The organism is Rhodoflexus sp. (assembly GCF_053489755.1).
Window position 1 is genome coordinate 1 of sequence record NZ_JBRCHD010000036.1, and the last position, 57671, is coordinate 57671.

Annotated in this window: 49 protein-coding genes and 1 tRNA gene (1 of these 50 running past the window's edge); 24 read left to right on the forward strand and 26 right to left on the reverse strand. The window is 46.7% G+C overall.

What is annotated here, in order from left to right:
• Positions 1-329 precede the first annotated feature (329 nt).
• Entirely contained in the window at positions 330-3299 is a 2970-nt protein-coding gene (locus ACWIP2_RS07805) for a GAF domain-containing protein (RefSeq protein WP_448519358.1), read from the reverse strand.
• Between the two features lie 23 nt (positions 3300-3322).
• Positions 3323-4141, reverse strand: a complete 819-nt coding sequence (locus tag ACWIP2_RS07810; protein ID WP_448519359.1) for a PstS family phosphate ABC transporter substrate-binding protein — start codon at positions 4139-4141, stop codon at positions 3323-3325.
• A 119-nt stretch (positions 4142-4260) separates the two neighbouring features.
• Here ACWIP2_RS07810 and ACWIP2_RS07815 point away from each other — a divergent pair, with 119 nt between their 5' ends.
• The 9 genes from ACWIP2_RS07815 to galE all read left to right on the forward strand — a co-directional run bounded on the left by ACWIP2_RS07815 (position 4261) and on the right by galE (position 18097).
• Positions 4261-6375, forward strand: coding sequence for a cation:proton antiporter domain-containing protein (locus tag ACWIP2_RS07815; RefSeq protein ID WP_448519360.1), 2115 nt, complete (start codon positions 4261-4263; stop codon positions 6373-6375).
• A 52-nt stretch (positions 6376-6427) separates the two neighbouring features.
• The gene (locus ACWIP2_RS07820) at positions 6428-7462 is read left to right on the forward strand and encodes an aminopeptidase (protein WP_448519361.1); all 1035 of its coding nucleotides are present in this window, start codon (positions 6428-6430) and stop codon (positions 7460-7462) included.
• Complete coding sequence (gene mnmD, locus ACWIP2_RS07825) at positions 7459-8148, forward strand: tRNA (5-methylaminomethyl-2-thiouridine)(34)-methyltransferase MnmD (protein ID WP_448519362.1); 690 nt, start codon at positions 7459-7461, stop codon at positions 8146-8148. The genes ACWIP2_RS07820 and mnmD overlap by 4 nt, the downstream gene beginning before the upstream one ends.
• Positions 8149-8282: 134 nt before the next feature.
• Positions 8283-9047, forward strand: a complete 765-nt coding sequence (locus tag ACWIP2_RS07830) for an SDR family NAD(P)-dependent oxidoreductase (protein WP_448519363.1) — start codon at positions 8283-8285, stop codon at positions 9045-9047.
• A gap of 242 nt (positions 9048-9289) precedes the next feature.
• The gene (locus ACWIP2_RS07835) at positions 9290-12448 is read left to right on the forward strand and encodes a SusC/RagA family TonB-linked outer membrane protein (RefSeq protein WP_448519364.1); all 3159 of its coding nucleotides are present in this window, start codon (positions 9290-9292) and stop codon (positions 12446-12448) included.
• 22 nt (positions 12449-12470) lie between these two features.
• Complete coding sequence (locus tag ACWIP2_RS07840) at positions 12471-13934, forward strand: RagB/SusD family nutrient uptake outer membrane protein (RefSeq protein ID WP_448519365.1); 1464 nt, start codon at positions 12471-12473, stop codon at positions 13932-13934.
• A gap of 100 nt (positions 13935-14034) precedes the next feature.
• Complete coding sequence (locus ACWIP2_RS07845; RefSeq protein WP_448519366.1) at positions 14035-15000, forward strand: hypothetical protein; 966 nt, start codon at positions 14035-14037, stop codon at positions 14998-15000.
• The gene (locus ACWIP2_RS07850) at positions 14993-16954 is read left to right on the forward strand and encodes a DUF3352 domain-containing protein (RefSeq protein WP_448519367.1); all 1962 of its coding nucleotides are present in this window, start codon (positions 14993-14995) and stop codon (positions 16952-16954) included. The genes ACWIP2_RS07845 and ACWIP2_RS07850 overlap by 8 nt, the downstream gene beginning before the upstream one ends.
• A 33-nt stretch (positions 16955-16987) precedes the next feature.
• Complete coding sequence (gene galE, locus ACWIP2_RS07855) at positions 16988-18097, forward strand: UDP-glucose 4-epimerase GalE (protein ID WP_448519368.1); 1110 nt, start codon at positions 16988-16990, stop codon at positions 18095-18097.
• A 7-nt stretch (positions 18098-18104) separates the two neighbouring features.
• Here galE and ACWIP2_RS07860 read toward each other — a convergent pair whose 3' ends face one another.
• A complete protein-coding gene (locus tag ACWIP2_RS07860; RefSeq protein WP_448519369.1) occupies positions 18105-19739 on the reverse strand; it encodes a M1 family metallopeptidase in 1635 nt (544 codons plus the stop codon).
• A 114-nt stretch (positions 19740-19853) separates the two neighbouring features.
• Here ACWIP2_RS07860 and ACWIP2_RS07865 point away from each other — a divergent pair, with 114 nt between their 5' ends.
• Positions 19854-20756 (forward strand): Rpn family recombination-promoting nuclease/putative transposase, encoded by a 903-nt coding sequence (locus ACWIP2_RS07865; RefSeq protein ID WP_448519370.1) that lies wholly within the window; start codon positions 19854-19856, stop codon positions 20754-20756.
• Positions 20753-21676 carry a glycosyltransferase family 2 protein gene (locus ACWIP2_RS07870; RefSeq protein WP_448519371.1) on the forward strand — a complete coding sequence of 308 codons (924 nt, stop codon included), beginning with the start codon at positions 20753-20755 and terminating at the stop codon, positions 21674-21676. The genes ACWIP2_RS07865 and ACWIP2_RS07870 overlap by 4 nt, the downstream gene beginning before the upstream one ends.
• A gap of 12 nt (positions 21677-21688) precedes the next feature.
• On the opposite strand, the gene ACWIP2_RS07875 is transcribed toward ACWIP2_RS07870, so the two are convergent.
• Positions 21689-24055, reverse strand: a complete 2367-nt coding sequence (locus ACWIP2_RS07875) for a TonB-dependent receptor (protein ID WP_448519372.1) — start codon at positions 24053-24055, stop codon at positions 21689-21691.
• A gap of 172 nt (positions 24056-24227) precedes the next feature.
• Here ACWIP2_RS07875 and ACWIP2_RS07880 point away from each other — a divergent pair, with 172 nt between their 5' ends.
• Positions 24228-25097 carry a substrate-binding periplasmic protein gene (locus ACWIP2_RS07880; RefSeq protein ID WP_448519373.1) on the forward strand — a complete coding sequence of 290 codons (870 nt, stop codon included), beginning with the start codon at positions 24228-24230 and terminating at the stop codon, positions 25095-25097.
• Between the two features lie 13 nt (positions 25098-25110).
• On the opposite strand, the gene ACWIP2_RS07885 is transcribed toward ACWIP2_RS07880, so the two are convergent.
• The gene (locus ACWIP2_RS07885; protein WP_448519374.1) at positions 25111-26025 is read right to left on the reverse strand and encodes a hypothetical protein; all 915 of its coding nucleotides are present in this window, start codon (positions 26023-26025) and stop codon (positions 25111-25113) included.
• A 511-nt stretch (positions 26026-26536) separates the two neighbouring features.
• Between ACWIP2_RS07885 and rplM the strand changes: the two genes are divergently transcribed.
• The 4 genes from rplM (at position 26537) to ACWIP2_RS07905 (ending at position 28532) form a co-directional block, all read left to right on the forward strand.
• Positions 26537-26980, forward strand: coding sequence for a 50S ribosomal protein L13 (gene rplM / locus ACWIP2_RS07890; RefSeq protein WP_448519375.1), 444 nt, complete (start codon positions 26537-26539; stop codon positions 26978-26980).
• Complete coding sequence (gene rpsI, locus ACWIP2_RS07895) at positions 26980-27366, forward strand: 30S ribosomal protein S9 (protein WP_448519376.1); 387 nt, start codon at positions 26980-26982, stop codon at positions 27364-27366. The genes rplM and rpsI overlap by 1 nt, the downstream gene beginning before the upstream one ends.
• A 51-nt stretch (positions 27367-27417) precedes the next feature.
• On the forward strand, positions 27418-28206 hold the full coding sequence (gene rpsB, locus ACWIP2_RS07900) for a 30S ribosomal protein S2 (protein WP_448519377.1): 789 nt from the start codon (positions 27418-27420) through the stop codon (positions 28204-28206).
• Between the two features lie 104 nt (positions 28207-28310).
• Positions 28311-28532 carry a CDGSH iron-sulfur domain-containing protein gene (locus tag ACWIP2_RS07905; protein WP_448519378.1) on the forward strand — a complete coding sequence of 74 codons (222 nt, stop codon included), beginning with the start codon at positions 28311-28313 and terminating at the stop codon, positions 28530-28532.
• Here ACWIP2_RS07905 and ACWIP2_RS07910 read toward each other — a convergent pair.
• Genes ACWIP2_RS07910 through ACWIP2_RS07920 form a run of 3 tightly spaced genes read right to left on the reverse strand, consistent with a single transcriptional unit; the run spans position 28522 to position 31393 of the window.
• A complete protein-coding gene (locus ACWIP2_RS07910; protein ID WP_448519379.1) occupies positions 28522-29103 on the reverse strand; it encodes a phosphatase PAP2 family protein in 582 nt (193 codons plus the stop codon). The two genes, ACWIP2_RS07905 and ACWIP2_RS07910, sit on opposite strands and share 11 nt — an antisense overlap.
• Before the next feature lie 9 nt (positions 29104-29112).
• Positions 29113-30465 (reverse strand): magnesium transporter, encoded by a 1353-nt coding sequence (gene mgtE, locus ACWIP2_RS07915; RefSeq protein ID WP_448519380.1) that lies wholly within the window; start codon positions 30463-30465, stop codon positions 29113-29115.
• Positions 30466-30472: 7 nt separating this feature from the next.
• Complete coding sequence (locus ACWIP2_RS07920) at positions 30473-31393, reverse strand: peptidylprolyl isomerase (protein WP_448519381.1); 921 nt, start codon at positions 31391-31393, stop codon at positions 30473-30475.
• A gap of 70 nt (positions 31394-31463) precedes the next feature.
• On the opposite strand from ACWIP2_RS07920, the gene ruvC reads away from it, so the two are divergent.
• A complete protein-coding gene (gene ruvC, locus ACWIP2_RS07925) occupies positions 31464-32021 on the forward strand; it encodes a crossover junction endodeoxyribonuclease RuvC (protein ID WP_448519382.1) in 558 nt (185 codons plus the stop codon).
• Here the strand turns inward: ruvC and ACWIP2_RS07930 are convergent.
• The 6 genes from ACWIP2_RS07930 to hemC all read right to left on the reverse strand — a co-directional run bounded on the left by ACWIP2_RS07930 (position 32018) and on the right by hemC (position 37880).
• The gene (locus ACWIP2_RS07930) at positions 32018-33007 is read right to left on the reverse strand and encodes a PorP/SprF family type IX secretion system membrane protein (RefSeq protein ID WP_448519383.1); all 990 of its coding nucleotides are present in this window, start codon (positions 33005-33007) and stop codon (positions 32018-32020) included. The genes ruvC and ACWIP2_RS07930 overlap by 4 nt on opposite strands.
• Positions 33004-34950 (reverse strand): penicillin-binding protein 2, encoded by a 1947-nt coding sequence (mrdA, locus tag ACWIP2_RS07935; RefSeq protein ID WP_448519384.1) that lies wholly within the window; start codon positions 34948-34950, stop codon positions 33004-33006. The genes ACWIP2_RS07930 and mrdA overlap by 4 nt, the downstream gene beginning before the upstream one ends.
• A 262-nt stretch (positions 34951-35212) precedes the next feature.
• Positions 35213-35773, reverse strand: coding sequence for a 50S ribosomal protein L25/general stress protein Ctc (locus tag ACWIP2_RS07940; protein WP_448519385.1), 561 nt, complete (start codon positions 35771-35773; stop codon positions 35213-35215).
• 32 nt (positions 35774-35805) lie between these two features.
• A complete protein-coding gene (locus ACWIP2_RS07945) occupies positions 35806-36741 on the reverse strand; it encodes a ribose-phosphate pyrophosphokinase (protein ID WP_448519386.1) in 936 nt (311 codons plus the stop codon).
• 67 nt (positions 36742-36808) lie between these two features.
• Positions 36809-36880 (reverse strand) — tRNA-Gln (locus ACWIP2_RS07950).
• 64 nt (positions 36881-36944) lie between these two features.
• Entirely contained in the window at positions 36945-37880 is a 936-nt protein-coding gene (gene hemC / locus ACWIP2_RS07955; RefSeq protein ID WP_448519387.1) for a hydroxymethylbilane synthase, read from the reverse strand.
• A gap of 85 nt (positions 37881-37965) precedes the next feature.
• Between hemC and ACWIP2_RS07960 the strand changes: the two genes are divergently transcribed.
• The 3 genes from ACWIP2_RS07960 (at position 37966) to ACWIP2_RS07970 (ending at position 41463) form a co-directional block, all read left to right on the forward strand.
• Positions 37966-39474 carry an MBOAT family O-acyltransferase gene (locus ACWIP2_RS07960; protein ID WP_448519388.1) on the forward strand — a complete coding sequence of 503 codons (1509 nt, stop codon included), beginning with the start codon at positions 37966-37968 and terminating at the stop codon, positions 39472-39474.
• An 87-nt stretch (positions 39475-39561) separates the two neighbouring features.
• The gene (locus ACWIP2_RS07965) at positions 39562-40239 is read left to right on the forward strand and encodes a lipoprotein signal peptidase (protein WP_448519389.1); all 678 of its coding nucleotides are present in this window, start codon (positions 39562-39564) and stop codon (positions 40237-40239) included.
• Positions 40240-40254: 15 nt separating this feature from the next.
• Positions 40255-41463, forward strand: a complete 1209-nt coding sequence (locus ACWIP2_RS07970) for a pyridoxal phosphate-dependent aminotransferase (RefSeq protein ID WP_448519390.1) — start codon at positions 40255-40257, stop codon at positions 41461-41463.
• On the opposite strand, the gene ACWIP2_RS07975 is transcribed toward ACWIP2_RS07970, so the two are convergent.
• The 4 genes from ACWIP2_RS07975 to ACWIP2_RS07990 all read right to left on the reverse strand — a co-directional run bounded on the left by ACWIP2_RS07975 (position 41460) and on the right by ACWIP2_RS07990 (position 44719).
• On the reverse strand, positions 41460-41927 hold the full coding sequence (locus tag ACWIP2_RS07975) for a MarR family winged helix-turn-helix transcriptional regulator (protein ID WP_448519391.1): 468 nt from the start codon (positions 41925-41927) through the stop codon (positions 41460-41462). The two genes, ACWIP2_RS07970 and ACWIP2_RS07975, sit on opposite strands and share 4 nt — an antisense overlap.
• 113 nt (positions 41928-42040) lie before the next feature.
• Positions 42041-43099: a hypothetical protein gene (locus tag ACWIP2_RS07980; RefSeq protein WP_448519392.1), complete on the reverse strand. Its 1059-nt coding sequence runs from the start codon at positions 43097-43099 to the stop codon at positions 42041-42043.
• A gap of 28 nt (positions 43100-43127) precedes the next feature.
• The gene (locus tag ACWIP2_RS07985; RefSeq protein ID WP_448519393.1) at positions 43128-44258 is read right to left on the reverse strand and encodes a TerC family protein; all 1131 of its coding nucleotides are present in this window, start codon (positions 44256-44258) and stop codon (positions 43128-43130) included.
• 5 nt (positions 44259-44263) lie between these two features.
• Complete coding sequence (locus ACWIP2_RS07990; RefSeq protein WP_448519394.1) at positions 44264-44719, reverse strand: GNAT family N-acetyltransferase; 456 nt, start codon at positions 44717-44719, stop codon at positions 44264-44266.
• A 56-nt stretch (positions 44720-44775) separates the two neighbouring features.
• Between ACWIP2_RS07990 and ACWIP2_RS07995 the strand changes: the two genes are divergently transcribed.
• Entirely contained in the window at positions 44776-45249 is a 474-nt protein-coding gene (locus ACWIP2_RS07995; RefSeq protein WP_448519395.1) for a DUF4293 domain-containing protein, read from the forward strand.
• On the opposite strand, the gene ACWIP2_RS08000 is transcribed toward ACWIP2_RS07995, so the two are convergent.
• Genes ACWIP2_RS08000 through ACWIP2_RS08015 form a run of 4 tightly spaced genes read right to left on the reverse strand, consistent with a single transcriptional unit; the run spans position 45246 to position 48353 of the window.
• Positions 45246-46289, reverse strand: coding sequence for a VWA domain-containing protein (locus ACWIP2_RS08000; RefSeq protein ID WP_448519396.1), 1044 nt, complete (start codon positions 46287-46289; stop codon positions 45246-45248). The genes ACWIP2_RS07995 and ACWIP2_RS08000 overlap by 4 nt on opposite strands.
• Positions 46282-47199 carry a hypothetical protein gene (locus ACWIP2_RS08005; RefSeq protein WP_448519397.1) on the reverse strand — a complete coding sequence of 306 codons (918 nt, stop codon included), beginning with the start codon at positions 47197-47199 and terminating at the stop codon, positions 46282-46284. The genes ACWIP2_RS08000 and ACWIP2_RS08005 overlap by 8 nt, the downstream gene beginning before the upstream one ends.
• A gap of 11 nt (positions 47200-47210) precedes the next feature.
• A complete protein-coding gene (locus ACWIP2_RS08010) occupies positions 47211-47558 on the reverse strand; it encodes a hypothetical protein (RefSeq protein WP_448519398.1) in 348 nt (115 codons plus the stop codon).
• A 45-nt stretch (positions 47559-47603) separates the two neighbouring features.
• The gene (locus ACWIP2_RS08015; protein ID WP_448519399.1) at positions 47604-48353 is read right to left on the reverse strand and encodes a geranylgeranylglyceryl/heptaprenylglyceryl phosphate synthase; all 750 of its coding nucleotides are present in this window, start codon (positions 48351-48353) and stop codon (positions 47604-47606) included.
• A 97-nt stretch (positions 48354-48450) separates the two neighbouring features.
• On the opposite strand from ACWIP2_RS08015, the gene pyk reads away from it, so the two are divergent.
• Positions 48451-49887, forward strand: a complete 1437-nt coding sequence (gene pyk / locus ACWIP2_RS08020; protein WP_448519400.1) for a pyruvate kinase — start codon at positions 48451-48453, stop codon at positions 49885-49887.
• 56 nt (positions 49888-49943) lie between these two features.
• Positions 49944-50915 (forward strand): PhoH family protein, encoded by a 972-nt coding sequence (locus tag ACWIP2_RS08025; RefSeq protein ID WP_448519401.1) that lies wholly within the window; start codon positions 49944-49946, stop codon positions 50913-50915.
• Here ACWIP2_RS08025 and ACWIP2_RS08030 read toward each other — a convergent pair.
• The 4 genes from ACWIP2_RS08030 to ACWIP2_RS08045 form a co-directional block, all read right to left on the reverse strand.
• Positions 50912-51295 (reverse strand): DUF423 domain-containing protein, encoded by a 384-nt coding sequence (locus ACWIP2_RS08030; RefSeq protein ID WP_448519402.1) that lies wholly within the window; start codon positions 51293-51295, stop codon positions 50912-50914. The genes ACWIP2_RS08025 and ACWIP2_RS08030 overlap by 4 nt on opposite strands.
• A complete protein-coding gene (locus tag ACWIP2_RS08035; protein ID WP_448519403.1) occupies positions 51292-53592 on the reverse strand; it encodes a peptidylprolyl isomerase in 2301 nt (766 codons plus the stop codon). The genes ACWIP2_RS08030 and ACWIP2_RS08035 overlap by 4 nt, the downstream gene beginning before the upstream one ends.
• The gene (locus ACWIP2_RS08040) at positions 53592-54518 is read right to left on the reverse strand and encodes a M20/M25/M40 family metallo-hydrolase (RefSeq protein WP_448519404.1); all 927 of its coding nucleotides are present in this window, start codon (positions 54516-54518) and stop codon (positions 53592-53594) included. The genes ACWIP2_RS08035 and ACWIP2_RS08040 overlap by 1 nt, the downstream gene beginning before the upstream one ends.
• 74 nt (positions 54519-54592) lie before the next feature.
• Positions 54593-57343 carry a DUF3352 domain-containing protein gene (locus tag ACWIP2_RS08045; RefSeq protein ID WP_448519405.1) on the reverse strand — a complete coding sequence of 917 codons (2751 nt, stop codon included), beginning with the start codon at positions 57341-57343 and terminating at the stop codon, positions 54593-54595.
• Positions 57344-57455: 112 nt separating this feature from the next.
• Here ACWIP2_RS08045 and ACWIP2_RS08050 point away from each other — a divergent pair, with 112 nt between their 5' ends.
• Positions 57456-57671 carry the 5' portion of an autorepressor SdpR family transcription factor gene (locus ACWIP2_RS08050; protein ID WP_448519406.1) on the forward strand. Its footprint extends 48 nt past the window's final position, so 216 of the gene's 264 nt are visible here — the first part of the coding sequence; the start codon lies at positions 57456-57458; its stop codon lies beyond the right edge, outside the window.

The following is a 57671-nucleotide window of genomic DNA, read 5'->3' on the forward strand; positions in this document are numbered from 1 at the left end:
AGTGCTTTTTCAAGGCAACAAAGCGTTCATAAGAAGGCAGACGTTGCACGCCGCTGCGGAAAATAAGTACGCAGTTTACGATGGATGATGAGAGCGTTGTTCCATCAGCGGCTGAAAATCTGTATTAATTTGTGTGCTGTAAGGATTAGCATAAGCAAAAATGACTTTTTTAAAAAGTACAAATCCAAAGTTAGCCGTTTTTCGCTAATCCTTGCTTTTTTTCTCTCTTGATTCGTAAATAACTGATTATCAAGTTATTAGCAAACAACTCGGTTAACTGCATTTCCAAAAACTACGAAAATTATCGCTCAATTACACCAAACGGCAAACTATATCTTCACTCCCATTACCAAAATATCGTCCAATTGCGGATGAGCGCCCATCCACTCTTCCAAATGGTTGGTGAGCAGCGTTTTCTGCGTTTCGGCAGGCTGCTTGTGCATACTGAACAGCAGTTGTTTGAATGCACGCGCCGTTAGTTTGGTGTTGTTATCGCCGCCAAACTGGTCTTTGTAGCCGTCGGTGAAGAGGTAAAATGTGGTAGGCGTTTCCGTAGTAATTACGTGGCGGGTAAAAGTGCGGTCTTGTTCGCGCTGCAAGCCGCCGATGGGTACATTGTCGCCTTTGATTTCCAGTAGCTGGTCGTGCTGGCAGTAAACAATGGATGTTTTTGCGCCTGAGAATGTTATTTTTTTTGTTTTTTTATCAATAGCACATAGGGCAACATCCATGCCGTCGCGGTTTTGTGTTACCTCCTGTTTGAGCGCTTGGCGAATACGTCTGTGCATCAAATTTAAAATTAGGTCGGGTTGGGTAATGCCTTTCCCATTGACAATTTCGTTGAGCAGGTCAATGCCAATCATGCTCATGAACGCGCCCGGCACGCCGTGTCCGGTACAGTCCACTGCGGCAAGCAGTATTTTGCCGTCTTTTTCCTGCATCCAGTAGAAGTCGCCGCTGACAATATCGCGGGGGCGGAAGAGAACAAACGAATCGGGCAGGCAGCGGCTGATTTCGGCCAAATCGGGCAACATAGCGCTTTGAATGCGGCTGGCGTAGTTGATGCTTGCCGTTATTTTTTCGTTGCTTTTTTGAATGCTTTCGCGTTGGCGGGCAATTTCGCCGAAGGCATTGGCATTCTCCAGTGCGATAGCCACGTAGATAGCAAGGTTGCGCAGCAGGTTCAGGTCGTAGTCGTTGTAGGCGTTTGCCTGAAAACTTTGCACCGTCAGAACGCCAATCGTGGCGTTTTTGGTGCGCAGCGGAATATAGACAAGCGATTGGGGGCGTTTGCCTGTGTCGGGCAGATCCGGCATGGGATATTGAGCCACCTCTTTTTGCCAGTGATTGATGATAATTTCGCGCTCACTTTTTACAGCATCAACAGCAAGACTTTGCAGGTTATCCAGCGAATAGCTGAAAGTAGGTAGGCGTCGGTTATTTTCCATAACGCCGATAAATTCTAACGTATTAGTTTCGCTGCGCAAAATTCCTATGCCAAATATATCGGCATCCATTAGCTCATTGACGCGATTATAGACTTGTTCGGCGATTTTATCGGCATCCAGATAGCTGCTGACAGCTTTGCCGATTTCACTGAGGCGTTTCACGTCGGCAAAAGCATTTTCCAGTTCGCACTTTTGGCGTTCTATTTCCTCTTTTTGCGCCAAAACCTCCGCTGTGCGCTCCCGCACGGTTTCCTCCATGCTTTCATAGAGTAAGGCGTTGTCTAAGGCAATAGTAGTATAAATGGCCATATTGCGGATGATACTCAACTGCACTTCGTTGAAGGCATCGGGCTGCGGGCTTTGGATAATCAATGAACCAAGGGTTTTTTCTTTGGCAACCATGAACAAGCCGACAATGGTTTGCGGCAATTCTTCGGGGAAAAATGGCATGAGTCTGTTAGTGTTTTCATCTTGCCATCGCCCGCTGATGACTTTCTGCTGTGTCCGAAATACACATACTGCCACATGATTATGGTCTGTTTCCGTATGAAGACGCAGACCTTCTATCCATTGTCCGTTGTGATACCCTTTGGCAATCAGGCGATTATGCCGGTCGGCAATGCAGACCATGAGCGTGGGCACAGTCATTTCGGTAGATAACTCTTCGTGCAGGGTGCGAATGAGTTCTTCTACATCTAAAACCGCGCTGATGCGTTGCCCCATTTTGCGGATAGTAATCAGGCGCATGTTAGAGGCTTGCAGTTGCTCTTTTTGCTGCTCTACCTCATCAGTACGGCGATAGAACATCTCCAACAGGTAAGCAAAGTTTTTAGATAGCAAACCAACCTCATCTTGCACATCTGTCTGAAAAATCTGCTTGCTTCGGTCAAACCGGCTATCAACCACTTCGCGAATGGAATCGGAAAGCGCGCGCAGCGGGCGGCTAATGCTGCGCATCAGGGAAAAGCCCAGCGAAAACATCAGCCCCAACAGCAGTACGAAAAGAACCAACTGCGTAATGCGCAAATTTTTGCTCATTGCCTGCGCCCGATCTTCTATGGCGCGATCTATGGCGGCAATGCGATCTTCTATGCGCGTTGAAATGAGCATAAGGTCGTTTTGTAAACCATACTGACCGGGAATGCCAATAATACGCTGGTTTTCAACTAATTTTTCCAGACTTGAGCGGTACTGCTCCAGCGAACTGATGACAAATTCACGTCCGACAGGCTCCCGAATGGTTCGTGTCGCTTTAGCAGCCAGCGAATCGGCGAGCACTTTGATCCGCCCGACATAGGCCGGATTTTTTTGCATCAGGAAGTCCTTTTCTAACTTGCGAATGTTGGATATCAGCAGCTCATCAAGATTGTAACCCGAATTAGCAACGCGGTTGATTGCTCCCTGTACCTCGCCTTCCAATCCAAAATTTTTGAAGCCCCGCTTCTTCTGCATCATAACAAGGCTGTCAAATGTAGCATTGAAAATATCTATTTCTGTAGCAATGCTATCCAGTGCAGCATCTAATGCAGCATCGCGCAGCATAGGATTACTCCGAAGCGAGATTAATTTTTCCTTGACATTTTCCAGTACAGCACTGTGCTGGGCAACGAGTTTGCTCTCCCCCGTTTCATAAAATTCAGGGTTGATCGTTTCAATAATATAAAAGTCTTTTTCTAATTTGGCTGCACGCTCTACCTCCAGATTCATTTGCCGCAAGACATCGGTTAGTTGACGCACCTTGCGCTGCCGACCGTCAAACCAAAACATTACCAGCAGCATCAGCAAGGTGATGCTGGCAAAAATGCCCAGCGACAACCAAAGGCGAAAACGAATCGTTGTTTGTGTGAACATGCAGCTACGCAGTTGAAAGGCTTTTACCTATTGCCATGACCAGCAGGGATAAAGCCTTTGTGTACGACAGCTTTTTGCCCCAGCGGCGACAAAGCAAAATCTAAAAACGGCTTAACTTTATTTTCCTGATTTTTAAGGTAGATGAAATACATCGGACGGACGAGGGGGTAGGTTCTGTTGAGCGCTGTTTTAAAAGAAGGCGCTACAAAGTTGTTGCCTTTACCCGCTGCTATTGCCAGCGGCTTTACGATTTCCTCCAGATAGCCAATGCCGACGAAACCAATGGCGCCTATGTCCTGGCTTACTGCCTGAATAACGGCAGAAGTGCCGACACAGACTTTGGCACCTGCGGGAAAGCTTTTCTTGTGCATGATTACGTCTTTCACGAACTCGTTGGTACCCGATGTGGCTTCCCGAACAACTAATTGAATAGGTAAATCTACACCACCTACTTGCTTCCAGTTGGTAACTACGCCGTTGAAAATGTCTTCCAATTGTGCCTGTGTGAGCTTAGAAATCCGATTTTCGGGATGTACGATAAACGAAAGCGCATCGTAAGCAACGACGACAGCATGTGCCGGATTTCCTTGCCCGTCTAATACACTTTTTTCCGTTGACTGCAAACCTCGCGATGCCATTGCTATATCTGCTTTGCCTTCGCGCAGCGCACTAATACCTGCAATACTGCCTCCTCCCTCCGGCTGTACGTTTTTTCCGTACAAATCGGTGATCTCTCGTATTAGCGGATACATTGTATCGCTGCCTTTAATCTTGATGATTTGAGCGAGCGCACTACCTGCCACACCCAACCAATAAATCAATCCAATAAAAAAGTAGCGCATTATCATAGGGCTTCAACTTATTAGTACCACAAAGTACCTGTAAAAAAACCGCTCCTTATAAACTTTGTGTGGAACAATCTGTGAAATTTGTGTTAATTCAATAAAAATCTCTCTTGCTAATGCCGTTAGGACTTAACATATTTGAAATTACCCTCCCGCTAAACGACCCTATTCTGCGCTTTCTCGTCATCCTTTGCATTATTTTATTTGCGCCTATTTTGCTGAATAAAATACGCATTCCGCATTTGCTGGGGCTGATCATTGCCGGCGCTGTCATTGGCCCCAACGGATTGCACCTGATGAACCGCGACAGCAGCATTATTATTCCCGGAACAACAGGTTTGCTCTATATTATGTTTCTGGCAGGGCTGGAAATAGATTTGGCAGATTTCAGGAAAAATGCTTCTAAAAGCATCGTTTTTGGGGCATATACCTTTGTTATTCCCATGTTTCTGGGTACGCTGGGCGGGCTGTATCTGATGAATTTTCCATTGCCGACTTCAGTGTTGCTGGCCAGTATGTTTGCTTCGCACACGCTGCTTGCCTATCCGCTGGTGAGCAAGCTCGGCGTTGCCAAAAACCGCGCCGCGGCCATTGCTGTTGGCGGCACAGTCATTACTGATACGCTGGCGCTCCTTGTGCTGGCAGTGATCGTGGGCATGACTAACGGAGTGGTTGGCTGGCAGTTTTGGGTCAAACTTTCCGTGTCTATTCTCCTCTTTGGAGCTGTGGTGTTGTTTACATTCCCTATCATTGGCAGGTGGTTTTTCAAACGCTTTGCGGAAAGCATTCCGCAGTACATTTTCGTGCTTGTCATGATGTATCTGGGCGCAGTACTGGCAGAAATAGCGGGCATAGAGGGTATTATCGGCGCGTTTCTGGCAGGTTTGGCGCTCAACAGGTTAGTGCCGCACACCTCCCCGCTAATGAACCGCATAGAATTTGTCGGCAATGCAATTTTCATCCCCTTTTTCCTGATTGGCGTAGGGATGCTGATTGATTTCCGCGCATTTATCAAGGATTGGGAAACGATTAAAGTTGCCTTGTTTATGACCATCATTGCCAATGTTGCTAAATATGCAGCGGCGTGGCTGACACAGCAAACTTTCCGATTCAGCATAGACGAGCGGCGGCTGATTTTCGGTTTGAGCAATGCGCAGGCAGCCGCAACGCTAGCAGCAGTGCTGGTTGGCTATAATATTATCCTCGGAAAAACCGAAACGGGCGAGCCGATTCGTTTGTTGAGCGATGCGGTACTCAACGGAACTATCCTGATGATTCTCGTAACCTGCACCGTTGCCTCCTTTGTCGCGCAAAAAGGCGCAAGAAATATCGCTTTGCAAGAACAAAGCGAAGCACCGACGGAAACTTCCGAAGAGCCGCAGGAGCGCATCCTCATCCCGCTGCGCAACCCCGAAACCACCGACGAACTGGTGCAACTCAGCCTAGCGATCAAGTCCAAAAACAACCAGCGTGGACTCTATGCCCTAACGGTTATCAACAGCTTGGAAACGGACGAAACCGCAGAGCGCAACGCCCGCAAAGTGCTGGAAAAAGCAACCACAGTAGCTGCTGCTACCGATACTTACATGAACGAACTGCTGCGCTACGACCAGAACGTATCCAGCGGTATTGCAGGCATCATCCGCGAGCACAAGATTACGGATATGGTGATGGGGCTGCATCAGAAAAAAGCCCTTTCCGATAGTTTTCTGGGAACGCTTACCGAAGGTATTCTGGCAAAAAACAATGTTACAACCTTGATTTGTAAAGCAGTACAGCCCTTGGCAACCATCAGGCGCTATTTGGTCATTATCCCCGAAAAGGCAGAGAAAGAAATTGGATTTAACGCTTTGGCTCAACCGCATCCGCAGTCTGGGGAAAAATACGGGAGCGAAATTGGTTTTCTACGGCTCGGCGGAGGTGTTGCAACACGCCCGCGACATGCAGCGACAGCAGATGATAGATTGCGACTTTGTAACATTCACCGATTGGGAAGATTTCCTGATTCTTTCGCGCGATTTGAAACCCGACGACGGCATGATTATCGTTATGAGCCGCAAAGACCACCCCTCTTACAGTGCAAGCATGACAAAAATTCCCCATTATCTGAACAAGTACTTCCAGCAAAACAACTTTATTCTTGTGTTTCCGGTGCAAGCAGGCGTACAGGAAATAAGCGACATCAATACGACTTACCCGATCGTTTCTACCAAACCAATAGAAAAAATTGATGAATTTGGCAAAAGTATCAAGGATCTATTCAGAAAAAAACGACGCAAATAGATGAAGTTGCAAAAGTGCAAGTGGATGCTTGTGATGTTTGGTATTGTTGCGGTGTTGATAGTCTGGCAGTGGGAACTGTTGCAATACGGGCTAATGCAGGCGCGGGGACAGGCAAAAATCCTGTGGGAAGCGCGTCCAATTGAGGAGGTGCTGGCAGATGCTGCTTTTCCTGATTCGCTGAAACAAAAGTTGCAACTGATTCAGGAAATCCGCCGCTTTGCCGAAGACAGCATCGGGCTAAACCCTTCCAAAAACTACACAACTTTCTACGACCAGCAGGGCAAGCCCATCCTTTGGGTGCTGACTGCCTGTCCGCCTTATGAATTAAATGCCTACGAGTGGCGTTTTCCGCTGTTGGGCAGTTTTTCGTACAAAGGCTTTTTTGAATTGCCCAAAGCCCAAGCCGAAGAGCAGCGCATGAAGGCGCAGGGCTACGATACTGACATCAGTGAAGTGCTGGGCTGGAGTACGCTCGGTTGGTTTAAAGACCCTGTGCTGTCCAACTTTTTGCAGCGCAGCCCTGGGCATCTGGCAGACCTGATTATCCACGAACTGACGCACGGTACACTCTACGTGCCCAACAATGTGGACTACAACGAAAATCTGGCAAACTTTGTCGGCTATCAGGGTGCGCTGCTGTTTCTGCGCTACAAATACGGCGAAGATTCGCCCGAAATGCGGCAGTACGTCCACAGCATGAGCGACCGCAAACGCTTCATTCGCTTTGTTTTGCAGGCCTCGAAAAGTTTGGATTCGCTGTACGGCAGTTTTTCGCCTGACATGGCAGACAGCCAAAAATCCGCCGCCAAGGAGCAGCACATCCGAACAATTATGCAGGCTTTGGACACGGTCGGTTTTGCATCAGACCGCTACCGTGATTACTTTACGAACTTTACGCCCAACAACACCTTTTTCATGGAGTTTATTCGCTACAACGAGCAACAAAATGCCTTTGAAGAGGAATTTTACCAAAAATTTGGCGGCGACTTTAAAAAATACTGGAAGCACCTGAAAGCAACCTATCCTTCGCTATGAAACACCCTGAGGTTCAACTGATTGTATCGTCTGATGGCTCGCATACCCTCTACCGCCCCGACATCGGCGAGTTTTACCATTCGCGCTACGGTGCGCTGGGCGAATCGCGGCAGGTGTACGTGCGCTACGGGCTGGAGGAGGCCATCCAGCGGCATTCGCTTCGGCAGGTGCGGGTGCTGGAACTGGGCTTTGGCACAGGGCTGAATGCGCTGGCAGTAATTGAATTTCTATCGCAACATCCTGAAATTGAGGTCGTTTATCACACCTTAGAGCCTTTGCCGCTGGCAGAGGATGTGCTGGCGCAACTGAACTACACCGAACAACTGCCCGATGCAGTAGCTGCGTATTTTGGTAAAATTCACGCCGCCGACTGGGAAACGCCGCAACAGATTTTGCCTAACCTGCAACTCATCAAATCTGCCACAGGCTGGCAGGAAGCAAACTATGGGGCAGGCAGTTTTGACGTAATTTTCTACGATGCCTTTGCCCCTGAAAAGCAGCCCGAACTCTGGGAGCAGCCCAATTTTGAGCTCGCTTTCCGATGGCTCACTAAGGGCGGCATCCTGACGACCTATTGCTCAAAATCAGTGGTTATCCGCACGATGAAAGCCGTTGGTTTTCAGATAGAAAAGCTATCGGGACGGCCTTTCAAGCGCGAGGTTGTACGAGCAATAAAAATGAGTTAGTACACGGATAAGAGCAGGTTGCGCGGAAATACACAGATTATTTTTAGAAAGAATCAGCGCAAACCCGTGCCATCTGACAAAAATCGGTGTTCTGAATGAAAATGATTTAACTATTGATAAACTACAATTAAAAAATGCTCAAAGACAAATTCTCACTTAATGGCAAAGTAGCCATTGTTACAGGAGCCAGCAAAGGCATTGGCGAATCAATGGCGGAAATTATGGCAGAAGCCGGCGCAAAAGTCGTTATCAGCAGCCGCAAGCAAGAAGCAGTAGATGAAGTAGCCAACGCCCTGAAAGCCAAAGGCTACGAGGCGATAGGTGTTGCCTGCAATGTTGGCAACCCCGAACACAGGCAGCAACTCATAGAAAAAACGATGGCGACTTTTGGCGGCATTGATATTCTGATTAATAACGCTGCGACGAACCCCGTTTTCGGTCCTGTAGTGAATACCGACAGCGCCGCCTTTGATAAGATTATGGACATCAACGTTAAAGCGCCGTTTGAACTGGGCAAAATGGTGCTGCCGATTATGCAACAGCGCGGCGGCGGTTCAATTATCAATATCAGCAGCATCGGCGGGCTGACCCCTGAGCCGGGGCTGGGCATCTACAGCGTGAGCAAGTCTGCCCTCATTATGCTTACCAAAGTAATGGCAAAAGAATGGGGCAGCGCAGGAGTACGCGCCAACGTCATTTGTCCGGGTCTGATTCAAACCAAATTTAGCGAAGCGCTTTGGAAAAATGAAGAAATGCTGAGCAAGTCCATCAAGCATTTACCTATCCAGCGCATCGGGCAGCCTGAAGATTTGGCAGGTATAGCACTCTATCTGGCATCTGACGCAGGTGCATACACGACGGGTGCTGTACTGTCGGTAGATGGCGGCTATGTTTGCTGACAAGTAAATTTTAGCATAAAAAACATATTTAACACAGTGCCTACGTTCATAGCAACGAGGCACTTTTTGCTTTTAAGCCACCTGCAATGTACTGACAGTCAATTATATTGAAAATTTAAGCGTCATCGTAATTTTTTTCGTTGCTTGCAATAACAATAAATTGTTTAACAATAGCACGCACAACATTTTTCTTTTTTGTAATTTAACGGCGTATTTATTCACCAAATAAAACAATCCAAACAATGAAGCAACTATTCAAATTGAGTTCCTTTGTGCTGATGGTGATGTTGTCTGTAACAGCCTATGCACAAAGAACAGTATCCGGAAAAGTCGTTTCCGGAGAAGACAACAACCCGCTCCCGGGCGTATCGGTGGTTGTGAAGGGTACCAGCACCGGTACAACAACAGATGTGGAAGGTAATTACCGCATCAATGTACCTGACAATGCAACGCTGGTATTCAGCTATGTAGGTTTTCTCAAGCAAGAAACCGCAGTAGGCAACCGCAGCGTAATTGACATCACCTTACAACCCGATAACAAGGTATTGAGCGAGGTGGTAGTAACCGGTTACGGTGTGCAAACCAAGCGCGAACTGACCGGCTCTATTGCCAAAGTAAGCGGCGACCAAATTCTGAACATGCCCGTTCAATCATTTGAGCAGGCGCTGCAAGGTCGTGCTGCTGGTGTAAACATCACTACTCCTAACGGTGTATTGGGTAACGCCCCTATTATCCGTGTGCGCGGTACGAACTCTATTACTTCGGGTGCCGATCCGCTGATCGTTATTGACGGCATGCCGATTATCTCGGGTAATACCAGCGGCTCTTCTAACGCGGGTAACAATGCACTTGCATCTATTAACAACGCTGACATCGAGTCGTTTGAGATATTGAAAGATGCAGCGGCTACTGCTATCTACGGTTCACGCGCTGCAAACGGTGTAATCTTGATCACTACCAAATCAGGTAAAAAAGGTAAAGCACAAGTAAACTACGACTCATGGGTAGGCTGGACAGAAACTTTCCGCCGTTTTGACGTATTAAATGCAGAGCAGTATATCGAAATCAAAAACGAAGGCTATCGGAACAACCCTATCCACGCAGGTGTAACTGAAATTGCACGTCCGTTTCTTGGCCCGGATGGTCGTCCGGTAGACACTGACTGGTACGATGTGGTATTCCGCACAGGCTTCCAGCACAACCATACCGTTTCTATTAATGGCGCGTCTGACAAAACCTCTTACTTCTTCTCTGTAGGCTTCTCTGATCAGGAAGGTATGCTGCGTGCCAACGACTTCCAGCGTACTTCTGCCCGTATGAACATCAACCATCAGGCAACCAAGTGGATGAGCGTAGGCGGTAACGTACAGTACACAAACACAGTAAACAACAGCCCTCAGACAGGTATCTTTGGTGCATTTGCAACCAACGGTCTGGGGCGTTTACCTATTGTACTTGCTCCTAATATCCCTGTGCGTAACCCTGACGGCACTCCTGCTATTGATCGCCCGAACAACCGTGCGACGACTGGCAACAACTTTCCTAACGCCGTAGGTTTCAACTGGCCGAATCCTCTGTTTGACTTGGAAAATAACGTTGGACGCTCTTCTACAGATCGTATTTTGGGTAATGTCTTCATTGAAGTAAGACCAATCGAAGGATTGTCTCTCCGCAGTGTTTACGGTATTGACCGCCAAAACATCGAAGACAACACATTCCGTACACGTATTCACGGCGATGGATTCCCATTGGGTGTTGCTTTCAATACTTATCAGCGCAGCTTGCAGTGGAACTGGCAAAATATTGCTACTTACACCAAAACCTTTGCTGATAACCACAACCTGACGGCTTTGGTAGCTTATGAGGTACAGAAGTTCAACCTTGATGGCTGGGGCGGTTCGCGCCAAGGCATTGCTGATGACTTCTTCACCAGCTATCAGGGTAACTTTACGACCAATAACCCTCCTGTAGGTAACATCCAAACAGAAAACGGTCTGATTTCTTATTTTAGTCGTGTTAATTACAGCTTTAAAGACAAATATCTGTTTAGCGCTACTGTACGTCGCGACGGCTACTCTGCGCTTTCTGCTAACAATAAGTTTGGCACATTCGGCGCGATCTCAGGCGGCTGGCGTTTATCCGAAGAAAACTTCTTTAAAAATCTGAACTGGGAATTTATAAATGACTTCAAACTGCGCGGTAGCTACGGTACAACAGGTAATACCAACATTCCTAACTTCGGTTCTTTGAACTTCTTTGGTTCGGGTCTGTATGGCGATCTTGCTACATGGGTGTACACACAAGCAGGCAATCCGAACCTGAAGTGGGAATCTAGCCAGAAGACGGATATTGGTTTTGATGCTTCGTTCTTCAACAGCCGCGTCAATCTGGAGTTTGCTTATTATCTGAACAATATTTCAGACTTGATCATTGGTAACCCTCAACCCCCTTCAAAGGGTATCCCCGGCAACAACATCTTGACCAACATCGGTAAGATGCGCAACAGCGGTATTGAAGTTACTTTGAATACAGTTAATATTGATAAAGGCGGCTTCAAGTGGACAAGTTCATTCAACCTGACAACCAACGAAAACCGCGTGCTGGCGCTGAACCAAGACAATGCAGATATTCTCTTCAATACAGGCGGCTTGGAACTGACCAGCATTGCACGTGTAGGACACCCCGTAGGTAGCATTTTTGCAGTGCCTTGGGTAGGCGTTAATGCCGAAAACGGTCAGGCGATGTTTCGCTTGGCCGACGGTCGCGTAGTACAATATAACCATGCTGCTCCCGCTGCTTCCCGCTGGACGTTTGTTGATAATGGTCAACCTGCCCGTGCACCTACAGCTACCGATCGTGTGATTGCAGGCAATACAAACCCTCGTTTCTTCGGTGGTTTTGACAATACTTTCCGCTATAAAAACTTTGATTTGGGTGTATTCTTCCAATATGCATTTGGCTTCAACCTGTACAACGGTACTCGCGCAGGTTTGCTCGATCAGCGCATGTGGAACAACAGCACCGAAGTACTGAAGCGTTGGCAGCGTCCAGGCGATCAGACTACAGTTCCACGCTTGGTATATACTGATAACTTCTCCAACGGTTCTGCTTTTGCCATTACGCGCAACGTAGAGCGTGGCGACTTCGTTCGTCTGCGCAACATAAGTCTGGGTTATACATTGCCTACTGAGTTGTTGAAAAAACTGTCTTTAGTTAATGCAAGACTGTACGCACAAGTACAAAACGCCTTTGTGATCACAAATTATACCGGTAGCGATCCTGAAGTAAGCACCAACGGTGCGACTTTGAGTCCAACTGCTACTAACATTGGCGCAGGTGTAGACCGTAATACATTCCCTCAGGCACGTACTTACTCATTGGGTGTCAACATTACTTTCTAACAATTTAAACTGAAGAAACGCGATGAAAATTCAAAAATATTTGAAGGCCTCGTTGCTGGCTGCTTCTATGATGGTAGCCGCAACCTCATGTAATCAGGAGAAAATCCTTGAGCCTGTTCCGCTGACCGCTCTTTCAGACCGTGTAGCTTTTGCTACCCCCGATCGCATCGAAGCGCAATTGAATGGTCTTTATGCCAGCATTAAGTCAGGTCAGTTTCTTGGCGGTCGTATGCTGGTGTATATGGATGTACGCGGCGAAGACTTTCAGAACCGTACAGGTAACGGTGTTACAGCGCTGTTTGCATGGAGCTACAACCAAAACTCAAGCAATGCAGAGCCACTAAACGCTTGGTCTTCCGGCTACTTGGCCATTAACCGCATCAACGTTTTCCTAAAAGGTCTGGAAGATAACCCAAATGTAATATCCGCCACTTTGGCTAATCAGTATCGCGGCGAGGCGCGTTTCCTGCGTGCCTTGGCTTACTACTATCTGGTCAATCTCTATGCGCGTCCGTTCCCGTTAAACAATGGTGCAAGCCCCGGTTTGCCACTGCGTTTACAGGCAGAAGTTGGTCCGGAAAACTCCGATTTGGCACGCAGCACAGTAGCTCAGGTATATGCTCAGATCCTCGAAGACCTGAACTTTGCTGAGCAGAATGTATTAGCCAGCCACCCTTCACCTCTGCTGAACGTAACCCGTGCGCACCGCAATGCTGTCATTGCCATCAAAGCACGCGTATTGATGAGCATGGCGCGTTATGCAGACGTTGTTACTGAATGCCGTAAGATTGTGAGCGGAACTTCTGCTCCTTTTACTGCACCTTCGGGCGTACAGCACCGTCTGGCAACTACCTATGCAAGTATCTTCGTGCCTCCGTACACCTCACCAGAGTCTATTTTCTCTTTTCCGATGACACTGAACGATTTGCCGGGCGTACAAAACGCATTAGGTTCGTATTTCGGTGTACCTGCACCTCCACAGAATGCGATTGCCGATTACAACCTAGATCCTGCAGGTATTCTAAGTAATCCAGCATGGACAGCAACTGATGCCCGCCGTGCTATGACTGTTGAAGCAGGCGGCAGAAGATTCCTGACCAAGTTCCCCTTGAACCCATACACTGACTACGTACCGATTTCTCGTTACTCTGACGTATTGCTGACTTATGCCGAAGCTTTGGTACGCTCTACCAACACAGTAGATCCATTGGCGCTGGCATTACTCAATGCGGTACGCGGTCGTTCGGCTCCGGATGCTACTTATACTTCTTTTGCCAATACTGCCGACATGTTGCAAGCTATTGCACTGGAAAGACGCATGGAGTTCCTCGGCGAAGGTTTGCGTTCGTTAGACTTGCATCGTTTACTGCTACCGTTGCCTGCCAAAACGGGTGTGCCCGGCTCTGTTGCACCAACCGATGCTAATTACATCTGGCCTATTCCCGATGCAGAACTGGCAGCTAATAAACTGATGACTCAAAACTAAGCCACGAGCCTCACAGAAAGAGCCATCCTGAAAACTCGGGGTGGCTTTTTTGTTGCGCTAAGATTGTCATATCTGACCACAGGGCTTAATTTTACATCGCATGAATGCCCCCCATCAATCATTTTGGTTACTGGCTAAAACGCTGCTCAGTTTGCGCATGGCAGCCTTGCGGCGCAGCCTACTCCACTTTGGCTGGTGGCGCTTGCTTTTACTAGCGGCATTAGTCTTCTGGGCAATCTTTCGTTTAGTAGCTTTACAAAGCCCGCTTGCATGGCTATCTACAGCTCTTGTTATGATCGGTGGGCTGCACTTTGGCCGCAACGACCGATTCTTTCTGCAAACGCTCAGCCCCGACTGGGCGTGGCTCATGCGCGCAGAATATATGCTCCTCGCCTTCCCTTTTCTCGTCGCAATGGCGCAATATCTATACTGGCAAGGAATTGTAGCGCTGCTGATTTTACTCTGGCTTTTGCCCGATATGTACAAACCCGCATTTGACTACAAACAAACCGGTAACAGACTTGCTCTCTTGCCTGCCCGGATGTACGAGTGGCGAGCAGGCCTCCGTAGAAATGGTTGGATGATCATATCCATATGGCTGCTCGCTGCAATATTCTACTGGGCATTAGTTGCGCAGGTAGCTTTTCTATTGCTATACCTGCTCATTATAGGCTCATTTTACATCAGTTGCGAGCCGCGCATCTGGTTAGACTTACAAAATGCAGCCGACACACGTCGCTTTCTTTGGCAAAAAATCAAACAATCATTGGCGCTGACGGTATTGGGAAGTTTACCCTTTTACTTGCTGATTGGTGTTTTCCACATACAACAAGCATGGCTGATCGTCCTGTGTCTCGTCCTGACGAGCGCTTACATTAGCTATGCAATTTTTTTAAAATACGCACTTTATTCAGAAGGTCGTTCGTTGGAGCCATTCATGCTCCAGCATCTTATCTTTGTAGGTAGTTGTGCGGTACCGGTTTTATTGCCGATTGCCGTTTATTTCGGGTGGAGCAATTACCGCAAAGCCCGCCGCCATTTATCTGACCTTTTTGGCTATGCGTAAAGTTATCTTCTTGCTGATATTTGTTACAAGCCTGCTGTATTTAGGCTGGTATTACATTGGGCAAAAAATCGGCAACCTGCCTGCGATGAGCTTAGTACCTGCCGACGCAGTTTACGTCATAGAAACCGACGACCCGATAGACAGTTGGCGCGAAATCAGCCGCAGCGAAATCTGGCGGCATCTGCGCAAACAGCCTTATTTCGGTGAACTGACCGCAGGAGCAAATACGCTCGATTCGCTCATTGAGCAAAATAATGAACTCTTCAAATTGCTCGGCTCGCGGACAGTACTTGTCTCGGCACATGTCTATAAGCCGCTGGACTACGATTTCCTGTTCGTCATAGATCTGGAAAGTGCAGCGCGACTTACTTTCTTGCAAGAGTATCTGGTGGCGCTGCCTTTCCCGGGCTTCAATCTCTCCCGCCGTCCATTTGAGCAAACCGCCATTTACGAATTCCGCAATCGCAAATCAGGGGCGCAGATTTCGGCAGCCTTCGTAGAAAATCTGTTGGTGTGTTCTTTTCAGGGTAAGTTGGTAGAAAGCGCACTGATGCAACGCAGTGATCCGCAACTGATGCAAGATCCAAAATTTGTGCAAGTCAGCAAAAAAACGTCTAATCGCGGACTGTTCAAGCTGTTTTTCAATTATGCCTATTTAGACGATTACTTCCGCTGCTACATGCCCTCCAACGATTTTATTGACGGCATTAGCAAGGAACTGGCATTTACAGGCGGCAATTTCTACATAGAAAAAAACCAATGGTTACAACTCAGCGGACTGACCAACCTGCCCGACTCGGTACACTCTTATTATCGCGCACTTTTGCAGGCAGGGCAGGGGCGCATGTCTGTACACGAAGTACTGCCGCAGCGCACCTCTAACTATCTGACACTTACCTGCAAAGATTTTTCGGTTTTCTATAATTCCTTTGAAGAGAAGTACAAGGAAGATGCAGCCGCGTGGAGCGACTATCAGCGCAACGTACAGCAAATAGAGCGCTTTCTCAAATTAGATTTTCGCGAAAGTTTCCTTAACTGGATCGGCGAAGAAGTAGCTATTGCGCAGCTGCTGCCCGAAAGTAATCGCGGCGAAAAAGATTACGCCGTATTCATCAAAGCAAAAAATAAATCCATTGGGCAGGAGAAATTAGATTTTGTCGGCGAACAAATCCGCAAACGCACCCCAATGAAGTTTATAGAAACCGAACACAAGGGCTATCCGATTAAGTACCTGACAATCAAATTTTTCTTTCGGCTTTTTCTGGAAAAACTCTTCAAGAAAATGGAGCGCCCATACTTTACCTACATCGGCGATTATGTGGTTTTCAGCAACCACCCGCAAACGCTCAAAAATATTATTGACGACTATGAAGCAGGGCGCACACTGGGCGCACAAAAGGAGTTTCAGGAGATGATAGATCGCGTTTCGCGGGCAAGCAGCATTTTCATGTACGCCCAAATGCCTGTCATGTTCCCTACGATGCGCCCACTGGTAGCTCCTGCTACATGGGCAAGCATGAACACCAACAAGGCTTACATCAACTGTTTTGAGCACATCGGGCTGCAACTCATTGGCGACGATGAGACCTTTGACACCCAACTGCTGATCCGTTTCAATGCACAGGCAAGGGAGATCGCGCCACTGATTGCGACTACCACCCCACGCGACAGCCAAGAGACAGACGAGGATCAACCGCTCAAAAAGATGGACTTCATTATTGGCGACATCAACGCAAGAGTACAGACCGACTTCTACCCCGACGGCACCAAGCGGCGCGAAGTAGAAACCCGCGACGGATTCAAGCACGGCGACTACCGCGAATACCATCCCAACGGCAGGATAAAAATACGCGGGCGCTACCGCAACGACAAAGCCGACGGCATATGGCGCTACTACGATGCCGACGGGCGCGAAATTGAAAAAAAGCGCTTTGAAAATGGTGTCGAGCGCTAAGTCAAGCAAGCCAATACAAGAATCAACATACGCGTGGTTATATTTGTAACGCTCTCTCCCATCGGAGCATTATTTATTCGGACTATTCACATCAACAATATGACAGGATCTAAGCCCTGTATTCTGGTAACCGGCGGATGTGGTTACATCGGCTCACATACTGTAATTGCACTACTACAACAAGGTCGTTATGATGTTATTTCCTGCGATAATTTTGTCAATGCCAAACCTAAGGCGCTCGCGCGCATCGCTCGGATAACAGGCGTAGCTGTTCGCAACTATGCTATTGACTTATGCGACAAGGCGGCTGTGAAAGCCATGTTTGCCGAAAATCCGAATATTCAAGGGGTCATCCATTTTGCAGCGCTGAAGTCTGTACCTGAGTCGGTAGCAAATCCGCTGCGCTACTACCACAACAACCTCAATTCACTGCTCAACCTACTGGAATCCTGCCAATCAAGCGGCGTGCATCACTTCATTTTCTCATCGTCTTGTTCGGTTTATGGCAATGCCGACCAACTGCCGGTAAACGAGGCAACTCCGCTGAAAAAAGCAGAATCGCCTTATGCCAATACTAAGCAAATGGGCGAGGATATTATCAGCCACACGACAAAAGTAAGTCCGGTAAAAGCGATTTCACTGCGCTACTTCAACCCTGCCGGAGCGCATGAGTCGGGACTGATCGGTGAAGATGCACTGCAAACCACACTTAACTTAGTGCCGATTATCACACAAACTGCCGCAGGTTTGCGCTCCGAATTAGTTATTGCAGGCGGCGATTACCCTACCCGCGACGGCACCTGCATCCGCGATTACATCCATGTTTCCGATGTTGCCGAAGCGCATATCATTGCCTTAGAATACCTGTTCCGGCAAACAGCTACTCACTACTACGACGTGTTTAACATTGGCACCGGCGAGGGCGTTTCTGTATTGGAAGCAGTCAAGGCTTTTGAGGCTGTTACAGGGATTCCACTGAACTACCGCATAGGCCCGCCACGCGCAGGCGATGTAGTAGCTGTTTACTCAGATACCCGAAAAACAGCTACTGTTTTAGGCTGGGAACCTCGCTTTGGTATTCGCGAAATGATGGATTCTGCGTGGAAATGGCAGCAACAATTGCTCAGCCAAAATCAGGGCTAAGACGCATTTACTTATTTACTTCCTTCGGCTTGAAATACATCAGGTCTGTATTGAATTGCAGGTCGGGCTGCTTGTTCTTTTTGTCGGTCAGGGTTTGCCACTGTGCAGTAGGGGATATTTTCACCCAGCCTGTTTTTTTGTTGATTTGTACCCAAACAGGCATGTTAAAGTCTTTTTCTGCCGCAACCCAGCGATAGCTCAGGCTTGTTCTTTTGCCTTTTTGCTCCCATTGGTACGCTAACTCCGGCACTTGCGTATGGAATAAATATTGTTTAAAAATTGGCGTCAGATTTTTGCGCGTTCGTTTATTAAAAAAATCAATTACTTGCTCGGTAGAAAGGTTCTGTATGCGGAATCGCTGTGCAAAATCGTAAATCGTATTGTACCAAAGCGTATCGTTGGCAATCGTGTGGCGAATAGAGTGCAGCATCCAAGTTCCTTTGAAGTAAATATCCGAATCGCGCCACTGGTTGTAGTTCACGCCAAACTGCCCCACCATCGGATCTAAGTTGCGGATGCGTAGCCGCTGTTTTTTGAGGTACTCAATCGTTTTGTCGGTGCTTCCCGTCAGGCATTCCAGATACAACACTTCGGCATAGGTCGTAAACGACTCGTGAATCCATAATTCGGCATTATCCTTCATGGTCAGGCTGTTGCCGAAATATTCGTGCGCGCTTTCATGGATGATGATAAAGTCAAAATCAAATTCGTTGTTTTGGTAATTATTGCCGTAGGCTACCGCACTCTGATGCTCCATGCCCCAATAAGGCGTTTCCACCAATGCAAAACCATCGCGCCAGAAAGGGTATTTGCCAAAGCGTTTTTCAAAACAGGCGAGCATTGGTTTTACCTGCTCAAAATGCTTTCGCGCTTTTTCCTTGTTGTAGTCCAAAATATAGTAGTCCACCGCCAGTTTGTCGCCATCAGCAGCGGTATATTCATCTTCTAGGTGCGCATAATGCGCAATATTGAGCGTTACATTGTAGTTGTTGATCGGATAGCTGACGCGCCAATCGTAGCCTTTGTAGCCGCCGGGCGCGCTCACCACGCCCGAGAGATTGCCATTGGCGACGCACATCAACGGTTCGGGCACTTCGCAATAGATGCGCATACTATCCGGCTCGTCGGCGGGATGATCTTTGCAGGGCCACCAAACGCTTGCCCCCAGCCCCTGACAGCTCACCCCAATCCAAGGGCGGTTCTGTTTGTCTTTTGCCCACGAAAAGCCACCATCCCAAGGCGGATTAGGCGCTACACGCGGCTGCCCCTGATAGTAGATTTTTACCGTTCCGATGCTGCCTTTCGGAATAATTTTGTTCATGTTGATAAATACGGCGTCGCCTTCACGGCGAAAACGCATCTGATATTCTTCAAATAAAATACGGTCAATCACCATGTTAGCGGCTAAGTCCACTTGCATAACGCTAAAATCCTGCGCGGCGCGGAACGTAATAGCATTGTAGCCGGCAATGAACTTTTCGTCGGGCTTTACTTTCAGGTTTAGGTCGTAGTAAATTACATCGTAGCAGGCGCGTTCGGGCAGCAGCGTTCCGCGAAGCGTATCGGCACGGCTGTAAATGCGCTGCGCAACCGCTGCATTCGCCAAGCAAAACAGGGCAATCAGGCAATAGACTCGTAGCATATCTTACAATAATTTTGAAACTTTGTTCTGCGTTCGTTGGTTGGTCAAACATACGCAAATCTGTGCAGTAGCTTTCATAAAGTCATTCAAAAACTACCTTGCGCTTGAAAAACAATGGACTTCGTAGAAAAATACATCAACCCTTTTACTGATTATGGCTTCAAGCGACTTTTTGGCGAAGAGCCGAGCAAAGAGTTGCTACTTGATTTTCTCAATGAACTTTTGCAACAGGAACAGGGCAGAATCACAAGCCTAACCTACCTCAAATCTGACCGACTAGGCAGCAGCGAAGAAGACAGGCGAGCGATATTTGATTTATACTGCGAAAATGAGCGCGGCGAAAAATTCATCGTAGAACTGCAAAAGACCAAGCAGAAGTTTTTCAAAGACCGAACGGTTTATTATTCAACTTTCCCGATACGGGAGCAGGCGCAGCGCGGTTCGGACTGGAACTTTGAACTCAACGCAGTTTATACAGTAGCTATTCTGGATTTTGTGTTTGATGAAGACAAGGCAGAAAAAGATAAATATCGGTATGATGTAAAGCTAACCGACATTGAAACCTGCAAAGTGTTCTATGACAAGCTCACTTTCATCTACTTGGAAATGCCTAAGTTCAATAAGCCCTTAACATCACTGACATCACGATTCGACAAGTGGATGTACGTGCTTCGGAACCTGAATAAGCTGAACAGAGTGCCCGACGAATTGCGCGAGGAGATATTTCTCAAACTGTTTGAGTTGGCAGAAATCGCGCGATTCAGTTCTAAAGAGGCAGAAGCCTATGAAGAAAGTCTGAAATCATACAGAGATTTGAAAAACTCTCTGGATACCGCACGGGAAGAGGGCAAGGCAGAAGGTATTGCACAGGGCAGAGAAGAAGGCAGAGAAGAAGGCATCGAGTTAGTGCTGGAAGTGATTGGCTTATCCAAAAGCGGCAAAAGCGTTGCTGAAATTGCCACACAGGTCGGCATCAGCGCAGAGCGAGTAACAGAAATCCTTCGGAGAATCAAATGAGGGATTCTGTAAAAATGTCTGCCGAAACCCCATTTTTTTCCATTGTAATTCCTTCCTATAACCGCGCAGCGTTTTTGCCGCAAGTGCTGGAAACTGTCCTTGCGCAAACTTATGCGGATTTTGAATTGCTGCTGATAGACGACGGAAGCACCGACGAAACCCCGCAACTGATGGAGCAATGGTGTGCAAAAGATACGCGCATTCGCTACCATCGGAAGACAAATGAAGAACGCTCTATTGCCCGCAATACCGGCTTTGCATTAGCCAGAGGCAGCTATGTGTTGTTCCACGATTCAGATGATTTGATGAAGCCGCACCACTTGGAAACACTCGCCCGCGCAATTGAAGCGTATCCTGATGTTTGCTTTCTGGCAACCAAATTTGTGCTGCAAACCGAAGAAGGAATCACAGCAGATGAAATCAACCGATTATCTGGCGGCTTGTATGACTACCGACTGTTCCTGAGCGGCAATCCTGTGGGAATTTTTGTATGCGTAAAAAAAGAATGTCCTGATATTCAACTTTTTCCGCCGCAATTCAATTTTTGTGAAGACTGGATTTTTCATTTGCTAAACTATCGCCGCCGTCCTTTGCTGTTGATAGATGAAGTTACAAACGTAGTCGTCGTGCATAACAGCCGCTCAATGACTAATCACAGCCATGTCATCAATGGGCGCATCGCAGCAACGAAATTTGTTTTAACCCAAATGAGCCTTACAAAACGGGAACAAGCGATACTTTGGGGCAATACCTACCGTTTTTGTGCCATCCATAGCTATTTAGACCGCAGCTATTGGGCAAGTATCCGCTACATGCTGCAGGCCATCAGACTTTTAGGAGTCAATATAGAACAACTGATATTATTTGCTAAACTGTTGCTTGGGCGCAGCACTATTTTGCGTATCAAAGAATTGTTGTAACAACTTGCCGTATCAGTACTTAAAGTTATAAGCAATCGCAGGCACAAACGATCCTACTACCGAAAAGCGAATCGCTTCGGTATTCACCGGAGTATTTGGATTTTGCTGGAAGTAAATCGCAAAAGGATTGCGGCGGTTATAGGCATTATACACAGAAAAAACCCAATAGCTTTCCCAACGCTGTTCGGGTTTTTTCTTTTTGTTGTATTTAGTCACCGACAAATCCAATCGGTGGTAAGGAGCAATGCGCACGTTATTGCGGCTGTTGTCCACGTTGTGCGGAATAATCAACCCCTGCACCTCGTAGCGCCCGGTCGGGAAAGTAACAGGCGTGCCTGTCTGGAAAACAAAGTTAGCAGCAAACTGCCAGTACTTATTTTTATCATACGCCACTGAAATATTGCCATTGTGGCGGCGGTCAAATCGGTTCGGAAACCACTCATTACTATTAATGCCTTCTACTTTGCGCTCCGAATTGGCAAGTGTATAGCTAATCCAACCTGTCAGTTGCCCTTTAGTTTTGCGTACATAAAATTCAGCGCCATAAGCCCTGCCGATACCTTGCACCAAATCGCCTTCAATGAACCTGTTCAGCAGCAAATCGGCATTGTCAATATAATCCAACTGGTTTTGCATGGACTTGTAATACACCTCTACCGAAGTTTCAAACATATTGTCTTTGAAATTGCGGAAATAGCCCAGCGCTACTTGGTCGGCTAATTGTGGGCGGATATTGTTCGTGCTGGGAGTCCAAACGTCTAAGGGCGTAGAAGCTGCTGTATTGGAAACCAAGTGGATGTACTGCGCCATACGATTATAGCTGGCTTTCAGCGAACTGGTCGGAGAAAGCCCCAGATTCAGGGAAAAACGCGGCTCAAAGTTGCCGTACTGCTGAATGGTTTCAAACTGCCCGAATGTGCGGGTTTCTATCGGTAGGCGACGCGTGTTGGGTGGCGCTTCGCCGAAAGTAAAAGCCTCGCCGCGCCCCATATAATTGAACATAGAGTAACGGAAACCGTATTGAATGGTCAATCGGTCGCTGATTTTCTGCTCGTTGTCAAAATAGGCTGCCGATTCAAGCGCATACTTGCTGTCCAAACTAATATCGCTCGTCAGATCCGCGCTGGTGATCACTGCATTTCCGGGACGGAAATCATACAAAATTGTCTGCCAACCAAACTTCAGCGTATTATTTACATTCAGGTAATAGGTCAGATCGGGCTTTACACTGTAATTGATGATATTGGAGCGCCAGTCAAAGCGTGAGCCTTGCACACCCGAATCGCGAAAACCGATCAGGTAGTCGTAGTTGCTGTAAAAAGCTGTCAGGTTCATAAACAAGCGGTCGGAATACAGGTGATTCCAGCGGAAAGTCGTTGTAGCATTGCCCCAGTTGAAGTCAAAGCCGCTACCGAATACATCGCGCCCGAAATAACCCGAAAGGTAAAAATTATTACGGTCGTTGGCTTTCCAGTTAACTTTGGCAGTCATATCGTAAAAATAAAAACGACTATCGCGCAGGTCGTTGTTCAAAAACGGCTTAGCAAGCACATCAATATATGAGCGACGACCGGCCAAGATAAACGAAGCCTTGTCTTTCACAATTGGCGCTTCAATGGTCAACCGGCTGAAAATAGCGCCAATACCGCCTTGCATGGCAAACTGCTTATTGTTACCCTCCTTTGTGCGCACATCCAAAATGGAGGACAATCGCCCGCCATAAGGCGAAGGAATACCGCCTTTGATCAGTTTTACATCTTTCACCGCATCGGGATTGAACACGGAAAAGAAGCCAAACAAATGTGCAGAATTATATACAGGCGCTTCGTCTATGAGCACTAAGTTCTGGTCTATACTGCCGCCGCGCACGTTGAAGCCCGTCGCACCCTCGCCAACTGTACTTACACCGGGCAATAACTGAATGCTGCGGATAATATCTACCTCGCCCAGAAATGCCGGAATGCGCTGAATCGTTTTGATATCCAGCTTATTTACGCTCATTTCCATGCTTTTGACAGCCCGATCGGCTGCTTCTGCAGTAACAACAACCTCCTGCAACTCAATATTGTCCTCTGTAAGTTCTACATCCTCTTTTCGGTTAGCTGTTAGGTCAATTGTCTTAGTAATTGACTGGTAACCAATAAAACTGTAAACAATATCGTAAGTCCCTCTGGGTAGCGTAAGGGAGTAAAATCCATAAGGATTGGTAGTAGTACCGGTCGTTGTTCCTTTGATCGCAATATTTACCCCAATGAGTGTTTCGCCTGTTTTGCTGTCGCGGATGTAGCCGCTAACCGTAAATCTATCTTGAGCGTTAAGACTGTTACCAATAACAAGAGCAACTAAAAAAGTAAGCAAGGTTTTTGCGTAAAATCGCATATCAAAATAATTTTAGGTAATAAATTATGTATCAGCGTCCATACTTTAGCTAAAGTAAAACAGATTCCTGATTGAAAAGGTTTTCCAGCATATTTTTTGCACTAATTGTGCAGCTAAGGTCTATTAACTTACGACCTCCCTCTGTGTTGTCTTTTTCTAACTGCTAAAAGGTATGAAAGCACTTTTATTATTTCTCTCGCTTTGTTGTACGTTCGTACAGCCATTAACCGCTCAAAGTTCTACTGCTGTCAGCTGGGCTGAAGCCCAAAAAAGTAAAAAGGCTACGATTGTGGTCAACTATTTTCAGTCGCCTATGTTTTCATACAGCGCCACACTCAAAGAAGCTCCCAAAGGAATTTGCGTAGATCTAATTGAAAACTTTGTGCAGTACGTCAAAACTAAGAAAGGTGTGCAACTGAAAGTAGAATATCGCGGCTATGATGGATTTAGTAAATTTTACGAAGCCACCAAAAATAGCCCCAACGGTACGTTTGGCATCGGCAGTGTTACCATTACAGACGCTCGTAAAAAAGAAGTGCGCTTCTCACCGGCCTTTATGAGCAATGCTAATTTGTTACTTTCGCACAATTCGGTACCTACCTTGCGCAGAATGGAGCTGATGTCAAAAGATTTTAAGGGCATGACAGCTTATACGGCCAAAAATACTACGAATGCCGCTCGTTTGGAAGCAATGAAGAAACAGTACATGCCTGAAATGCAAATCAAGTACATGGAATCGAGTTTGGAAGCACTACGCGCCGTTGCTCGCGATCCTAAGGGTTTTACACATATTGATTTTGTGTACTACAACGATGCTCTTCGCGATAATTTGCCCATCAAACGCCATCCGGTAGGCGACTACGTAGGGGAAGAATTTGGCATCATCATGCCTATGAATTCGGACTGGCAACCACTGCTGGAAGAGTTTTTTGCCGAACGCGGCATGAATTATCGCAACAGCACTGCCTATAAAAAATCTCTGCAAACTCATTTAGGTGAAAGTGCAGTAAGGCTGCTGGAATCTATTCAGCAAAAAAATTAGCCTTTTTACCCTATCAGGCATTGCGACGTATTGTTTTCTTATTGAGCATATACATGCCCAAGCCAAGCATTGCAGCTCCAATCAGATAGACAAGCAGTTCGGAACGATCGCTCGGCGGTGCTTGGTAAATTTCAGTCTGCTCTTGATTGGTTTCACTGGAAAAAGCAACAGTTGCTTCCTTTTCTGTAATAGGCAATTCAACTACATTATCGCCGTCTGTGTTGTTAAGTGTTGATGTGGCTAACGTTTCTTCTTTGTCCATCGTCGTCATGCTTACAGGATTAGTTGCCTGTACCTTATTTCCGGACGGGGCCATAGCAACTGCCGACTCGGGCTTACCCATAATATTAAAAGAAATACCTGCCATTGTGAGCAACTTCTGACTTGCTTGGAGCAGTTCATAGTCTTCGCCGAGTTCATTTTTGGTAGCCTTGTCTGTAACTGCCCAAACAGCATACTGACCTGCTTTATTCTGTGCGCTATTAGCCTCGATCGTGTGTGCGAGTCGTAAAAGAGGCTCAGGTGCGAGTTTGCCTACCTCATAACTTACATATACATCCGGGGCATTTTTATTCAATTCGCCACACATCGCATTGATGCGTTCGTACTTTTTCTGACGAGGTGCAAGCATGAAATATCGTGTTTCGGAAACTAGCATATTCTGTGTGCTGCTATCGAGAGATAACAACATCGTTCCGCAAGGCAATATCAAACATAGGGTACTGTCTGTGTTATTTTCTATCCGCACCTCCATACACTCCCCATAGTGGCTGCTTGCCGGATTGGTCTGGTGGCGATGCGGGTTGTAAGCGCCGCGAATGGCTACTTTTGCCGCCTTGATCTGTTTGGCAACCAGAAGCCCCAGCGTATCGTTTTTACCAAGCGCTCCATGAGGATCTACTCTGCACCATGCAGACAAAGATGTCATCAGTACAAAAAATAGAGTCGTGGTGTACTTCATCGGAAATTCTTAGTTTAATAAAACTTTGCACAAATAGGTTTTTAATACTTTTCTTGCATTTTTCAGATTTACAAGCAGTGCTTTGTATTAATTTGAAAGTAACTCTATGAACTAATAAGCACTAATGCCACTTTGCACATCGGCTAAAATCTGTCGGCAATCAGTTTCAGAGATTTTTACGCACATACAAATCGAAATGTTTTCACATCTCCGATCTAATTACGCTTAAAGTTATGAAAAATTGCACATTAATACTAAATCTATGGATGAATACTATACCTAAAGCCGGCAGCAATCATGTAATGTTTTTGTTGAAATTAATAAAAAATAGAAGCATATCCGATAAAACAGGCTTCTAATCAGTAGTGCGCAGTTTTCTGAAAAGCGGTAATATTTTCAAGATTTACATTAATAAAAATTTGCTGGTTGTGAATTGGTTAGTTAAATTTGCGCTCTTTAAAAAAACCATTCAAATAAAATGGATGCCTTAAGCTATAAGACTATCTCGGTAAACAGAGCTTCTGTTACTAAAGATTGGGTTGTTATTGATGCCCAGTCTGCGGTCCTGGGTCGCCTTGCAAGTGAGGTTGCTCGCATCATTCGCGGCAAGCATAAGCCTTGCTTCACCCCAAATGTGGACTGTGGAGATAATGTAATTGTCATCAATGCCGATAAGGTCAGGTTGACCGGCAAAAAATGGACTGACAAGGAGATTATCTCTCACACTGGCTATCCTGGTGGCCAGCGCATTACTTCTCCTCGCGCAGTTCATGCCAAATCACCCACCAAGTTGGTTGAAATGGCTGTTCGCGGTATGCTTCCTAAAAATCGTTTAGGTCGCCGTCTTTTCACCAATCTGTATGTATATGCAGGCAACGAACATCCTCACGCAGCCCAACAACCTAAAGAAATCAAGCTCTAATGGAAGTAATCAACACTATCGGCAGAAGAAAAACGGCTGTGGCACGCATTTACGTTTCAGCCGGTTCAGGTAAAATTACCGTTAACCAACGTGAACTGAAGGACTATTTTCCTTCTGAGATTTTGCAGATCATCGTAAATCAGCCATTGAATACAGTCAATGCACTGAACGCTTACGACATCAAAGTAAACGTAACAGGGGGTGGTCTGAAAGGTCAAGCAGAAGCTGTTCGTCTAGCTATCGCTCGCGCACTCTGCGAAACAAGTGAAGAGAACAGGCCGGCTTTAAAGAAAGAAGGCCTCCTCACCCGCGACCCTCGCATGGTAGAGCGCAAGAAATACGGACGCAGGAAGGCGCGCAGAAGATTCCAGTTCAGCAAGCGCTAATCAAATCTATTCGTTGGTTATCACTTTTCACATTCTCAAGAACGGTAATTTATGTCTAATCTAGAATATAAAGACCTTTTGGATGCAGGTGTGCATTTTGGACACTTGACCCGCAAATGGAATCCTAAAATGGCGCCTTATATCTTCATGGAGCGCAATGGAATCCATATTATTGACCTGAATAAAACGCTCGCAGCGCTGGATACAGCCTGCGAAGCTGTCAAGAAAATTGTTCGCTCAGGTCGCAAAGTAATGTTTGTAGCAACTAAAAAGCAGGCAAAAGAGGTAGTAGCTGAAGAAGCACGCCGTTTGAAAATGCCTTATGTTACCGAGCGTTGGCTGGGTGGTATGCTGACAAACTTTGCCACAATCCGCAAGTCGTTAAAAAAACTTTCAAGTATTGAAAAGTTAATCAAAGACGAAGTCAACTATAACAACATGGCTAAGCGCGAGCGCCTGATGATTGCCCGCGAGCGCGATAAACTGCAAAGAATTTTGGGTGGTATTGCCGATCAGGCTCGTCTTCCGGCTGCGCTGTTCGTAGTGGACATCAAGCGTGAACACATTGCTGTTAAAGAAGCGCAAAAACTCAACATTCCTATTTTTGCAATTGTGGATACTAACTCTGATCCCAATCAGGTAGATTTCCCCATCCCGGGCAATGATGATGCGTTTAAGTCTATTTCGCTCATCACTTCTACTTTCGGCAAAGCCATTGAAGAAGCACTGATGGAGCGCAAAAAAGACAAAGACGACACCAAACTGAAAGATGAAGAAAATCAGAAGCGCGAAATTGATGCACCATCAGTTCCTGTGGATGCTGACGAAGACAGCGAGTAGTTCAGCAATCAACTGACATGTAAAGAAGAGTGAAAAGTTCCTTTGGGATTTTTCACTCTTCTTTTATTTACAGAACTTTGCCTATCAACCAATCCTAAAAACATATGGCAGCAGTAAAACTTACCGTTAACAGTAATGGCTCGCTGAAAGTAGAAGGCGATTTTGAAATTGTAGATGCACAAGGAAATGTTTACGGACTGGGCGGACGTACGGTGGTGTCTATCTGCCGGTGCGGACTGTCGCAAAACAAGCCTTTCTGCGATGGTTCACATCGCGGTTATTTCGACCACGATGCCAAAGCATTTGACCTTCCTCCTAAGAAATAGCAATCACTGGAATCAATCGCAGTTGCAAGGCTGTATGCCACAGCAAAAGGGCAATTAGCACGCCTGCCAAGGCCCCAAACAACACATCAGCCGGATAATGTACCCCTACATAAATCCGGCTATAACTTACGATAGCAGCCCAAAGAAAAAAACCACTACGCAGCCACTTTTTATATGGGCACAAAGGAAATAAAAGCCAAATAAACGTTGCCAAAGCAAAGGTATTGGCAGCATGAGAGGAAATAAAGCCAAACTGCCCGCCGCAACCAACAGGCACAAAGACTAAACCTTGCAAAAGCGGCTCATGACAGGGACGCAGGCGCTCAAACAGTGGCTTCATTAAGCCTGAGGCAAATTGATCGCTGCATAAGATAATCAAACCTATCAACAACAGATAGCGCCACGCAGCCTTTTGGTATTTTCTGATGATAAAACCTGCAATCAGTAGATATAGAGGCGTCCAAACGAAAGTTTCTGTAAAAAAAATCATGATGCTGTCTATTGCAGGATGATGCTGCGCATTCAGCCACAGGAACAGTTCTCTATCCAATTGTTGCAAAGTTTCCAGCATAGGTAGCCCTCATATTGGGAAAAAGGAATAGACCATCCGCGCCACTAAGAAATATACAGCCAGTCCTAACAGGTCATTAGCGGTCGTGATAAAAGGACCGGAAGCCAGCGCAGGATTAATACCGAGACGATTGAGCAAAAGCGGCGTAATCGTTCCCATGAGCGAGGCAAGGATCACGACACTAAACAGGGCAACGGACACCACGAATGCCAACACCGGCTTATGAAAAATCAAAATGTTAAATCCAAACACTACCCCTGAGATTATCAATCCGTTCAGCAGCGCCACCAGCATTACTTTCCATAGTCGCTGCCAGATAGATCCGACGTGTAGGCTATCTTCTGCGAGGCTTTGCACAACAATCGTAGAAGACTGAATGCCTACGTTTCCGCCTGTTGCTGTGATTAGCGGAATAAAAAATGCCATAGCAGGAATAAGCGATAGATCCCGCTCGAAGATACCGATAAATCGCGCACCCAAAATACCGCCCAGCATACCAATCAGCAGCCATGGTAGGCGTGCGCGGGTCAGTTTCCAGATCGAATCGTCTTCTTCGATATCTTCCGAAATACCGGAAACCGCCTGTAAATCCTTGTCGGCTTGCTCAACAATGAGATCTACGATGTCGTCAATAGTAATGCGCCCCAGCAATTTGCCACGCACATTAACAACGGGAATAGCCTCCAGATCGTATTTCTGCATCAGTGCAGCGACTTCTTCCCCGCTGCGATAGGTCTCTACCGAAACGACATCCTCAATCACCAGATTTTTGATCTGTTCATCGTCTTTGGCAATGACGATCTTTTTAAGCGGCAACCTGCCGATGAGAATATCGTCGTCGTCCACAACATAAACTGAGTAAATCTTTTCTACATTTTCTGCCTGCCTCCTAATTTCCTCGATGCAGCGTTGTACTGTCCAGTTGATGTTGGCTTTGATCATCTCCGTTGCCATCAGACCACCGGCACAGTCCGGCTCATAGTGGAGCAGGTCTTTGATATAGTTGCTTTGCTCTTGGCTCAACAGCGCTATTACTTCTTCTCTTGTACGTACCGGCTGCTCATTGAGTAAATCAACTGCATCATCGGAGTCCATGTAATCTACAATGGTAGCGATTTCTTCGGCGCTAAACAGTTTCAGGAAATTCGTCCGGATATCTGTTTCCAAATCGCTAAGGATAGCCGCACCGATGTTTGGCGGTAGCAGTTGGAGTACATACTTGCTGTCAGGTCCGTCTAACTGGTCTAAAATAGTGCTGATATCTGCAGGGTACAAATCTTTGGTTATCCCTATGAGATACTCATCATCACGCCTTTTAATGGCTTGTTTAAATGCTTCGATTAATTCGGTAGAGAGTTCCAAGCGACTACTATTTTTTCAAGGTAGCAGGGTATTGATAACCAAATCGTTTTGTGATTTCTGCCTTAGGTAAAATCTCAGATGATATTTGCATTGGTATATCTATGTTCGGGCGATTGAAGCGATCACCGGGCTGTGCCGCTATTTGATCTAAAACCTCAAAGCCATCTAATATTTTACCGAAAACAGTGTATTCACCATCCAAAAATGGCGCCCCGCCAACAGTAGTATATTTTTTTATCTGCTCTTCAGTTAGCGGCTTGGATAAGTTTACGCCAAACTCCTTTTCGCAGGTTTCTTTGTACTGCAAAATCAGGCGCTGGATGCCTTCGTTGTCACCGCGCTGCTGCATGTCGTTCAGTTGAGCCGTCAACGAAGCATATTCAGGCTTAGTGAGCAGTTGCTGAAAGAGTTCGTAGAGTTTGTATAAGTCGGTTCGTATGTCGCGCAGTTCCTGTTCGCTGTAGATTTTGCCCTGTACAATATAAAACTGGCTACCATCGGATTGTTTCTCGGGATTGACCTGATCGCCTTTGCGGGCTGCGCAAATAGCTCCTTTTTCGTGGAAATATTTCTCTGCCATAAACTCTGCAGGCAGAAAATAACCGGGGCCGTTGTTGCCCAGCACAGCTCCCGGCGCTGCACCTTTAGACTGTGGATCGCCACCCTGAATCATAAAATCTTTGATGCAGCGGTGAAAAAGCAAGCCATCGTAATACTTTTCACCCACAAGTTTGATAAAATTATCGCGATGCTGCTTTGTTTCTTCGTACACAATAGCGTGCATATCGCCAAAAGGCGTGCTAATCTTAAACAGTACGTCCTTGTCGGGGGGGATCTCAGCCGTTACAGTTTGTTCCTGCCCCTGCGAAGGCTGTTCACAGGCAATCGTTAAAACGGCAATTATTAGCCATGCCATCAGTTTTTGCATACACTCAATTCGCTTTAGATTCTGTTTATCTTTGCCAAAATTACATAAAAGCAGCCCAATCCTAATCGCTATGAATCAATCGGAACGCATCATTATAGGATTAGACCCCGGTACAGTCGTTATGGGCTATGGTGTTGTACAGATGAGGGGGCGCAAGTTGGAAGCATTGCAAATGGGCGTTATCCACCTGAGCAAATACGACAACCACGCGCAAAGGCTGCAAAAGATTTGGGAACGCATCAGCCAGTTAGTCGAGCAGTACATGCCTGATGAAATGGCACTGGAAGCTCCTTTCTACGGAAAAAATATCCAGTCCATGCTCAAACTGGGGCGGGCGCAAGGTGTAGCAATGGCCGTAGCGCTTTCCAAAGGCATCCCGATCGTTGAATATGCACCCAAAAAGGTCAAACAGGCTGTAACAGGCAACGGCAGCGCCTCAAAAGAACAGGTAGCGGCTATGCTGCAAAATCAGTTGGAGATCGGAGAAATTCCCGAACTTTTAGATGCAACTGACGCACTTGCCGTAGCAGTTTGTCATGCCTACCAGCAACAGACCCCAAGTCGAGGCAAAGCCAAAAACTGGGCATCTTTTGTTGCCAATAACCCCGATCGCATCAAAAAACCTTAGAAAACAGGGCAGCCTACATTAATCTGGCGGCGGAAATTGCGCGTTGCCCAAGTGTAAACAATACCGATTTCGTGCGAACCACTCGTTACCTGATTAACGGGACTGATCGGCAGATCGTAGCTGTAAGCCACCTGCCAGTTGTTGCGGAAAATACCGATAATCCCCGAAACGGCATCCTGACGAGGCAGCCCGAAAGACTGCAGCAATGGTATGCCGCGATACTGTATCCCAAACTGAATCGGTGAGCGTTCGAAGGCTAATCGCAAACCTGCATCTAACTGCCGCGCAATACCTTGCTGTTTGAACAGTAGGGCAGGCATCAGGTACACATCGCCACTGCCGGAAGTTGAAATCGGAAACTTACCGCCTGCATGTGCCGCATATAGACGCGGCAAAGTGGCGGTCTCCCCGGTCAGAAATGAAATATCGGGTTGGTTGAGGTGCAGAACAGATACCCCCGCCCAAAATTTTTGGCTGTAAAACAAAGCACCTGTCCCGAAATCTGCAAAGAAGCGGCTATCGCTACCCAAAGCCTCAAAAACATCCGGCTCATCAGGACGCACCTGGCTGGTAAAGCGCAGATTAGCCATCCCTGTGCTTCGATTAGATAATCCTGCATTCAACCCCAAACGAAGTACGGAATTGTTCCCAAGTCGCAATTGAAAACTATATGCCCCCTGTAGGGCGGTTTGCTGCAACAATCCATCGGCTGCTACATCATGCGTCAGGAAAACCCCTGCGCCGCTGCTGATAGTCGGTAGGTTGGCATCGAAGGCGGCATAGGTAGTAGCAAGGCGCAAAGCCGCACCCAACCACTGCTGCCGATGCAGCAAACCCAGCCTGTACTGTTCAGCAGTACCCGTAAAGGCAGGATTCATCGCCATTGGTGCATGATAGAATTGCGTAAATTGAGGCGTTTGCGCCCGCAAGTGAATTGCAGAGACAATACATACAGCAGTTGCTACGATCAGATAGAACTTTTTCATTGATTATCGCTGCGCAAGGGTAATGCCACAGTTCGCAAGGGAAGCGATTCTGCATCAGGCATTTTTTGTTCAGGCTGTGGTTGTACAGGTGCAGTAGCGATTTTAATTACTGACTTTTCGGCTGATTTTTTCAAACGCGGAGTGATGAAATCTTTACGGATAATTTCCTCTTCCAAATGCTTTCTAGTAGTGTTGCGACGGATAAATTTTTCCATCATCAGGCTGGCAATCGGCGCGGCCCATGTACCTCCAAAACCTGCATTTTCTACATAAACCGCAATGGCAATTTTCGGGTTATGCTTCGGTGCAAAGCCGATAAATACCGAGTGATCATCGCCGTGCGGATTTTGCGCTGTTCCTGTCTTGCCACAAATCGGCAAATCGGGGATAAAAGCGCGTCGCGCCGTACCGGCCCGCACTACTCGCTCCATGCCATCTACAATATACTCGTAATATTCACGCTTGATACCTGTTTCATTTTTGATCAGAAATCTTGGATCAATATTACCCGGCTCGCCGATGCCTTTGATGATGTGTGGGGTGTAGTAGTAGCCTCTGTTTGCCATAATAGCAGCAATATTTGCCATCTGAATTGGCAATACGCCTATCTCACCCTGTCCGATACTGAGCGAGTAGATGTTGCCAAATTTCCATGGATGGCCACGATATTTCTTGTCGTAGTAAGCCACAGTAGGTATCAAACCCGATTTTTCATTGGGCAGATCCGAACCCAGCGGCTTGCCCAGTCCAAATTTATGTTGATATTCCACCCATTTATTCAGTCCGATGCGCGTATCTTCTACATAGCTGCGCGATTTTTCCTGAATAATAATGCGGTGGAATACGCGGTGATAAAAAGGATTGCAAGAGTGCTGTATAGACCCTTTTACATCTAGCGGGCTGGGGTGTGCGTGGCATTTGACAATGTCCTGCACACAGGGAATCCGCGTATTGACTGTATCTATTACGCCCTCCTGCAAGCCAATCAGCGCCTGAATCAGTTTGAAAATAGATCCGGGCGGATAGGGTGCCATCAGCGTGCGGTTGTAGAGCGGCTTATGCACGTCGTTGACAAGCATAGCATAGTTTTGCGATACTTCTTTGCCCGAACCTGTGAGCTTGTTAGGATCGTAGGAAGGGGCGGAAATCATCGCCAGAATTTCACCTGTAGCAGGCTCAATAGCCACGATACTGCCAACCTTATTCTGCATCAGCAACTCGCCGTATTGCTGCAACTCCAAATCTACTGATGAAATAAGGGTTTTGCCGTTTTCGGGGAGGGTATCAAAAGCGCCTTCGCGGTAGGAGCCTTTTACTACGCGCCTTACGTCCACATAGTTGTACGTAACACCGCGCTTGCCGCGCAGCACTCGCTCGTAGCTCGCCTCTATGCCCGATCGTCCAATTTGGTCGCCCGGGCGGTAGTAGCCTTCCTTGTCTTGCTCAAGGATCTTTTTATCCACTTCTCTTACATAACCTAAGGCATTAGCCATGCTTCGATGAGGATATTCCCGAACAGTGCGGGCTTCCTCAAATAAGCCGGTGAACTCATCCATTCTGTCTCTGATTTTGGCAAAATGATCCATTTTGATGTCTTTCAGAAACAATGAAGGCTTGTGGCGGGAATATTGGCGTGCTTTGGTGTATTTATCAATAAGTTCTTCCTTGCTCATATCGAAAAGTTCGCAGAAACGAGCCGTATCGCGCAAGGTAAAATCTTTAGGGATCATGTAAATATCAAATACAGGCGTATTGGATACTATTAGTTTACCGTATCTGTCGGTAATGATGCCTCTTACGGCATGGCGAACTACACGCTGCACAGCGTTGTTGTCTGCTTCTAATTTGTAAGCCTGATCGATGACCTGCAAAAAGAATAGCTTTCCTATGAATATAAAGCCGACAACAAAAATAGCAAACTGAATAATATAGCGCTTATTCACGTCGACAGATGAGGATTTTTTTAACTAATGTTACAAGTGATCAAAAGGGCAAATCAATGTAGCGAATTTTAATCAGCTAAATAGCTCTATGCCTCCCGTGAATGAGGCAGATTGTTCGATGCTAGTTCTTGTTTGCATAGTTAGTTGATTTATTGCATAATGTCAATTCCGAATAGGATTTACCTGACGCAACAACACAAAAAACTGCCGAATCCCAAAAAATCCGGCAGTTTACAAAAAAGCGTAATCAGAATAATTGCTATTACATTTTGCTGCGCAGCGCACGTGGAATAGTGATGCTGGCAACTGTTACCTGACCGCTGGTCAGAATCTCAAAATTATTGGTAGGAATATCGCGAACGCGAACAGACTTTCCGAGATCCATGTTAGTAACATCCAGTTCCACAAAGTCGGGCATGTTAGCAGGCAGTGCCTGAATACGTACTTTTGACTGTTTTACTACCAACTTACCACCTTTTTGTACACCAACGGCAGTACCTCTCAGGCGTACAGGGATATTCATTTTTACAGGCTTATCGTCCTGTAACTCTAAGAAGTCGGCGTGCATAATCATTTCATTAACAGGATGGAATTGGATGTCCTGTAAGATGGCCTTGTAAATATCACCCTCAATATTAAGTTCGACCATGCTCACCTCAGAGGTGTAAACTAACGGACGGAACAAAATCATAGGCACTGCAAAGTGTACTTGGCGACCTGCGCCGTACAACACGCAAGGAACAAGCGCTTCGTTGCGAAGGTCTTTTGCGTTCCTTTTTCCGAGATTTGCTCTTTGAAACCCTATAATCTCAAGCGTTTTCATGTAATAATGTGAATTAAAAATGGAAGATATAATCAGATGAATAATGTGCTGATAGATTCCTGATCGTTGATTTTGCGGATTGCTTTGGCAAAAAGATCGGCAACCGACAGATAAGTAATTTTCGGGTGGCTTTCAACACGCGGCGGCAGTGTGTCTGTAACAACCAGTTCTTCCAGTGGTGAGTTTTCGATGTTGCTGAGCGCTTTACCCGAAAGGATGGCATGAGAGCATACAGCTCTGACAGACTTTGCGCCCTTATCTTTCAAAACTTCAGCCGCTTTGCAGAGTGTGCCTGCCGTATCTACCATATCGTCAATCAGAAATATGTCCATTCCTTCAGGTTCGCCGATTACCTGCATGGCTGCAACTTCGTTGGCGCGCTTGCGCTGCTTGTCGCAAATAACCATGTCCGCATTGAAATAGCCGGCAAAAGCACGTGCGCGGGCCACTCCTCCCATATCAGGCGAGGCAAAGATCGGATTGAGCTGATGTATTTTTACCAGATCGCGGATATAGGGAACAAAGATCGAGATGGCACTCAAGTGATCTAAAGGAATATCGAAGAAGCCTTGAATCTGTCCTGCGTGCAGATCAGAGGTGATGATGCGACTTGCGCCGGCTGCTGAGAGCAAATTAGCAACTAACTTGGCAGCGATGCTCACACGCGGACGATCTTTTCTATCTTGGCGGGCATAGCCAAAATACGGAATAACAACGGTTACATATTTGGCAGAAGCCCTGCGCGCCGCATCAATCATGAGCAAAAGCTCCATCAGATTCTCGGCGGGCGGCATGGTAGATTGGATCAGGAATACATGCTCGCCGCGGATAGACTCTTCAAAGGCAACCGAAAGTTCGCCGTCGCTAAAACGCTTACGCTCTAATGCGCCTAAGGGGGTGCCATATGAGTGGGCAATTTTAACAGCAAGTTCTAATGAGCCGCTACCTGAGAAAATCTTGACGGGCATAACCGCTTGGAAATAATGTATCTGTTAAAATGAGAAAATCCCGATTTTCATCGGGATTAGCTCTTTGTTGACCGACCTGGACTCGAACCAGGAATAACAGAACCAAAATCTGCTGTGTTGCCAATTACACCATCAGTCAATCCGTAATTATGCCACAAATTTACGTTGTCTAAATAGAATTGCAAATACTCAGAGAAAAAAATTTATGCGTGCTGCTTTTTTATTTCGTAGAGGATTTTATCGCCACCCTGTTGCAAAACCTCGTTTGCCAGCTGATAACCCAGCTCTTCGGGTGCTGAGAGAGATCCGGTCTGCTCTGCACGCACCATCTCGCGGCCGTTCAGGCTAATGATACCACCGCAAATTTTCAACTCGTTATTCTCTGTAAAATCTGCCAGCGCAAAACTTGGTATGCTACAGCCTCCTTGCAGGGTGCGCAGGAAAGCCCGCTCCGCACGCAGACGCAACTCGGTAGGTTCATGGTTAACAGCCTTTCGGATGCGCTTTGTCAGGGTTTCATCCATGTGGACTGCTGCCTCGATGGCAATACTGCCTTGTCCTACGGCAGGTGTGAAAGTATCAACGGACAGGTGCATGACGATGTACTCTTCGTAGCCCATCCGCGCTACACCCGCATAAGCGAGCACCAAGGCATCGCAAATCCCTTCCTCCATTTTGCGCATACGGGTTTGCAGATTGCCGCGCACGTCCACAGTTTTCATCTTGGGCATGTATTGCTTAATCATTGCCACGCGGCGCGTAGAGGAAGTACCCAAAACAATTTTCTGGCTTTCGTCTAAAGTAAAATACTTATTGTAGCTCACCAGTACGTCGTGTACTTGTTCGCGCTCGGTATAAGCAATAATTTCCAGTGCCTCAGGCAAAGAGGAAGGCAAGTCTTTAGCGCTGTGTACGGCGATATCTATTTCGCCGCTGTGTAATTGCTGCTCCAATTCTTCGGTAAAAATTCCCTTACCACCAATTTTTGAAATAGTTTTATGCAATATCTTGTCTCCAGCAGTTTCTATTGGGACTATCTCCACTCCAAATCCTTCATTTTGCAGTCGTTGGGCAACATATTCTGCCTGCCACAGGGCTAAACGGCTGGCACGTGTACCGATGCGAATAACTTGTTCCACTGTTTTTGCTTGATAGTTAGGCTTTTGCGCGCAAATAAAACAAAAAAACTAATACGAAAAATGCAAAAAGGCTAATTTTGGCGCTATGTGGCAATGGTTTGTCTATAAAGAAAACGAGCCGCTGATTTTCAGCGCAGCACTTTTCTGGATTTTTTTTGGCGCGATGCTCGTGGGCTATCAGTTCATCTATCAGAATAATCGTGCCCGCAGTTTGTACCTCATGGCGGTAAGTATGTATTTTTACTACCTTTCGGGAGGCTATTTCTTTACGTTGCTCATACTTTCTACGATCATAGACTACCACATCGGTAAGAAAATCTATGAATCGGATAATCCTGCGTTCCGAAAGCGCCTCGTAACGGCAAGCGTCGTGATTAACCTGACTATTTTGGGCTATTTTAAATACACCTATTTTCTTACGGACATTATCAACCAACTGGCGGGAACAGAACTACAGCCAAGCAACTTGCTGGCAGTCTTTACCAACCGACTCATAGGTACTTCTTTCGATACTGACAATATTATTCTGCCTGTTGGTATTTCATTCTATACGTTCCAGACGATCAGTTACTCAATAGATATCTATCGCGGCAACCTAAAGCCCGTAAGCAACATTTGGGATTTTGCTTTTTTTGTGAGCTTTTTTCCACAATTGGTAGCCGGACCGATCGTGCGGGCTTCGGACTTCGTGCCACAGATCTACAAGCCCTACAGCCTTAGCAAAGAAGAGTTCGGACATGCCGTTTTTCTGATTATTAACGGGCTGATCAAGAAAATTTTTATTTCGGACTATCTCTCAATCAACTATGTGGACAGGGTTTTTGAAAGTCCGCTAACTTATAGCGGTTTTGAAAACCTGATGGCAGTTTATGGCTACTCGATCCAAATCTACTGCGACTTTTCGGGCTACAGCGACGTGGCTATCGGATTGGCGCTGCTGCTGGGTTTCCGCCTGCCTCTGAATTTTAACTCGCCCTATAAGGCGCAGAACATTACCGATTTTTGGAGGCGCTGGCATATTTCACTGTCTTCGTGGCTGCGCGACTACCTGTACATTTCGCTTGGCGGCAACCGCAAAGGCAAAGTACGCACCTACATCAACCTCGCCCTGACCATGCTGCTGGGCGGCTTGTGGCACGGCGCGCATGTGCGATTTATCATTTGGGGTGCCTTGCACGGAGCAGCGCTGGCTGTCCATAAAATGTGGATGGAGGCATTTCCCGCTCAAAAAACAGACAAAAACAATAGCGCTGCTATTTGGAGCGGGCTGCTGACTTTCCACTTTGTAGCGTTTTGCTGGATATTCTTCCGCGCTTCGGACATGCAAACAGTAAGCGATATACTCTCACAAATAGCATTCAACTTTCAGCCTGAAATCGTCTTTTCTGCACTTGGGGCTTATTACAAACCTTGCTTGCTGATCGCTTTTGGTTTTACGGCACACCTACTGCCCCGTTCGTTTAAGACCTTGCTTTCTGTGCGATTTACGGCACTGCCAGACCTGACCAAAGCAATCATCATTGCCTTTGTTGCGCTGCTGCTGTTCCAAATGAAAACTGCTGCGGTACAGCCTTTTATCTACTTCCAGTTCTAAAGACGACTCGTAGCACCATTAAGCAATGTGCAAACCGTTGGAAATCGGCACAAACTTGGCTTACTTTGTAGAGACAAATCGCTAACAATGAAATATTTAAAATATTATCTGCTTGCTTTGGTGATCATCGTTATTGATCAGGCGGTAAAGTTGGCAGTACACGAATACATGCAGATGGGCCCTATAGGCGAGATCAAGGTTCTCGGAGACTGGTTCAAACTGCACTACACGCTCAACCCGGGTATGGCTTTTGGGCTTGAATTCGGCTCGGAATACGGCAAAATCGGGCTGACACTATTCCGCATTGTTGCAGTAACCATCATTGCTATCTACATTTTTTATATGGAGCGAAAAGGTGCGCATGAGGGCTTTCTCTGGTGCATGGCATTGGTGCTGGGTGGCGCGCTGGGCAATGTGATAGACAGTACTTTCTACGGTGTATTTTTGGACAACGCGCTGTACACAATTAATCCTCCACCGCTTTACCCATGGTTTCATGGGCAGGTAATTGATATGTTCTATCTCGACATCTGGGAGGGAGAAGTGCCTTCCTATGTACCGCTCATTGGTGGCAATTATTATTCGCTCTGGCCCATATTCAATGTAGCAGATGCATCCATTTTCTCAGGCGTTGTACTGATCCTGATTTTTCAGAGCAAATTCTTCAGCCAGCCTGCAAAGGCAACAAATACATCACACAACGAAATACCGGCGGCAGATCCTGAAATCCTGCCTGATGCAGAAACTACTAAAACCGTCAAATAAAGCACAAGCCCGAACATGTTTGAAAAGAGTAATAAATTAGATCGGGTTTTCTATGAAATCCGCGGACCGGTTTACGAACAGGCTGCCGAATTGGAAATGCAGGGCTACAAAATAACAAGGCTCAACATCGGTAATCCTGCACCTTTTGGCTTCGATGCGCCCGATGAAATCATCCACGATATTATCGTGAACCTGCGCAATGCACAGGGCTACGTAGATGCCAGAGGATTGTTTGCTGCCCGCAAAGCAGTCATGCACTACTCCCAACTGAAAGCGATTAAAGGAGTAGGCATTGAAGATATTTTTATTGGCAACGGAGTCAGCGAGTTGATCTTGCTTTCGATGCAGGCGCTGCTCAACGACGGCGATGAAATCCTCGTACCTGCACCCGACTATCCGCTCTGGACATCGGCGATTAATCTTTCGGGAGGCGTTCCCGTACATTACATATGCGATGAACAAGCAGACTGGACACCCGACCTAACAGATATAGAACGGAAAATCACTTCGAGAACTAAGGGAATCGTTCTTATTAATCCCAATAATCCAACAGGTGCAGTTTACTCCTCAGATCTGTTGCAACAATTGGTAGCACTTGCCGTCAGACATCGCCTGATTGTATTCTCAGACGAGATCTACGACAAAATCCTGTACGACGATACTGCTCATTTTTCTGTAGCAGCCTTTTCAGATGAAACCCTGTTTGTAACTTATGGCGGTCTTTCCAAAGCCTATCGCGCTTGCGGCTTTCGCGGCGGCTGGATGATTCTGAGCGGCGACAAAAAGCATGCGCAGTCCTACATTAACGGACTCAATACGCTTGCGAGTATGCGGCTTTGCAGCAATGTCCCCGCGCAATTTGCTATTCAGACGGCGCTGGGCGGCTATCAGAGCATCAACGAGCTTGTTTTGCCTGGTGGAAGGCTGCGCAAACAGCGCGACTATTGCTGGCAGCGGCTCAACCAGATGCCGGGGGTCAGCTGCGTAAAGCCCAAAGGAGCATTCTATATGTTTCCCAAAATTGATACGCAAATGTACAGGGTAGATAATGACCAGCAGTTTGTTCTGGATCTACTACGGCAGCAACATCTGCTCATCGTACAAGGTTCGGGCTTTAACTGGCCTCATCCCGATCATTTTAGAATTGTGTTTTTACCTACGGTAGATGAGTTGGCAGTAGCGTTGGATAAATTAGAAAATTTTCTGGACGACTATCGCCGTTAGTCGTAGCGGTAGCTTTCCGTACGCAGTTTATCCAGCAGGCAATTGAGTTGTACTAATTCTTCGGCTTGCAAAGCACCAAAGCGGGCTTCAATCCGACGAACATCCTCATCTGCCGATTTTAACAACTGCATTCCGCGTTCATTGATTACTACATTTACGATACGCCGATCATCGTCGCACTGCCAGCGGTTGATATAGCCCTTGTCTTCGAGTTTGTCTGCCATGCGCGAAACATCGGACATCTTATCCAGCATTCGTACACGAACGTACTTCAAAGAAACCGGCTTGGGGTATGCACCGCGCAAGATCCGCAACATATTGTATTGCTGAGAAGTAATGTTGTGTTTTTTCAGGAAGTTGTCCAACTCGGAATTGATCCAGTTAGCTGTGTAGATTAGGTTCACCAACGATTTGTGTCGGTCATTCTGGAAACGTCCTTGTATTTCCTCTTCGATGCTTGCCATGCTGTGGTTGAATGTATGTTTTTTCCAAAAATAACTTTTGACAGCGGCAAATAAAAACGAGCAGGCAATATGCAATCCCTACGAAACTGCATGGTAGATGATTCATTTTGGTATTACATCAAGTCAATTGCGCCGATGTCGGACGGCGGCTTTTGGGTATCGTCGCCTACTTTGCGGATTTCGCGCACTTTGCGCCAGACTACCGCCACTACCCGATCTATGGGAGCATTGTCTTCCAAACTGCTGCCGCGCACGCGTAGGATAAGCAAGTTATGATTTTTACCTAAAGAAACAACATAGCCTACGCAATCGGATTTAGGATCAATATCGGCAACGCGCTCCGGCGGTAAACCTTTGAACCAATATCCGACCCCGCTCTTGCAGTTGATGTTTGGCGGCATTTTACTCATAAAAAGGTAGGCCTTCAGCTGCTGAATCGCGATCTGGTTCGACCTCTCGCGCAGGCTGTTGCGAATCGAGTCGTCAGAATAGCCTTCGGTTCTGCCTTTCAGATCGTTGAATTGCTTTTCCATGCTGTGAAAAAGTTGCAAAGCCTGATTGCCGCGGGCTTCTCTGTAATTTTCAAGGTCTATGTTGAGCAACGCCATATTTCTGTTAATCTTGGCTTGCAAAGCACCATACTTTCGCATGATCGGGTGGGTACGCATATCTTCGTACTCTTCGCCTACGCTGCTGCGCCCCATTTCCTGCTTAGCAAACTTAATCAGACAGCAAATCTGTGTTTTGATAGCATGCAAGGTGCGCTGTTTGGCTCGCAACTGCTCGTACAAGGCAGGATTCTGGTGTATTTTATCTATGCGGCGGCGGCGGCGATCTTCCTCCCGACGGGCATGCTCAATTGCCGGATTAGCCGCATAAATGATGCTCGGGTCGAGTTGCAGGGTATCGTAGTAGTTGGCATAAAAACTTGCCTCTACTTGCTCGAAAATAATAGAATCGCGAAGATTTTGGGGGCAGATGCAATCCGGGGAAAGTTCTTCCTTCCTTTGTTGTGCCCTTTTTGCTTTTTCGCTGAGTTCTTCTCCGCCTTCGGCGGGGGGCGAATCGAGTAATACGGGCAGATAAGTTGGTAAATCAAAGCTAACCTTCGGCGAATGCCTGCCATTGGGCAACCACTCGCCGAAGGTTAGCATCATTACAAATAAGGACAAAACAACAGATGCTCTTATCATGCGCTTTTTAGTCCAAACGCTTGGCAAACTCTTCCTTTACATGCTCTATATTTTCTTTTACTATATCATGTTCAGGAATGGTCGCTGTAGCAGGTTCTTTGACAGGGAATAACAAAGAAGCTACAATACTTATGCCCAAAATTCCAAGAATGACATACAGCGAATGTACGGTTTTAAAGCCCCATTCGCCCATCCAGTGGTGTGCAATCATCTTGATGCCAATAAATACCAGAAGTGCCGAAAGGCCGACTTTGAGGTAATGGAATATGTGAACGATGTTGGACAGGAAAAAGAACATAGAGCGCAAGCCCAGAATAGCAAAGATGTTGGAAAAGAATACGATGTAAGGGTCTTGAGTTACTGCAAATACAGCAGGCACTGAATCTATTGCAAAAATTAGATCGGTAAATTCGATGATCATCACCACTATGAAAAGCGGCGTGAGATACCAATGCCCTCGTTTTTTGACAAAAAAGCGGTTGCGTACATAGCGCGGATATACGCGAAACCATTTTGATGCCAGCCTAACAACGGGATGTTTGGCAGGGTCTATCGTTTCTTCCTGATTGCGTTCAAAGAACATTTTAATACCCGTATAGATCAGAAATCCTCCAAACAGGTACATGATCCAACCAAAGGTATTGATCAGTGCAGCTCCAACGAAAATAAAGATAAATCGCATCACAATTGCGCCCATGATCCCCCAGAAGAGTACTTTTTTAAAGTACTTTTCGCGCACCCCGAATGATGTGAAAATCATGATAATAACAAATATATTATCTACCGAAAGAGAATATTCCAACAGATAGCCGGTAATAAACTCAAGCGACATCATATCGCGGTAGGCGGCAAGGCTTCGCTCAAAGTCATCGGGGTAAAGCACTACCTTTCTCGGCATGTAGTTACTCACTACACGCTCCAGATCTTCATAGCTTTCTATACCATGTATCAGATGTCCTTGCCTGTCTAACAGGATATAAAAGCCCAAGGCAAACAGCACCCATACAGCACTCCATGCAGCAGCCTCTTTAAACTTAACTACATGATCTTTCTTCGAAAATAGGCCTAAGTCAAGTGCCAAAACACCGACAATAAAGATTGTAAAGCCGGTAAAGAAAATTACTTCGTTAGATAACATCGCTTTTATTTCGCTTCATTTGATTGAGGCGGCAAAATCATCTTGTAATGCCAGATATTACACTCGGAGAACATCTCGCCCACTGCCTGAAAACCGAATTTGGCGTACAATGGCATAGCAGACAGTTGTGCGTGCAGGTAAATTATTTGATTTTTACTTTCAGGATTTTGGCTAATGTCTGTAAGTACAGTCTCTACTAAAGCGCTGCCAACTTTTTTGCTTCTATAGTCGGCTAATACGGCAAAACGCTCCATTTTTACTCCCTTGTCAGTAAATCTCCAACGCGCTGTGCCACAAGGCACCCCATCTGCCATTGCCAAAAAATGACGGCTTGATGATTCAAACTCATCATATTCTTCCTCTTCGGGCACTTGCTGTTCTATGACGAAAACGTTACGCCGAATATTGAAAGCCTTTTCAAGATCTTCGTCCGCAATAATGTGTTTTACGGAAATGTGCATAAAAATGATTTGTGTTTTGCCTTATTTTTGAGGCTTAAAATTAACTTTATGTTACCATGATCCAACGCATTCAATCGGTTTTTCTGCTATTGGTAATGCTTTCTATGACGCTGATGCTATTTTTTCCACTGTGGAGCAAGCAAAACCCCGAAACAGGCGCACAAGCATCGCTCACTATTGCCACCCTGCTGCATCAGGCAGACGGACAGGTTGTACACAAACAGAATGTGATTTACTTAGGCATCGGTGCAGCTATTGCCATCGTATTGGCGGGTATGGCGCTGTTTAGCTACAAAAACCGCAAGTTGCAGGTGCTGATCAACCTGATCAATACACTTGTGCTGAGTGCTGTGCTGATTGGCGAGGTGTGGCTATCTTTTCAGGGCGAAAAATTCTTTTTGCCTACTGTTAAAGGCGCTTATGGTATTGGATTCTACATGCCTGGGGTAGCCTTAGTTTGCAATGCGCTGGCCAATCGTTTCATCCGCCGCGACGAGATGCTGGTGCGCTCGATGGACAGGCTGCGCTAATCTTCCAGTGCGTTAAAGATAAAGGTATTTTTCAGCGCCATCCACAGCAAGAAGAAAACTATTCCCCACATTAGGTAAATCCGGTAATAATCTTTCACATCGCGAAAGCGCTTTTCTTTAATCTGCACTTTTTCGTAGCGATCTATTCGCGCAAAAATTTCGGCCAGCGCGTTATTGTCCTGTGCGCGGAAATACTGCCCTTCGCCAATTTCTGCCAACTGCCGGAGCGTGCTTTCGTCCATGCTATTTTCTACGTAGCGCGTATCACCGAATACATTTTTGCCGATCGGTACGCGCCCTTCCTTACCTACACCGATAGTATAAATACGGATGCCATCGGCAAAGGCTAGTTTGGCAGCATCTTCAGGGGAAATATTACCTGCGTTGTTCTCCCCGTCGCTGAGCAAGATTACTATTTTGGTCTTTGCCTGCGAGTCTTTCAAGCGGACGGTAGCTACTCCCAAAGCGCTGCCAATAGCAGTTCCTCCATCGGGAATCATATCAAAGTTGATTTCTTTGAGGTAATTGTCTAACAGACCATAATCGGTTGTTAGCGGGCTGAGTGCATAGGCTTCGCCCGAGAAGATCACAATACCAATCCGATCCTGTGTGCGTCCTGCCACAAACTTACGCGCTACTTCTTTTGCTGCTTCAAGGCGGTTGGGGAGGAAATCCTCCGCATCCATTGACTCGGATATATCCAGACAGAGCATAATATCAATACTTTCCAGCGAGCGTTCGACTTGCTCGTTAGTGCGCTGCGGACGCGCCAGTGCAAGTAAGAACATACTCAACATCAGCAGCATCAGTACGCTTGGAATGTGCCGCAGCCATGCCCACGTGTCATTGTGCGCATCGCGCTCCAACATAGCTATCTCCAACTTCTGCCTGTTGCGGAAATGTACCAGCCAACGCAGAATATACAGCACAGGCAGCAGCATAATCACGAGGAAGTAATAACCTTCATAGGGCGCAGTACCCCAGTCGAACTGCTGCAAAGTAGCAGGCAGAAACCATCTCCACGATAACCACTCAGGCATTGCGCACCTCCTCTATTTTTAAGCGATAGGCTTCTCTGGCAAAATCTGCTAAAAAGACAGTAGCTGCCACAGTCTGAGCATCTATTTTATTGCCGTAAATAGCCAAATCCAGTTGTCTGAGCGTCTGCTCTAAGGATTTATCGGGTAAAATAGCTGCGATTTCTTTGGATGTGTAGGTTGTATAGGGGATTCCCTGTAAACCTTGCAGGTAGCTTTTCCAAAGTGCTAATGCGTGTTCGGCTGCTTCAGGGCTTAACTGTCGCTCGGTGTAGGGCAGATACTCATTGATGAATCGCTCGAACTTGCGGCGGAGGCGTTGCAAACGCAAGGCTTTGCGAATACGCCCGCCAAATATCCAGTAGGTCAGTGTCAATAGCAGCAAAAAACCACTTAATCCGGCAATAATGTAAGGATAATTCAAGCCTCTGTCAACGACAAAATAATCGGTAGTTGAAATGAGCTTGGCCTGTTCTGCATCGGCGGCAGGAATAATTTTCTCTATCAGAATAGCAGCCGAATCTGCTGCAATAGCAGTTGTATCGCCATTGCGCAGTACAATTGCAGGCAGTGTAAAAAACAGGATGCTATCCGTCTGGAAAGTGGCAAGCGTATAAATCGTACTGTCAATACTCATACCTGCATGATCGGTGCGGGTATTGAAATGCTTTTTAGACAGTAGTTCGAAGGGCTTATAGTTAAACAGCGTATCGGGAAAGCGTACTTCCATAGAAGCCGGATATCGAAATACCAGCGTGTAGGCTACCGGCTCGCCTATTTTAACCGATTTTTTATTAAATGTTCCACTAGGTTTTACCTGTTGGGCAAAACAAATAGATGTACCGACTACCATCAGTACAAGCACCTGAAAAACAAGCAGAAATCTTTGCAACCAATCAATCAATAATGGCAAAGATACAGTTTTTACAGTTTGTTACCTTTTTGCATGGCATTCACTAAGGTTTCGGAAATGATTTTTGAAACTCCTCTGCCCATAGCGCTGTTCAACATACCCATGTTCAACTTGCCGGCAATTTGTTGCATCAGATCGCCCTGAAGGCTGTTTTTTGCAGCGCTGTCTAAGGACAAGCCCTTGTTGGGGTCGCCGAGCGCTGCTAATTGCTCAGCACTGAGCAGGCTGCCGATCACTCCGTTAAACTGTTGCAAAACAGTCATAAGCATCTGTTTTTCAATTGCTTCATTAACAAATGGCAGATCTACTGCCGCATTGATTTTATCGGCTAGAGAGTCTAACTGTGCAGGTGATAACATAAATGGATAGTTTATTTATGTTGCAAGATAAGGTTTTACGGGAAATTACCGGACATTTCTGTTGGTCTCATCTCTCATGGCGACCATGTCTGCAAGTATGGCAGGGTTTTGTTCCCACGCTGTTCCAATGACTACTACATCAGCTCCGGCACAGTACGCAGTTGCCAGTGCATCTACGGAGCGAATCCCGCCGCCAACAATCAAAGGTAGGCTAACCGCCCGTCGTACTGCTGCAATTACCTCCGCAGGGACAGGGCGAATCGCTCCACTGCCTGCTTCCAGATAAATCATTTGCATCCCCAGCATCTCTGCTGCCATAGCAGTTACTGCGGCTAAATCGGGCTTATTGGCAGGTATAGGCTGTGTATTGCTGATGTAAGATACGGTTGTAGGCCTGCCTCCGTCTATGAGTATGTAAGCTGTTGGGATGGTCTGAAGGTTCATTCGACGGATCAGCGGGGCAGCCGCTACATGCTGCCCAATCAAGAAGTCTGGGTTGCGACCCGATACCAGCGATAGCAGCAGCAGCGCATCGGCCGCAGGGCTGAGGTGCTGATAGCTACCCGGAAAAAGCCATACCGGAATATTGAAACGATCTTTGAGCCATGTAACCGTATGGTGTACATCTCCTTTGGTGAGTAAACTGCCACCAACAAGCAGTAGGTCGGGTAAATGCCGCCCCAGCATGCGCCACCACTCGGCCTGATGATCGAACATCACCTTATCGGGATCTATCAGAACAGCAAGCAGTTGCTGCCTGTCGTTGATTTTCTGCTGCACCGAAACTTCTGCCAAGGCTTGTTCTTTTTAATTTCTCAAAAAAACCTAACTTTATCGCCGACAAAACTAACGGCAGGAAAGTTTTTAACCTCACTTCTGCAAGCAAAAAAGAATGATAACTGAAAATTACAACCGAACAAAAATAGTAGCCACTGTAGGGCCTGCTTCCAACTCACGCGAGCAACTCCGCGAACTCATGCTGGCAGGTGTAGATGTTTTCCGACTCAATTTTTCACACGGCAGCCACGAAGATCATCTGAAAGTTATCCATATGATTCGCGAGTTAAATCAGGAAATGGAAATGACAGTAGCCATCTTGCAAGATTTGCAAGGTCCAAAAATCCGCCTGCGCGAAGTAGAAAACAACGGTGTAATGGTAGAGGCAGGCGATAAAATTGTAATTGCTTACGAAAAAGGAGTTGGTACTAAGGAACGTCTTACATGCACCTACAACTTAGCAAAGGACGTAAAACCCGGTGAACCCATCCTGATAGACGACGGGAATTTAGAGTTTCGGGTGGACAGTGTTACAGCAACCGAAGTTTTTGCAACTACTGTTTACGGCGGGCTGATCAAGTCTAAAAAAGGCATCAATCTGCCCAATACACTTGTATCCGAGCCTTCTCTTACACCCAAAGATCTGGAAGATCTGGTTTTCGGACTGGAGAATAACGTAGATTGGATAGCGCTCTCCTTTGTGCGTCAGGCAGAAGACCTGAACGACCTGCGCCGCATCATCAACGACAGCGGAAAGGTTACAAAAATTATTGCCAAAGTAGAAACTCCTCATGCGCTTAAAAATATTGACGGGATCATTGCTGCCACAGATGCGGTGATGATAGCTCGCGGTGATTTGGGCGTAGAAATCCCGATGGAAGAAGTACCTCTCTGGCAGAAAAAAATTGTCGCCAAGTGCGTAAAGCAAGCCAAGCCTGTGATAGTAGCCACGCAGATGATGGAAAGTATGATCATCAACCCACGCCCGACCCGTGCTGAGGCAAACGACGTTGCCAATGCCGTGTTAGACGGTGCCGATGCGGTGATGCTGAGTGCAGAAACAGCCAGCGGCAAATATCCCGTAGAAGCGGTTAAAAGTATGGTGCGTATTCTGACTGCCGCAGAGTCTTATGGCAACATCTACAACAAGTACCACGACGTTCCAAAAGAAGGCAATAAAAACGAATACAGTGCCAACATGATTGGTCATGCAGCCTGTAGGCTGGCAGAACTGACCGAAGCCAAGGCGCTTATTTGCATTACCCGCTCAGGCTATAGCGCTTTCCAACTTTCCAGCCGCCGTCCCAACGCAGGTATTTTTGTATTCACCGAAAATCAGCACTTGCTTACTACACTCAATTTGCTGTGGGGAGTGCGCTGTTTCTATTACGACAAGTTTCAGAGTACGTACCTTACATTGAAGGCGACAGAACAAATCCTTGTAGAAAAAGGTTATCTTGCAAAAGGGGATTTGTTTATTAGTACTGCTACCATGCCTATGAACGAAGAGTATCGCCGTACGAACATGCTCACACTTCACTGGGTAGAGTAGTTGCATTTTCAGCCGCCAACACTTAATTTAGTACAAAGTCTAAGACAGCAATTAGTTTGGTAGAAAAAGTCATTCACTTAGAAGATGTATCGCTTGTAGATTTTTTTGGTGCAGAAAACAGTAATCTACGCCAAATCACACAAGCCTTCCCGCACACAAAAATCATTTCCAGAGGAAGTGAGTTGCGTATTCGAGGTAACTCTACTGAGATTGTACGCATCAATGAGCTTATCAATGGACTATTGGAGTATTACAATAGGTTCGGTAAGGTTACGTCTGAAAGTATAGACGCATACCTGAGCGAACATCAAAGCGAGTGGTCTGTCCGCAAAGAATCAGATGAAACCATCTTGCACGGTGTTCACGGAGAAGCGATTAAGCCGCGTACTGCTAACCAGCGCAAGCTCGTAGAGGCAGCTATGCAAAACGACATGGTGTTCGCGCTCGGTCCTGCCGGAACAGGCAAAACCTTCCTTGCTGTTGCACTTGCTGTGCGTGCATTGAAAAATAAACAAGTCAAAAAAATCGTCATCACGCGTCCTGCTGTAGAAGCAGGCGAAAATCTTGGCTTCCTGCCGGGCGATCTGAAAGAAAAAATAGACCCTTACCTGCGCCCTGTGTACGATGCACTGGAGGACATGATCCCAGCCGAAAAACTAAAATTCTATCAGGAGCGGAATATCATCGAAATTGCCCCGATTGCATTTATGCGCGGACGGACGCTGAATCATGCCTTTATCCTTATAGATGAAGCGCAAAACACAACAGCTATGCAGATGAAGATGATCCTGACTCGGCTGGGCCCTTATTCTAAAATGATTATCACCGGTGATCGCTCGCAAATAGATTTGCCGCGCAAGCAGTGCTCGGGGCTGGTCGAGGCACTGAAAATCCTCAATGGGGTAGAGGGCATCGGCTTTGTAGAACTGCATGAGCGCGATGTTGTTCGTCATAAATTAGTAAAGCAAATTATCTCAGCTTACGATCGGCACGAGCGTGGCTGCGAAGATAGGCGACAAGATGATTAGGCGCGCGCGGCCAATGCGGCATACAGCCAACCTCCGATCATGAGCATACCGCCAATCGGGGTGATAGCCCCAAGCCAACCAATCTGCAACAGACAAAGCGCATAGAGCGATCCTGAAAAGATCGCCGTACCGCCCAGCAATAGCCAGCCCGCACGTATGATTGCCTGCTGCGCTTTGTCTGTCATTTTTGCCCATACAGACAGTAGCAACATTCCTAAGGCATGATAAAAATGGTACTTAACAGCTGTTTCAAAGGTATCTAACCTACCGGTAGCCATCAGCATCGGCTTTAAGCCATGCGCCCCAAAAGCTCCAATAGCAACTCCAAGTGCAGCAGCAACCGCACCAGCCATGAATAATCGTTGTATCTGTCGGTTCATTTTTTGCGAATCAGTTGGTTGAACACATCTTGCTCCAAGCGCAGGGGATAGCGGTTTTCCAATGTTTTTAACCACTCGGCTTCCAAAAACTGCTGATAATCGGCAATAACGATACCGCGAGTTTCGCTTAGCTCTTTCGGACGCGCAGGCTGTACTTCGTGTATAATCACCCAGTACCACTTATTACCTATCTGTAGCTCATAATCGCCTTTCTTCCATGCCGTAGCATCTACTATCGGGTTCTCGCCGCGCCCAAACAGTCCTTCATTCAGTTGCACAGAAAGTGGAATCTCACGGTTGAGGTTCTGAACCATGATTTTTTTGTTGCGCCCGTACACCAGCACCTGTGCCTGTGAGTTTGTGCCCTGACTGATTGGCTGTACAGCCTCAGCTATGCGCAGCGGTGAGATACCGGCAGCAATAATACGCTCTTTTAGTATGCGCATCCTTGCCTGTGCAATCTGACGACTTTCGCGTGGCGTATAGCTCGCACTCAGTTCTACGATCGTGGTCGTATCGCGCTTAAGAATATTCAGGAGCTGGGTCAAATTTTGGAGAGCATCTGCACTGGGCTGCGATTGTCCGGGGGCGTAGGCAAATTGCCCGATATCCGAAAGATCGCCATCGAGGTAATAATCTTTTTTGTATTCTTCCTTGATGCGCTGCAAGATCTTCTGCGATGCGACAGTGTAGATACTCACCTGCGCCCGATCGGGCCACTGATAGCGGCTGCGGTTATTGTCAAAAAACTTTTGCAGGCCTTCGCGGTCGGTCAAGGCTCTACCCCAAACGCGTTCCTCCATGATCTTAAACAGGAGAATTCCCTCGCGGTACTCATTGAGCAGATAGGCATAATCAGGATATTTTTCTGCCAAATGTGCTTCCTCGTACTCGATAAGCGACTGTGCTACAAACTGCTCGTACAATTTGTGAACAAATTCACTCAGTACAGTTCCTTGTCTCTGCCCCATTCCCTGATTATTTTCGATAAAAAGTGCTGCATCGCGCAGCAAATAGGGCTTACCTTTGATCGTAAACACTATTTTGGACAGATCATTGGATGCACGATCGTAGTTCCACTCGCCCTGTAAAATTGATTCATCGGGCATGGCGAGCAGTATTTGTTTGACATGCTCGTTTTCTATCCAGTCATTTTCTTTTTTGAGCTTGGTGATCAAATAGCTGCGGCTCATCTGTCCCCGCGAGTCTTTGCTGATTTTCTGACGTAAAATGGGCTCCAACTCGTTGAAGGACTCTATCGGGCGGCGGTCTTTGAGCTTAATCAGATGCCAGCCGTACTGTGTCTGTACAGGATCAGAAATATCGCCAATATTTTTCAATTGGAAAGCCGGCTCGGCAAAAGCAGGAATCATCGTACCGATACTGAACCACTGCAACTCTCCGCCAATATCGCGCGAGTTAGCATCGTCGCTGTAGGCCAAGCAAAGCGAATCCCAAGAGCCGCCCTCGGATAACCGCTGCCGAATAGCACGAATGCGCTCTAAGGTGGCAATAGAGTCGGCAGCAGTTGCTTTTTCGGGGAATCGTGCCATAATATGCGCTACTTTGATAGCGCCTCTGTTGGGGCGGCGACTCATAACTTTGACGATGTGGTAGCCAAACTGCGTCCGAACCACTTCAGAAATCTGTCCTACGGGTGTTTTATATGCAATATCTTCAAAATCATAGACCATTTGCAAGGCTGTGAAATAGCCTAAGTTGCCTTTTTCTTCTTTGGCGGCAGGATCTTCTGAGTAAGTAGCTGCCAGCATACCGAAGTCTTCGCCCGCAAGCGCACGACGGCGTAAGTCCTGAATCTTGCGAAAGGCTACCAGCGTATCTTGTGGGGAAGCATCGCGGGGGCAACGGATGAGGATATGGGCGGCATTGATTTCCTCCTGCAAGCGCTGATAGGCTTCTTTCACCATACGGTCGGTGTAGGCATTGACAGACAGATAAGACTTTGCCAGTTGCTTCTGGTAATCGGCAAGTTCAGATTTGTAGGACTGCGTAGTATCATAGCCCAATGAGCGCGCCTCGTACACCTTGCGCTTAAAATTGACAAACAACTGTAAATACTCGCGCAAATTTGACTCAGTGTAAGCCATAGAGTCATTGCTGCTGTTTTTTTCATACAGATAGCGAAATTCCCCTACGCTCACAGGTTGATTGCCGATATAGGCAAGCGTGCGAGTATCGCTAATTGTACTAACGACAGTCTGCTGCGTCTGGCAACCCCAAAACAGACTCGTTGCAACCGCTACGGCAAGAAAAGTTCTGAAAACACGCGCTTTCATTAACGTTTTTTCTTTTGCTTATAAATAGGAACAAGATTTTTATCCAAAAGTTGGATACTGTCCCCAATCCCTTTAACTACGGCTGAAAAAAATTCGGGTTGTATGCGATCAAAGGTGTCTGTTGGTTTGTGGTAGTCTTCGTGGTCGTCCACACCAAAGTAAATGAAAGGAATTCCCTTCTGATGGAAAGGCGCGTGATCTGAGGCATTGCTCCAGTCGTAGCCGGGCTGTTCTTTGGGTTCGTCGTGTCCAAAAGTAAGTGTAAAGTCTTTGATGGCTTGTTTTTCTAAAATATTTCTCAGCAGCGGAGTGTGGTAGGCGCCAACAGCAAATAATTCATTCTTTGCGCTTCGGCTAACCATATCCATATTGATATTCAATGCAAGATTGGCAATCGGAAAAGGCAGATTTTCTACAAAGTAGCGCGAGCCTTTTAGTCCCATTTCCTCAGCATCCGGCGCAAGAAACAATATGTTGTGTAGGGGTTTTTCTTTGGCAAAACGTTCTGCCAGTGCAAGCAGTGCAGCCACTCCCGAAGCATTGTCATCTGCTCCCGGGAAAATATCGTTGCCTACTTTGCCTAAGTGGTCGTAGTGCGCGCAGACTACAATCCAAAGATTTTTATTTTTCCCCTCAATTACACCCGCCATATTGATCCCTTGTAAAGTTTCGCTTTGGCGATTTTTAAACTCGAATTTTTGTTCGTAGCTGCTGCCAAAAGCAGGTTTCAAACCTATTTCTGCAAAGCGTTTTTGCAAGAAATTGCGCGCCTTAGCAGCGCCTTCCGTACCGGTTCGCCTGCCCTCAAACTCAACCGAGGCCAGTATTTTAAGATCGTCTAATAAACGGCTTTGTGTGGCCGATATTTGTGCTGCAAGCGAAAAAGATGCAGTATATAGCAGGAACAAGAACAGGTATTTCTTCACGTGAATAGTAGGGTGTTAGTCTTGCGCAAAAAACGCGCTGTAAAATTACGATAAAATTCTATGCCTGCTGCACATCACAACGCCACCTCCCATGCCTGCAACTTGTTCTGATGCCCTGCAAAAACCAATACGGTGCGTTTTTGCTCATTTAAGCGCACAGCAACGGGCTGTCGCGAGGGTATCGGCTCTTTTGTAAGCAAATCTCCATTTGTCAGATAGAGGCGACAGAGTTCCGTTTTGGCATTGGTAACAGCAACTACATCGGCACCTGCGCCAAAGCCAAAAAACTGCACCCAGTGGCGGCTGTCGTCGTTCAATGTTTGCCGAAATAATACTTTACCGTTCATGTCTGTACAAATCAGGCGATTTTGGAGCTGGCGGGCTACGATCCAACGCCCGCTCCCGCTTTGGTCTGTACAAAAACTAAAATACCCGCCACCTGCATCATCATAACATTGCTCCCGTCCGGCAACTTGTCCTTCAAAATTAATGCGGAGCAGTTCGCCGCTTTCCGTCAGTATCCGCACGTGATAACTCGCAAAATCAGTACCTGCCTCTATCACAGCAGCAGGATAAATAGGCTGCTGTAGAGTTACCGGAAAACCTGCATAGCTTTCCCCGTTGCGCTTCATCAAGATCAAGCTCCCGCCGTCTTGTACGGCAATCATACAATCTCTTGACTGGATGCGCAAATGTTGCAGCGGTATTGCCAGCGATCCTGTAGTTTTTCGCGGCGCCCAGCCCTGCAAGACCTGCCCACTCTTACTGAGCAAGAAGATGTTTCCGTTGGCGGTAGAAAGCGCAAAGCGATAGTCTTTAGTATTGTCGTAATCAATCACACCGAGCCGATCCAGCGTGCCGCCCCAGTCGCGCTGAACAGGAAAGCCGCTGACAATGCGTCCCAACCGATCAACCAGATAAAGTGCCTGTGTAGTGGTGAGCAGATACTGTAGTTTGCCGTTGTTCAGATAGTCAATCTGCGGATAACCACTTGTAACGGGTACGCCCATAGACAGACTCCACAACTTTTTGCCATTTGCAGTAATCAAATGCAGGTTGTTACTTTGGTCTTGAAAAATTAGTTCAGTAGATCGGTTGTTGTGGTTAATGACCAACTGCGGCTGCTCGCGCAAAGGGCTGCCCAGATTGACCTCCCACAACTTTTGGGGAATGCCTGTGGTCGTATTCCTGCGGTCGCCATGTCCTATAATGACTCGCGCCAAAAAATGACCCTGTGGTTTGCCACTCAACTCAAAACTAAAATTGGTAAAAAATAACCACTGGCGCAGATATAGCATCGCGTTTTTTTCTGTAGTCGAGGAGAGATACTGCTGCTGCCGCGTCCAGTTGCGTTTGTGGTGCACAATCAAGTTGATGTGCGCTGCCGAGTCCAGTCCATCAAACAGGTATTGCTTCTCGGGCAGCGCCCATGTATTGCCGCGCTCGATCTCGTCGGTGTAATTTTTCAGGGCAGAGGGACGATTACCAAAAATTAGGTATTGTGCATTAACTGCTACAAAAACCTGCGGAAAGCCGCCAAATGCTTCCCCAAATAGCATCAGGGGCAGGTCCGGCAGTGGAAGCTGAACGATCCTCAGTTTCCCGTATCGCTCGCTGAAAAGCGTATCTTTAGGATTTTTCAGTGTTTCCTTTGCTGCCTGCTCCAATAAGCGCAAGGCTTTGCGGCTGTCTTTACTAGCCACCAGTATGCAGCGGTCTGCCTGTCCGTCGGGCAGGATTTCTGAAACTGCCAAAGCAATTTCTCCATCCAGTTGTGTGTAAAAATCTTCTGCATCAAGCCCTGTTTTTTCTGCCAGAGAATCCATTTTATCTAACAACAATGGCTGATGAACCGCCCAGTATTTGCGCAGCTGCTTGTACAACTGTCCGCCGTCTGTAGCACCAATGCGATACAGATAGGCAGTTTCGGCAGGAATCCACCTTGCTATCGGGCGGAGGGGAGCAGGGGGATTATCTTTCAAAAAAGCAGTCAGTTGTTTCTCGCGCGCGTTGGCAGTAGCCCCGATCCATCGCAAGCTGTTTTTGCGAATATCCAGCCCCAGCAGCAAATCATCGGTCATATTTGCCAGCAGATCTGCATCGGTCAACTCAGCAAACACCCCCACCCAGTCCTTTAATTTTTCAAAATTGAGGTAAAGACGCACAGGAGTATCTGCCATCAGTTGCCGCGCTGTAAAGAGGCTCGTATGCGCACGTTGAAAATTATTTCGCCCCAAGCTATTATACGTCCGAACAACATCTTCTATCAGGTACGGGGTAAAACTGCCCACCCAGTAGCCATCTGCCAGCAAAAAAGTAAAAATACTACTGCGGTTGCGATCGGTTAATTCATACAGGTTCTCGCCCTGATAAACCCTCGTTTCTTTAGGTACCGGCTGAAAATCAATAAATAACTGTTGCAATATTTCCAAATCAGCTTCTGTGGGCGCTTCTACAGGGATGTAAAAAATAGCATCAAAATCATTCTTAGCCGTTACGTGCAGGCTTACATACAAGGTCTGCTCGCCGAGCAAGCGAGCATAATCTGCAATACTATCTAATTTGGCAGCCTGCTTGTGCCAACGTTTAAAAAAGGGAACTTGCTCCAACTGCTCCCATGCCGCACTGTTGCGGAGGTTGCGCCATTGCGTAGCAACCTCTCGCACTTCTATTACTGCCACAGCCCCCGAAGGAATTAGCGGCCAGGCAGGATGGTTACGGTATCTATCCAACAAATAAACAACTGATTGCAACAATCCAAAAGTAAGCGCACCAATCAGCAGTGCTATCAGCAGGCTTTTATATTTTTCCCAAAACTCAGCCATCAAAACAAAGTCATTTATTTTGTCCAAAGTTATGCTAAGCGCAGCGAAAAAATTTCATACATTTTTGATTGTCCATTAGACGATTGTCTAAATATCTAAGTAAATTTATCGCGTGAATACGATTTTCAAAGCATTGAACGATCCTACCAGACGCGAAATCTTAGAACTGCTGAAAACGCGCGATATGACTGCGGGTGAGATTGCCGAGCATTTTCAAATCAGCAAGCCCAGTATTTCGCATCATTTGGATCTACTGCGGCAGGCAGAACTTGTGTCCAGTGAAAAAAAGGGACAATTTGTAATCTATTCACTCAATATGACCGTTGTG

Excerpts from the sequence above, each read along its gene's own strand:
- ACWIP2_RS07805 (WP_448519358.1), bottom strand. The coding sequence starts at position 3,299 with ATGTTCACACAAACAACGATTCGTTTTCGCCTTTGGTTGTCGCTGGGC.
- ACWIP2_RS07810 (WP_448519359.1), bottom strand. The coding sequence starts at position 4,141 with ATGCGCTACTTTTTTATTGGATTGATTTATTGGTTGGGTGTGGCAGGT.
- ACWIP2_RS07815 (WP_448519360.1), top strand. The coding sequence starts at position 4,261 with ATGCCGTTAGGACTTAACATATTTGAAATTACCCTCCCGCTAAACGAC.
- ACWIP2_RS07820 (WP_448519361.1), top strand. The coding sequence starts at position 6,428 with ATGAAGTTGCAAAAGTGCAAGTGGATGCTTGTGATGTTTGGTATTGTT.
- mnmD (WP_448519362.1), top strand. The coding sequence starts at position 7,459 with ATGAAACACCCTGAGGTTCAACTGATTGTATCGTCTGATGGCTCGCAT.
- ACWIP2_RS07830 (WP_448519363.1), top strand. The coding sequence starts at position 8,283 with ATGCTCAAAGACAAATTCTCACTTAATGGCAAAGTAGCCATTGTTACA.
- ACWIP2_RS07835 (WP_448519364.1), top strand. The coding sequence starts at position 9,290 with ATGAAGCAACTATTCAAATTGAGTTCCTTTGTGCTGATGGTGATGTTG.
- ACWIP2_RS07840 (WP_448519365.1), top strand. The coding sequence starts at position 12,471 with ATGAAAATTCAAAAATATTTGAAGGCCTCGTTGCTGGCTGCTTCTATG.
- ACWIP2_RS07845 (WP_448519366.1), top strand. The coding sequence starts at position 14,035 with ATGAATGCCCCCCATCAATCATTTTGGTTACTGGCTAAAACGCTGCTC.
- ACWIP2_RS07850 (WP_448519367.1), top strand. The coding sequence starts at position 14,993 with ATGCGTAAAGTTATCTTCTTGCTGATATTTGTTACAAGCCTGCTGTAT.
- ACWIP2_RS07860 (WP_448519369.1), bottom strand. The coding sequence starts at position 19,739 with ATGCTACGAGTCTATTGCCTGATTGCCCTGTTTTGCTTGGCGAATGCA.
- ACWIP2_RS07865 (WP_448519370.1), top strand. The coding sequence starts at position 19,854 with ATGGACTTCGTAGAAAAATACATCAACCCTTTTACTGATTATGGCTTC.
- ACWIP2_RS07870 (WP_448519371.1), top strand. The coding sequence starts at position 20,753 with ATGAGGGATTCTGTAAAAATGTCTGCCGAAACCCCATTTTTTTCCATT.
- ACWIP2_RS07875 (WP_448519372.1), bottom strand. The coding sequence starts at position 24,055 with ATGCGATTTTACGCAAAAACCTTGCTTACTTTTTTAGTTGCTCTTGTT.
- ACWIP2_RS07880 (WP_448519373.1), top strand. The coding sequence starts at position 24,228 with ATGAAAGCACTTTTATTATTTCTCTCGCTTTGTTGTACGTTCGTACAG.
- ACWIP2_RS07885 (WP_448519374.1), bottom strand. The coding sequence starts at position 26,025 with ATGACATCTTTGTCTGCATGGTGCAGAGTAGATCCTCATGGAGCGCTT.
- rplM (WP_448519375.1), top strand. The coding sequence starts at position 26,537 with ATGGATGCCTTAAGCTATAAGACTATCTCGGTAAACAGAGCTTCTGTT.
- rpsI (WP_448519376.1), top strand. The coding sequence starts at position 26,980 with ATGGAAGTAATCAACACTATCGGCAGAAGAAAAACGGCTGTGGCACGC.
- rpsB (WP_448519377.1), top strand. The coding sequence starts at position 27,418 with ATGTCTAATCTAGAATATAAAGACCTTTTGGATGCAGGTGTGCATTTT.
- ACWIP2_RS07905 (WP_448519378.1), top strand. The coding sequence starts at position 28,311 with ATGGCAGCAGTAAAACTTACCGTTAACAGTAATGGCTCGCTGAAAGTA.
- ACWIP2_RS07910 (WP_448519379.1), bottom strand. The coding sequence starts at position 29,103 with ATGCTGGAAACTTTGCAACAATTGGATAGAGAACTGTTCCTGTGGCTG.
- ACWIP2_RS07920 (WP_448519381.1), bottom strand. The coding sequence starts at position 31,393 with ATGCAAAAACTGATGGCATGGCTAATAATTGCCGTTTTAACGATTGCC.
- ruvC (WP_448519382.1), top strand. The coding sequence starts at position 31,464 with ATGAATCAATCGGAACGCATCATTATAGGATTAGACCCCGGTACAGTC.
- ACWIP2_RS07930 (WP_448519383.1), bottom strand. The coding sequence starts at position 33,007 with ATGAAAAAGTTCTATCTGATCGTAGCAACTGCTGTATGTATTGTCTCT.
- ACWIP2_RS07940 (WP_448519385.1), bottom strand. The coding sequence starts at position 35,773 with ATGAAAACGCTTGAGATTATAGGGTTTCAAAGAGCAAATCTCGGAAAA.
- ACWIP2_RS07945 (WP_448519386.1), bottom strand. The coding sequence starts at position 36,741 with ATGCCCGTCAAGATTTTCTCAGGTAGCGGCTCATTAGAACTTGCTGTT.
- ACWIP2_RS07960 (WP_448519388.1), top strand. The coding sequence starts at position 37,966 with ATGTGGCAATGGTTTGTCTATAAAGAAAACGAGCCGCTGATTTTCAGC.
- ACWIP2_RS07965 (WP_448519389.1), top strand. The coding sequence starts at position 39,562 with ATGAAATATTTAAAATATTATCTGCTTGCTTTGGTGATCATCGTTATT.
- ACWIP2_RS07970 (WP_448519390.1), top strand. The coding sequence starts at position 40,255 with ATGTTTGAAAAGAGTAATAAATTAGATCGGGTTTTCTATGAAATCCGC.
- ACWIP2_RS07975 (WP_448519391.1), bottom strand. The coding sequence starts at position 41,927 with ATGGCAAGCATCGAAGAGGAAATACAAGGACGTTTCCAGAATGACCGA.
- ACWIP2_RS07985 (WP_448519393.1), bottom strand. The coding sequence starts at position 44,258 with ATGTTATCTAACGAAGTAATTTTCTTTACCGGCTTTACAATCTTTATT.
- ACWIP2_RS07990 (WP_448519394.1), bottom strand. The coding sequence starts at position 44,719 with ATGCACATTTCCGTAAAACACATTATTGCGGACGAAGATCTTGAAAAG.
- ACWIP2_RS07995 (WP_448519395.1), top strand. The coding sequence starts at position 44,776 with ATGATCCAACGCATTCAATCGGTTTTTCTGCTATTGGTAATGCTTTCT.
- ACWIP2_RS08000 (WP_448519396.1), bottom strand. The coding sequence starts at position 46,289 with ATGCCTGAGTGGTTATCGTGGAGATGGTTTCTGCCTGCTACTTTGCAG.
- ACWIP2_RS08010 (WP_448519398.1), bottom strand. The coding sequence starts at position 47,558 with ATGTTATCACCTGCACAGTTAGACTCTCTAGCCGATAAAATCAATGCG.
- pyk (WP_448519400.1), top strand. The coding sequence starts at position 48,451 with ATGATAACTGAAAATTACAACCGAACAAAAATAGTAGCCACTGTAGGG.
- ACWIP2_RS08030 (WP_448519402.1), bottom strand. The coding sequence starts at position 51,295 with ATGAACCGACAGATACAACGATTATTCATGGCTGGTGCGGTTGCTGCT.
- ACWIP2_RS08035 (WP_448519403.1), bottom strand. The coding sequence starts at position 53,592 with ATGAAAGCGCGTGTTTTCAGAACTTTTCTTGCCGTAGCGGTTGCAACG.
- ACWIP2_RS08045 (WP_448519405.1), bottom strand. The coding sequence starts at position 57,343 with ATGGCTGAGTTTTGGGAAAAATATAAAAGCCTGCTGATAGCACTGCTG.